47 protein-coding genes and 2 pseudogenes (2 of these 49 cut by a window edge) are annotated in these 57,252 nt (G+C 71.3%); 26 read left to right on the forward strand and 23 right to left on the reverse strand.

The window, feature by feature from the left end; all coding sequences use genetic code 11:
• Positions 1 to 167, forward strand: partial view of a UDP-N-acetylglucosamine 1-carboxyvinyltransferase gene (gene murA / locus ACFYPR_RS04640; RefSeq protein ID WP_355063551.1) — the end only. It extends 1,276 nt beyond the left edge of the window; only the last 167 of its 1,443 coding nucleotides appear in the window; the start codon falls outside the window, past its left edge; the stop codon is at positions 165 to 167.
• 57 nt (positions 168 to 224) lie between these two features.
• On the opposite strand, the gene ACFYPR_RS04645 is transcribed toward murA, so the two are convergent.
• A complete protein-coding gene (locus ACFYPR_RS04645) occupies positions 225 to 773 on the reverse strand; it encodes an RNA polymerase sigma factor (protein ID WP_354862456.1) in 549 nt (182 codons plus the stop codon).
• A gap of 44 nt (positions 774 to 817) precedes the next feature.
• Between ACFYPR_RS04645 and ACFYPR_RS04650 the strand changes: the two genes are divergently transcribed.
• Positions 818 to 2,263, forward strand: a complete 1,446-nt coding sequence (locus ACFYPR_RS04650; RefSeq protein ID WP_387258585.1) for a serine/threonine-protein kinase — start codon at positions 818 to 820, stop codon at positions 2,261 to 2,263.
• Here the strand turns inward: ACFYPR_RS04650 and ACFYPR_RS04655 are convergent.
• Positions 2,254 to 2,889 carry a hypothetical protein gene (locus ACFYPR_RS04655; protein ID WP_355063545.1) on the reverse strand — a complete coding sequence of 212 codons (636 nt, stop codon included), beginning with the start codon at positions 2,887 to 2,889 and terminating at the stop codon, positions 2,254 to 2,256. The genes ACFYPR_RS04650 and ACFYPR_RS04655 overlap by 10 nt on opposite strands.
• A 207-nt stretch (positions 2,890 to 3,096) precedes the next feature.
• Between ACFYPR_RS04655 and ACFYPR_RS04660 the strand changes: the two genes are divergently transcribed.
• Positions 3,097 to 3,945 carry a 3-hydroxyacyl-CoA dehydrogenase family protein gene (locus ACFYPR_RS04660; RefSeq protein ID WP_354863111.1) on the forward strand — a complete coding sequence of 283 codons (849 nt, stop codon included), beginning with the start codon at positions 3,097 to 3,099 and terminating at the stop codon, positions 3,943 to 3,945.
• Positions 3,946 to 3,985: 40 nt separating this feature from the next.
• Here the strand turns inward: ACFYPR_RS04660 and ACFYPR_RS04665 are convergent, their stop codons facing one another.
• Both ACFYPR_RS04665 and ACFYPR_RS04670 read right to left on the reverse strand, forming a co-directional pair.
• Positions 3,986 to 4,831, reverse strand: a complete 846-nt coding sequence (locus tag ACFYPR_RS04665) for an ABC transporter permease (RefSeq protein WP_387258587.1) — start codon at positions 4,829 to 4,831, stop codon at positions 3,986 to 3,988.
• Entirely contained in the window at positions 4,828 to 5,679 is an 852-nt protein-coding gene (locus ACFYPR_RS04670) for an ABC transporter ATP-binding protein (protein WP_355137938.1), read from the reverse strand. Before ACFYPR_RS04670 ends, ACFYPR_RS04665 begins: the two co-directional genes overlap by 4 nt.
• Positions 5,680 to 5,830: 151 nt before the next feature.
• On the opposite strand from ACFYPR_RS04670, the gene ACFYPR_RS04675 reads away from it, so the two are divergent.
• Positions 5,831 to 7,837, forward strand: coding sequence for a protein meaA (locus ACFYPR_RS04675; RefSeq protein ID WP_387258588.1), 2,007 nt, complete (start codon positions 5,831 to 5,833; stop codon positions 7,835 to 7,837).
• A gap of 14 nt (positions 7,838 to 7,851) precedes the next feature.
• Here the strand turns inward: ACFYPR_RS04675 and ACFYPR_RS04680 are convergent, their stop codons facing one another.
• Positions 7,852 to 8,148 carry a DUF1540 domain-containing protein gene (locus tag ACFYPR_RS04680; protein ID WP_355063537.1) on the reverse strand — a complete coding sequence of 99 codons (297 nt, stop codon included), beginning with the start codon at positions 8,146 to 8,148 and terminating at the stop codon, positions 7,852 to 7,854.
• Between the two features lie 683 nt (positions 8,149 to 8,831).
• Between ACFYPR_RS04680 and ACFYPR_RS04685 the strand changes: the two genes are divergently transcribed.
• Positions 8,832 to 9,392, forward strand: coding sequence for a hypothetical protein (locus ACFYPR_RS04685; RefSeq protein ID WP_387258589.1), 561 nt, complete (start codon positions 8,832 to 8,834; stop codon positions 9,390 to 9,392).
• Positions 9,393 to 9,564: 172 nt separating this feature from the next.
• On the opposite strand, the gene ACFYPR_RS04690 is transcribed toward ACFYPR_RS04685, so the two are convergent.
• The gene (locus ACFYPR_RS04690) at positions 9,565 to 10,182 is read right to left on the reverse strand and encodes a DUF4126 domain-containing protein (protein WP_355066038.1); all 618 of its coding nucleotides are present in this window, start codon (positions 10,180 to 10,182) and stop codon (positions 9,565 to 9,567) included.
• Positions 10,183 to 10,253: 71 nt separating this feature from the next.
• Here ACFYPR_RS04690 and nucS point away from each other — a divergent pair, with 71 nt between their 5' ends.
• Entirely contained in the window at positions 10,254 to 10,913 is a 660-nt protein-coding gene (nucS, locus tag ACFYPR_RS04695) for an endonuclease NucS (RefSeq protein ID WP_039908963.1), read from the forward strand.
• Between the two features lie 4 nt (positions 10,914 to 10,917).
• On the opposite strand, the gene ACFYPR_RS04700 is transcribed toward nucS, so the two are convergent.
• Together ACFYPR_RS04700 and ACFYPR_RS04705 are read right to left on the reverse strand one after the other, a co-directional pair.
• Positions 10,918 to 11,577, reverse strand: coding sequence for a class I SAM-dependent methyltransferase (locus ACFYPR_RS04700; protein WP_354856936.1), 660 nt, complete (start codon positions 11,575 to 11,577; stop codon positions 10,918 to 10,920).
• A gap of 79 nt (positions 11,578 to 11,656) precedes the next feature.
• Complete coding sequence (locus ACFYPR_RS04705) at positions 11,657 to 13,153, reverse strand: aldehyde dehydrogenase family protein (RefSeq protein ID WP_387258591.1); 1,497 nt, start codon at positions 13,151 to 13,153, stop codon at positions 11,657 to 11,659.
• A 256-nt stretch (positions 13,154 to 13,409) separates the two neighbouring features.
• On the opposite strand from ACFYPR_RS04705, the gene ACFYPR_RS04710 reads away from it, so the two are divergent.
• The 6 genes and pseudogenes from ACFYPR_RS04710 (at position 13,410) to ACFYPR_RS04735 (ending at position 19,079) form a co-directional block, all read left to right on the forward strand.
• Positions 13,410 to 13,826, forward strand: a complete 417-nt coding sequence (locus ACFYPR_RS04710) for an FHA domain-containing protein (RefSeq protein WP_354856940.1) — start codon at positions 13,410 to 13,412, stop codon at positions 13,824 to 13,826.
• A gap of 106 nt (positions 13,827 to 13,932) precedes the next feature.
• The gene (locus tag ACFYPR_RS04715) at positions 13,933 to 15,006 is read left to right on the forward strand and encodes an alpha/beta fold hydrolase (protein WP_387258593.1); all 1,074 of its coding nucleotides are present in this window, start codon (positions 13,933 to 13,935) and stop codon (positions 15,004 to 15,006) included.
• 125 nt (positions 15,007 to 15,131) lie between these two features.
• Complete coding sequence (locus ACFYPR_RS04720; protein WP_355066044.1) at positions 15,132 to 16,922, forward strand: 3-hydroxybutyryl-CoA dehydrogenase; 1,791 nt, start codon at positions 15,132 to 15,134, stop codon at positions 16,920 to 16,922.
• 40 nt (positions 16,923 to 16,962) lie between these two features.
• A pseudogene (locus ACFYPR_RS04725) lies at positions 16,963 to 17,193 on the forward strand (sigma factor); the annotation flags it as partial.
• 694 nt (positions 17,194 to 17,887) lie between these two features.
• Positions 17,888 to 18,211, forward strand: coding sequence for a hypothetical protein (locus tag ACFYPR_RS04730; RefSeq protein WP_231640156.1), 324 nt, complete (start codon positions 17,888 to 17,890; stop codon positions 18,209 to 18,211).
• Between the two features lie 70 nt (positions 18,212 to 18,281).
• A complete protein-coding gene (locus ACFYPR_RS04735; protein ID WP_354856948.1) occupies positions 18,282 to 19,079 on the forward strand; it encodes an alpha/beta hydrolase in 798 nt (265 codons plus the stop codon).
• A gap of 3 nt (positions 19,080 to 19,082) precedes the next feature.
• On the opposite strand, the gene ACFYPR_RS04740 is transcribed toward ACFYPR_RS04735, so the two are convergent.
• From ACFYPR_RS04740 to ACFYPR_RS04750, 3 genes are all read right to left on the reverse strand, one after another.
• Positions 19,083 to 20,177: an AI-2E family transporter gene (locus ACFYPR_RS04740; protein WP_354857011.1), complete on the reverse strand. Its 1,095-nt coding sequence runs from the start codon at positions 20,175 to 20,177 to the stop codon at positions 19,083 to 19,085.
• A gap of 150 nt (positions 20,178 to 20,327) precedes the next feature.
• Complete coding sequence (locus tag ACFYPR_RS04745; protein ID WP_354856950.1) at positions 20,328 to 20,516, reverse strand: DUF397 domain-containing protein; 189 nt, start codon at positions 20,514 to 20,516, stop codon at positions 20,328 to 20,330.
• Positions 20,507 to 21,286 (reverse strand): helix-turn-helix transcriptional regulator, encoded by a 780-nt coding sequence (locus tag ACFYPR_RS04750; RefSeq protein WP_387258698.1) that lies wholly within the window; start codon positions 21,284 to 21,286, stop codon positions 20,507 to 20,509. The genes ACFYPR_RS04745 and ACFYPR_RS04750 overlap by 10 nt, the downstream gene beginning before the upstream one ends.
• A 334-nt stretch (positions 21,287 to 21,620) precedes the next feature.
• On the opposite strand from ACFYPR_RS04750, the gene ACFYPR_RS04755 reads away from it, so the two are divergent.
• Positions 21,621 to 21,932, forward strand: coding sequence for a hypothetical protein (locus tag ACFYPR_RS04755; RefSeq protein WP_363941481.1), 312 nt, complete (start codon positions 21,621 to 21,623; stop codon positions 21,930 to 21,932).
• 89 nt (positions 21,933 to 22,021) lie between these two features.
• On the opposite strand, the gene ACFYPR_RS04760 is transcribed toward ACFYPR_RS04755, so the two are convergent.
• The 4 genes from ACFYPR_RS04760 to mce all read right to left on the reverse strand — a co-directional run bounded on the left by ACFYPR_RS04760 (position 22,022) and on the right by mce (position 28,154).
• Positions 22,022 to 24,253 carry a hypothetical protein gene (locus tag ACFYPR_RS04760; RefSeq protein ID WP_387258594.1) on the reverse strand — a complete coding sequence of 744 codons (2,232 nt, stop codon included), beginning with the start codon at positions 24,251 to 24,253 and terminating at the stop codon, positions 22,022 to 22,024.
• Between the two features lie 177 nt (positions 24,254 to 24,430).
• The gene (locus ACFYPR_RS04765; protein ID WP_354856954.1) at positions 24,431 to 25,693 is read right to left on the reverse strand and encodes a cell division protein DivIVA; all 1,263 of its coding nucleotides are present in this window, start codon (positions 25,691 to 25,693) and stop codon (positions 24,431 to 24,433) included.
• 285 nt (positions 25,694 to 25,978) lie between these two features.
• On the reverse strand, positions 25,979 to 27,334 hold the full coding sequence (ccrA, locus tag ACFYPR_RS04770) for a crotonyl-CoA carboxylase/reductase (RefSeq protein ID WP_354856955.1): 1,356 nt from the start codon (positions 27,332 to 27,334) through the stop codon (positions 25,979 to 25,981).
• A 346-nt stretch (positions 27,335 to 27,680) separates the two neighbouring features.
• A complete protein-coding gene (mce, locus tag ACFYPR_RS04775; RefSeq protein WP_387258596.1) occupies positions 27,681 to 28,154 on the reverse strand; it encodes a methylmalonyl-CoA epimerase in 474 nt (157 codons plus the stop codon).
• A gap of 62 nt (positions 28,155 to 28,216) precedes the next feature.
• Between mce and ACFYPR_RS04780 the strand changes: the two genes are divergently transcribed.
• The 6 genes and pseudogenes from ACFYPR_RS04780 to ACFYPR_RS04805 all read left to right on the forward strand — a co-directional run.
• A complete protein-coding gene (locus ACFYPR_RS04780) occupies positions 28,217 to 29,416 on the forward strand; it encodes an acetyl-CoA C-acetyltransferase (RefSeq protein WP_354856959.1) in 1,200 nt (399 codons plus the stop codon).
• Positions 29,413 to 30,417: a methylmalonyl Co-A mutase-associated GTPase MeaB gene (meaB, locus tag ACFYPR_RS04785; RefSeq protein ID WP_354856960.1), complete on the forward strand. Its 1,005-nt coding sequence runs from the start codon at positions 29,413 to 29,415 to the stop codon at positions 30,415 to 30,417. The genes ACFYPR_RS04780 and meaB overlap by 4 nt, the downstream gene beginning before the upstream one ends.
• Positions 30,418 to 30,511: 94 nt before the next feature.
• Positions 30,512 to 30,922 (forward strand): Asp23/Gls24 family envelope stress response protein, encoded by a 411-nt coding sequence (locus tag ACFYPR_RS04790; RefSeq protein WP_355066050.1) that lies wholly within the window; start codon positions 30,512 to 30,514, stop codon positions 30,920 to 30,922.
• Positions 30,923 to 31,017: 95 nt separating this feature from the next.
• Positions 31,018 to 32,706, forward strand: a complete 1,689-nt coding sequence (locus tag ACFYPR_RS04795; RefSeq protein ID WP_355066052.1) for a methylmalonyl-CoA mutase family protein — start codon at positions 31,018 to 31,020, stop codon at positions 32,704 to 32,706.
• Between the two features lie 163 nt (positions 32,707 to 32,869).
• Positions 32,870 to 33,793 (forward strand): tetratricopeptide repeat protein, encoded by a 924-nt coding sequence (locus ACFYPR_RS04800; protein WP_354856966.1) that lies wholly within the window; start codon positions 32,870 to 32,872, stop codon positions 33,791 to 33,793.
• A gap of 85 nt (positions 33,794 to 33,878) precedes the next feature.
• Positions 33,879 to 34,845, forward strand: a pseudogene (locus ACFYPR_RS04805) (arginase family protein); the annotation flags it as partial.
• Between the two features lie 573 nt (positions 34,846 to 35,418).
• Here the strand turns inward: ACFYPR_RS04805 and ACFYPR_RS04810 are convergent.
• Positions 35,419 to 37,383 carry a penicillin-binding transpeptidase domain-containing protein gene (locus tag ACFYPR_RS04810; protein ID WP_387258598.1) on the reverse strand — a complete coding sequence of 655 codons (1,965 nt, stop codon included), beginning with the start codon at positions 37,381 to 37,383 and terminating at the stop codon, positions 35,419 to 35,421.
• Between the two features lie 286 nt (positions 37,384 to 37,669).
• Here ACFYPR_RS04810 and ACFYPR_RS04815 point away from each other — a divergent pair, with 286 nt between their 5' ends.
• Positions 37,670 to 42,751, forward strand: a complete 5,082-nt coding sequence (locus ACFYPR_RS04815; protein ID WP_354856971.1) for an NAD-glutamate dehydrogenase — start codon at positions 37,670 to 37,672, stop codon at positions 42,749 to 42,751.
• Between the two features lie 73 nt (positions 42,752 to 42,824).
• On the opposite strand, the gene ACFYPR_RS04820 is transcribed toward ACFYPR_RS04815, so the two are convergent.
• Both ACFYPR_RS04820 and ACFYPR_RS04825 read right to left on the reverse strand, forming a co-directional pair.
• Positions 42,825 to 43,532, reverse strand: a complete 708-nt coding sequence (locus tag ACFYPR_RS04820; protein ID WP_355066056.1) for a class F sortase — start codon at positions 43,530 to 43,532, stop codon at positions 42,825 to 42,827.
• A 1-nt stretch (position 43,533) separates the two neighbouring features.
• The gene (locus ACFYPR_RS04825) at positions 43,534 to 44,913 is read right to left on the reverse strand and encodes a hypothetical protein (RefSeq protein WP_387258600.1); all 1,380 of its coding nucleotides are present in this window, start codon (positions 44,911 to 44,913) and stop codon (positions 43,534 to 43,536) included.
• Between the two features lie 590 nt (positions 44,914 to 45,503).
• Here ACFYPR_RS04825 and ACFYPR_RS04830 point away from each other — a divergent pair.
• Complete coding sequence (locus tag ACFYPR_RS04830; protein ID WP_355066059.1) at positions 45,504 to 47,324, forward strand: glycoside hydrolase family 6 protein; 1,821 nt, start codon at positions 45,504 to 45,506, stop codon at positions 47,322 to 47,324.
• A 122-nt stretch (positions 47,325 to 47,446) separates the two neighbouring features.
• Here ACFYPR_RS04830 and ACFYPR_RS04835 read toward each other — a convergent pair whose 3' ends face one another.
• The 5 genes from ACFYPR_RS04835 to ACFYPR_RS04855 form a co-directional block, all read right to left on the reverse strand.
• Positions 47,447 to 47,830: a hypothetical protein gene (locus ACFYPR_RS04835; RefSeq protein ID WP_354856981.1), complete on the reverse strand. Its 384-nt coding sequence runs from the start codon at positions 47,828 to 47,830 to the stop codon at positions 47,447 to 47,449.
• Between the two features lie 118 nt (positions 47,831 to 47,948).
• Positions 47,949 to 48,257, reverse strand: coding sequence for a hypothetical protein (locus ACFYPR_RS04840; protein WP_355066061.1), 309 nt, complete (start codon positions 48,255 to 48,257; stop codon positions 47,949 to 47,951).
• A 14-nt stretch (positions 48,258 to 48,271) separates the two neighbouring features.
• Positions 48,272 to 49,930, reverse strand: a complete 1,659-nt coding sequence (locus ACFYPR_RS04845) for a sodium:solute symporter family protein (protein WP_354856985.1) — start codon at positions 49,928 to 49,930, stop codon at positions 48,272 to 48,274.
• A 227-nt stretch (positions 49,931 to 50,157) separates the two neighbouring features.
• Entirely contained in the window at positions 50,158 to 51,285 is a 1,128-nt protein-coding gene (locus tag ACFYPR_RS04850; RefSeq protein WP_354856986.1) for a hypothetical protein, read from the reverse strand.
• An 11-nt stretch (positions 51,286 to 51,296) separates the two neighbouring features.
• Positions 51,297 to 51,896 (reverse strand): hypothetical protein, encoded by a 600-nt coding sequence (locus tag ACFYPR_RS04855; protein WP_354856988.1) that lies wholly within the window; start codon positions 51,894 to 51,896, stop codon positions 51,297 to 51,299.
• 232 nt (positions 51,897 to 52,128) lie between these two features.
• Between ACFYPR_RS04855 and ACFYPR_RS04860 the strand changes: the two genes are divergently transcribed.
• From ACFYPR_RS04860 to ACFYPR_RS04880, 5 genes are all read left to right on the forward strand, one after another.
• Positions 52,129 to 53,619 (forward strand): catalase, encoded by a 1,491-nt coding sequence (locus tag ACFYPR_RS04860; protein WP_354856990.1) that lies wholly within the window; start codon positions 52,129 to 52,131, stop codon positions 53,617 to 53,619.
• 243 nt (positions 53,620 to 53,862) lie between these two features.
• Positions 53,863 to 56,346, forward strand: a complete 2,484-nt coding sequence (locus ACFYPR_RS04865; RefSeq protein WP_355137912.1) for a nitrate- and nitrite sensing domain-containing protein — start codon at positions 53,863 to 53,865, stop codon at positions 56,344 to 56,346.
• On the forward strand, positions 56,346 to 56,768 hold the full coding sequence (locus ACFYPR_RS04870; RefSeq protein WP_354856994.1) for a roadblock/LC7 domain-containing protein: 423 nt from the start codon (positions 56,346 to 56,348) through the stop codon (positions 56,766 to 56,768). The genes ACFYPR_RS04865 and ACFYPR_RS04870 overlap by 1 nt, the downstream gene beginning before the upstream one ends.
• A complete protein-coding gene (locus ACFYPR_RS04875) occupies positions 56,758 to 57,147 on the forward strand; it encodes a DUF742 domain-containing protein (protein WP_354856996.1) in 390 nt (129 codons plus the stop codon). The genes ACFYPR_RS04870 and ACFYPR_RS04875 overlap by 11 nt, the downstream gene beginning before the upstream one ends.
• Positions 57,128 to 57,252 carry the beginning of an ATP/GTP-binding protein gene (locus ACFYPR_RS04880; protein WP_234582070.1) on the forward strand. The gene runs 478 nt beyond the window's last position, so only the first 125 of its 603 coding nucleotides appear in the window; the start codon lies at positions 57,128 to 57,130; the stop codon falls past the right edge of the window. The genes ACFYPR_RS04875 and ACFYPR_RS04880 overlap by 20 nt, the downstream gene beginning before the upstream one ends.

Below are 57,252 nucleotides of genomic sequence, written 5' to 3' on the forward strand. Positions count from 1 at the left end.
CCGGCGCCGGGCTGATCATCGCCGGCCTCTGCGCGGACGGGCCCACGGAGGTCTCCCACGTGCACCACGTCGACCGGGGGTACCCGGATTTCGTGGCCGACCTGCGCGCGCTCGGTGTGGCGGTGGAGCGGGGCACCGCGCCGGACGAGCCGTCGCTGGAGATCTGACGCCCTGGCCGGCGTCCCACCGGGTCGGCACCCGCGAACGCTGTGGGTCGCGCGGTGTCAGGTGGCCTGCAGCGAGGCACGCACGTGCCGTCGTGCGTCGTGGATACGTGACTTCAGGGTGCCGACCGGAATGGCGAGATGGTCGGCGATCTGGTCGTAGGTCAACTGGCACAGGTCACGCAGCACCAGCGGGGCGACCAGTTCGGGTCGGTGCGCCTCCAGTCGTTCCAGCGCGTCCAGCAGGTCGAGTCGGGAACCCGCGATCACGCTTGTGGTGCGCGGGTCGGCGGCGTCGAGCGGGAGCTGTGGCGTGGACTGCTCGTCGGCCCGGCGCTTGAGGCTGCGGTACGTCTGCCGGGCGCAGTTGGCCGTGACGATGTGCAGCCAGGTGGAGAACTTCGACCGGCCCGCGAAGCTGTCGATCTTGCGGGCGACCTGCAGGAGGGCATCCTGGCACGCCTCTTCGGCATCCTGCCGGCAGGGAAGGAGGCGCAGGCACTGCCGCATGACCTGCGGGCCGATCCTGACCAGCAACATGTCCAGTGCGGCGGCGTCGCCCCTTGCGGCACGACCGGCGAGATCCTCGATAGCAAGATCGTCTGACAAGCTCAGGCCCCGTTCCTCAGCGTCTTGTCGGCCATAATACGGGCGTGTCAGTACCCGGCAAGATCGGTCGATACCGCGTTGTACGGCGTATCGGTTCCGGAGCGTTCGCCACCGTGTGGCTCGGCGCCGACGATGCTCTGGACGCTTCCGTAGCGATCAAGGTGCTGGCGGACAACTGGTCGTACCACGCTGATCTGCGGGAGCGGTTCGAGCAGGAAGCGCGGATCATGCGGCGGACGGATTCCAGTCTGCTCGTGCGTGTGCTCGACGTCGGTGAGCTGCCGGACGGACGGCCGTACCTGGTGATGCCGTACGCGGCTGGCGGCACCCTCGCCGATCGGCTCGTCTCGGGGCCGCTGCCGGTACGGGAGGCCCTGCTCATCGCGGCCGACATCGCCAGCGCCGTCACGGTGCTGCACGAGGCCGGCGTGCTGCACCGGGATCTCAAGCCGTCCAATGTGTTGTTCCAGCCGGCTGCGGACCGGGATCGGGTGCTCGTCGCCGACCTCGGTCTGGCCAAGGCGCTCGCCAACGCGTCCGGCTTCACCATCGCGGCTGGCACACCCGGCTACATGCCACCCGAGCAGGCCACCGCCGGTGGTGGTCTGGACATCCGCGCCGACGTGTACGCGATCGGCGCGACGACCTACCACATGGTGACCGGCCGCCCGCCCGAGCCGGCACGGTCGACCGGTAGCCGTTCGGGCCGGGCCGGGCGCACCCTGCTCCGGCCATCCGAGCTTCGGCCCGGAATTCCCTCCGAAGTGGACGACCTGGTGCGCCGCGCGCTGCATCCCGACCCGCGGCAACGCTGGGCGTCCGCTGCCGTGATGCGCGAGGAGCTGCACCGGGTCATCGCGTCGTTGGAGCGGGACGCGGGCCGTGGCCGGTTCGTGCGGCAGTTGGGGCGGGTCGTCGGCGTCGGGGTCGCACTGACCGCGCTGCTGGCGATGACTGGTTCCAGTTCCACGCTGCCGGCACGGTCCGGGTGGGTTCGCGTGGACGATGCCTCCGGTGCTCTTTCGGTGGCGGTGCCGGCGAGCTGGGCCGGCCAGGTGAAGGACGCCGGCTGGGACCCTTCGGTACTGCGCCTTCCCGCTGGCCAGGCGCCGGGTCTCGTGGTCGCCCCGAACCTCGCCGTCTGGCCGGACCCGGCGAGTGGGATGGCCGGTGTGTTCGTCGGCGCGAGCAGGGCGCTGCTCGCCGGCGACCCGGAACCGGCGTTACCCGGCCACCCCTCCTGCGTCCGGCAGCCCGACCGGACCGTGAACGTGGGGGGCGACAGCGCGTTGGTACGACGGTGGACATCGTGTGGCGCTTCGGTGTCGTTCAGCGAGGTGGTGTTGGCCGTGCCGCAGCGCGGCTGTGGCGTCTACCTGCAGATCAAGCAGGTCGGTGACGAGGACCTGACCGACGAGATCCTGGCCGGCCTGCGGTTGTCCAGCGCGCTGGCGCCGCAGGCCGGCCGTTTCGGGTCCGTCTACTCGTAGCAGTTCTGGTTCGCGTACTGGAGGGTCAGCTGGGTGACTTTGCCGTTCCTCGTCCCGATGCGGTAGACGGCCTTGCTGTTGCCGGGGGTCTTCGCGACGCCGCGACCGTTCGTCGCGTCTCCGTCGGCTGCCTTCCACGTCGGGTAGATCCGCAGCATCTCGGCGCTCGACATGCCGATGCGCGCTCCCTCGGGCGTCCTGATTCCCTCGTACGCGTCGATGGTGGCGATTCCCAGGGTCGGCGAGAGGAGGACGACCCCGTCCTCGCTCGGGGCGGCCCGCAGGTGCGCCGGCGCGCAGTCGCCCCCGTTGTTCCCGAAGGCCCGCAGCTGTCCCGTCCCGGTGGCCTGCTGACGGGTCATGCCGAGCTTCAGCGAGCCGATGCCGTCCGGGCCCAGGACGAGCGACGCCGCGCGGGTCGGGTCGCTTGGCGGTCGGGCGGACGACGGGGACGACGGGGGCGGGCTGGACGGGGTGGACGGGGTGGGCGTGCCGGTGGTGGCCGCGCTGGTCGTCGGCTCAGGCGAGCCTGCGGGCGCAGCGTTGCCGCCCTGGTGTGCGGGTGACGAGCACGCCGCTGCGAGCAGGAGGCAGGTGAGGGTTCCGACCATGGACGTTGCGCGCATCATGAGCTCCTGGCTGTGTCCGTCTGTTGCGTTGTCGTAGGGTTCGATGCACCCAACCGGAAGTTTGTTCGCTCTGGCGAGTCGTGCATCCGTCACACGGGCGCGGCGGCTGGCGCCCCGACACCGCCCCTCCGGAGCACTTAGTCATCGTTCAGGCTCGCAGACTAGGGTGCAGGCAGGCACTCAATCGCAGCGAGGGAGAAGCAGATGGCGGGTCGACTCGCGGTCGTCGGGGCCGGGCTGATGGGCTCCGGCATCGCCCAGGTGGCGGCGCAGGCGGGCTGGCAGGTGACGCTGCGCGACCTGGACGACGCGGCCACCACCCGGGGGCTCGGCGGCATCCGGAAGTCGCTGGAGAAGTTCGCCGAGAAGGGCAAGATCGAGGCGTCCGACGTCGAGGCGACGCTGGCGCGGATCACCCCGACCACCGACCTGGAGGCGGCGGCGGACGCGGACATCGTGGTCGAGGCGGTCTTCGAGCGGCTGGAGATCAAGCACGAGGTGTTCCGTGCGCTGGACAAGATCTGCAAGTCCGACGCGGTGCTCGCCACCAACACGTCGGCCATTCCGGTCACCCAGATCGCCGCGGTCACCGAGCGGCCCGAGGCCGTCGTCGGCACCCACTTCTTCTCACCGGTGCCGATGATGCAGCTCTGTGAGCTGGTGCGCGGCTACAAGACCAGCGACGACACGCTGGCCACCGTGCGGGCCTTCGCCGAGGAGATCGGCAAGACGGTCGTGGTGGTCAACCGGGACATCGCCGGCTTCGTCACCACGCGGCTGATCTCCGCCCTGGTGGTGGAGGCGGTCAAGCTGGTCGAGTCCGGCGTGGTGTCGGCGGAGGATCTGGACACCGCCTGCCGGTTGGGCTTCGGGCACGCGATGGGCCCGCTGGCCACCACCGACCTGACCGGCGTGGACGTGCTGCTGCACGCCTCGAAGAACATCTACACCGACACGGCGGACGAGAAGTTCTTCCCGCCGGAGCTGCTCCAGCGCATGGTCACCGCCGGCGACCTGGGCCGCAAGACCGGCAAGGGTTTCTACACGTACTGAGTCGCGACGACCGGGGCGGCTGCCCGCCCCGGTCGACCGCTCAGCCGTCGCGCTTGGTGGTCCAGCGGAAGGTGGTCAGGCAGAGCACCAGGCCGATCACGCACCACAGGGCGAGCACCAGCGCCACCCGGCCCAGCTCGAACGACCCACCCGGCTCCTGGGCGCCGAAGCTCTCGGGCAGGAAGACCGCGCGCAGCCCCTGGCACATCCACTTGAGCGGGAACAGCGCCGCCACCTGCTGCATCCAGGTCGGCAGGTCGGTGAAGACGAAGAACACCCCGGAGATGAACTGGAGCACCAGGGCGACCGGGGTGACCACCGCCGAGCCGCTGCGGGCCGTGCGGGCCAGCGACGAGATGGCGATGCCACACAGGGTGCACGCGGTCACCCCGAGCATCGCGACCCAGCCGAAGGTGAACCACTTCGCGGCGGTGCCGGGCAGGTCGAGGTCGAACAGCGCCACCGCGAAGGCCAGCAGCAGGGCCGTCTCGGCGATGCCGATCGCCACCACCATGATCACTTTGCCGGCGAACCAGACCCACTTCGGCATCGGTGTGCCCCGGTAGCGCTTGAGCACCCCCCGGTCCCGCTCGATCGGGATCCAGATGCCGAGGTTCTGGAAGCTCACCGTCATCAGGCCGGTCGCGATCATGCCGGTGATGAAGTACTGGGTGAACTTGACCCCGCCACCGATCGTCCCGTGGAAGATCGACGCGAAGATCAGGATCATGATGATGGGGAAGCCCATCGTGAAGACCACGGACTCCCGACTGCGCAGGAACTGGGTGATCTCCAGCCGGCCCTGCCGCAGGGCCAGCGCGCCCGCGCCCAGCCGGCGGCCCTTGGTCGCGGCGACCGGCGTCGCCGGCTTCGTCGTGGTCGTCATCGCGCGTGTCCGATCATCGTGAGGTAGACGTCCTCCAGGGTCGGCCGGGTCACCGTGAGGCCGGGGACCTCGCCGCCGTAGCGCGCGGCCAGGTCGGCGACCAGGGCCGTCGGCGTCGCGCTCTGCGCGCTCTCCAGCGTCCCTTCCGGGGTACGCCAGGAGACCGTGGCCAGAGCCTCCTGCCGGTTGCCCAGCCGGTTCGGGGCGGCCACCTCGACCAGCCGGCCGCCAGCGATCACACCGACCCGGTCGGCGAGCGCCTCCGCCTCGTCCAGATAGTGGGTGGTGAGCACGATCGTGGTGCCGGCCGCGGCGAGGTCGCGGATCAGCTCCCAGAACTCGCGGCGGGCCTCCGGGTCGAAACCGGTGGTCGGCTCGTCGAGGAAGAGCAGTTCAGGGCGGCCGATGATGCCCAGCGCCACATCCAGGCGGCGCTTCTGCCCGCCGGAGAGGGTGTGCGTACGAGCCTTCGCCTTGCCGGCCAGCCCGACCCGCTCGATGACCTTGTCCGGGTCGTCCGCGTCCGGATAGAAGCCGGAGAAGTGCCGGACCACCTCGGCCACGGTCAGCTCGTCGAACTCGCCGGTGCCCTGCAGCACGATGCCGACGCGGGAGCGCCAGCCGGCGTCGGGATGGGCCGGGTCCGCGCCGAGCACGGCCACCTCGCCGGCATCGCGGCGCCGGTAGCCCTCCAGGATCTCGACCGTGGTGGTCTTGCCGGCGCCGTTCGGGCCGAGCAACGCGAACACCTCACCGCGGTGGACGTCGAGATCCACGCCCGCCACCGCCACGTTGTCGCCGTACGCCTTGCGCAGCCCTCGGACGGAGATGGCCAGCTCGTCATCCATGCTGTCCAGTGTGCGTCTTGACCGCCACACCCCGCTGCCCGGGGTGTGGCGGTCAGCGCCACCGCGAGCGCTTCGGACCCGGTCGTCCGCGACATGGACCTGTGTGGTTTTCCACAACCCGTTTTACTGAACGGTAACTTAGACTCCGGCCATGGATGAGACCCCATCTGCGAGCCGGTTGCCCGAGCGGGACCGCCCGTGGGTGATGCGCACGTACGCCGGCCACTCCTCGGCCGCCGCCACCAACGCGCTCTTCCGCCGCAACCTCGCCAAGGGGCAGACCGGCCTGTCGGTCGCCTTCGACCTGCCCACCCAGACGGGGTACGACCCGGACCACGAACTCGCCGCCGGTGAGGTCGGCCGGGTCGGCGTGCCGGTGGCCCACCTCGGGGACATGCGGGCGCTCTTCGACGGCATCCCGCTCGCCGAGATGAACACCTCGATGACCATCAACGCCCCGGCGATGTGGCTGCTGGCCCTCTACGGCACCGTCGGCCTCGAACAGGACGCGGAGCTGGCCCGCTGCGCCGGCACCACCCAGAACGACATCATCAAGGAGTACCTGTCCCGGGGGACGTACATCTTCCCGCCGGCGGCCTCCCTGCGGCTCACCGCCGACGTGGTGGCGTACACGCTGCGGGAAATGCCCCGGTGGAACCCGGTCAACATCTGCTCGTACCACCTCCAGGAAGCCGGCGCCACGCCCGTACAGGAGGTTGGTTTCGCCCTGGCCACCGCCGTCGCCGTCCTCGACGCGGTCCGCGACTCCGGCCAGGTGCCCGCCGAGCGGATGGGTGACGTGGTGCAGCGCGTCTCGTTCTTCGTCAACGCCGGGGTGCGCTTCGTCGAGGAGATCGCCAAGATGCGCGTGTTTGGCGTGCTCTGGGACGAGATCACCCGGGACCGGTACGGGGTGACCGAGGCCCGGCAGCGACGGTTCCGCTACGGGGTGCAGGTCAACTCGCTCGGCCTCACCGAGGCGCAGCCGGAGAACAACATCCAGCGCATCGTGCTGGAGATGCTCGGCGTGACGATGTCCCGCGACGCCCGCGCCCGCGCCGTGCAACTGCCCGCCTGGAACGAGGCGCTCGGCCTGCCCCGCCCCTGGGACCAGCAGTGGTCGCTGCGGATGCAGCAGGTCCTGGCGTACGAGTCGGACCTGCTCGAATATCCCGACCTCTTCGCCGGGTCGCACGTGATGACCGCACTCGTCGACGAGATCGTCACCGGAGCGCGCGTCGAGCTGGACAAGGTGCTGGAGCTGGGCGGCGTGGTCGCCGCCGTGGAGACCGGCTACCTCAAGAGCGCGCTGGTCGCCTCGCTGGCCGAACGCCGCCGCCGGATGGAGTCCGGCGCCGACGTCGTGGTCGGCGTCAACCGGTACGCCGAGACCGAGCCCTCTCCGCTGACCGCGGCCGGCGCCGAGGCCGTCGAACAGGTCGACCCCGCGGTCGAGGCGGCCGCCGTCGCCTCCGTACGCGAATGGCGTGCCGGTCGGGACGACGACGCCGTGGACGCGGCGCTGGCCCGGCTCCGCGCGGACGCCGCGACCACCGCCAACCTCATGCCGGCCACCCTGGAATGCGTGCGCGTCGGGGTGACCACCGGGGAGTGGGCCGGCGCGCTCCGCCAGGTCTTCGGCGAGTACCGGGCACCCACCGGCCTGGCCGGCGCCACCGGCAGGGGCGGCGACCCGGGCCTCGCGGCGGTGCGGGAGCGCGTCACCGCCACCGCCCGCGAGCTGGGCAGCGGCCGGCTGCGGCTGCTGGTCGGCAAGCCCGGCCTGGACGGGCACTCCAACGGCGCGGAGCAGATCGCGGTACGCGCCCGCGACGCCGGCTTCGAGGTCGTCTACCAGGGCATCCGGCTGACCGCCGGGCAGATCGTGGCCGCCGCCGTCGAGGAGGACGTCGACCTGGTCGGGCTCTCCGTGCTGTCCGGCTCGCACCTGGCCGCCGTACCCGCCGTCCTCGACGGGCTGCGTGCCGCCGGCCGGGCGGACCTGCCGGTGGTGGTGGGCGGCATCATCCCCGCCGGCGACGCCGACACCCTGCGGGCCGCCGGGGTGGCCCGGGTCTTCACCCCGAAGGACTTCGCCCTCACCGGCATCATCGACGACCTCGTGACGGTCATCCGGCAGGCCAACGACCTGCCCTGAGCCCGCGTCGCGGGTCAGCGACCGGCGTACGTCATGCAGTCGGCCATGTCGTTGTCCGGACCGACCTTGATCGACGACGCGTGGCACTCCAACTGCTCGTTGTGCCGACAGTCGGAACGCTGGCAGGCGCCCACCTGGGCGGTGAGGCCGTCCACCCCGCCCCGCACGGGCGACTCGACGAAGGTGTGGCAGTGCGCGTGGTCCATGCTGCCGATGGTGATTGCGAAGGCGTGGCAGTCACCGCCCTGGTTGTACGCACACGCCGCGACCACACACTCCTGGACTCGGGGCATCTCCATCGCTGTGGTCATGCTGACCTCCTCTAGGCTTTTTGTCGCGATTCTAGGCATTTGTCGGTTGCAGAGGCCCGATATGTCCGCCTGACGATCAGCGCTGGCCCCGGCGCTCGGGCCGGATACCCGTCTCGGCGTGATCAACACGAGGTCGGCGATGTCGGGGTATCGACCCGTCCCGGACACCCCGACATCGGCGATCCCGAGTCGATCACCGCCCGGACGCACCCCGTCGACCGTGTCCATCGCGTCGACCGGGCGAGATGTCCGTTTCCGGGCGGCGTCGGGGTGTGACCGGTCGCATCCGTGAGGCGGAATCGTGGCGGGCCGGGGGTCGTTACATACCCTGACGATCGCAGGACCACGGCCAGCCGCCCCGCCCGCTCAACCGGCGGGGGAATGGCCGGCCGGGCCGGGTCGTTGCAGACCCCCGAACGACCGTGGGCTCGCCCCCGGGTCCGCTATTCGGCCCCGGCGAGGGCCCGGGAATGACCCCGGCCCGACGGTCGTTACACACCGTCCCGGCGCCACGAGCCCCCCGCTCGTAGGCCGCCGCCCCCGGCGCCACGAGCGATCAGCCCGTAGGCCGCCCGCAAACTTTCCCCGCTTGATAGTGCAGCGCCCGACGAGGTGCTCACACCTGCGTCACCGACCCCCGTGTGGTGGCGTGTGGTGTTCCTACCCCCGAAGGAGCTACCCCCATGAACACGATCTTCCGTAAGAGCATGCTGTCCGTTGCTGGTCTCGCGTTCGCCGGTGGTGTCTTCGCCGGCCCGATCGCCGCCCACGCCAACCCCGCCACCGACGCCAAGCCCGTCGCCGCCGTGCAGACGGCAGTGTCGAAGCCGCAGGGCGACCAGTCGCACATCAGCCTCAACGGCGAGCAGACCGCCAACGCCAAGGCGATCATCGCCGCCACGAAGAAGGCCGGCCTGCCCGAACGGGCCGCGGTCATCTCGATCGCCACGAGCCTGCAGGAATCGAAGCTGGAGAACCTCGGCCACCTCGGCGACATGAACGACCACGACTCGCTGGGCCTGTTCCAGCAGCGCCCCTCCAGTGGTTGGGGCACCCCGGAGCAGATCACCAACCCCGAGTACTCCACCACCGCATTCCTCAAGGGCCTCAAGCAGGTCGACGGCTGGCAGGACATGCCCCTGACCCAGGCCGCCCAGACCGTGCAGGTCTCCGCCTACCCGGACGCCTACGCCCAGTGGGAGCAGCAGGCCACCGACCTGGTCACCCAGCACTGGAACAGCTGACCCACCGCACGACCCGACCAATGGCCGGCACCCGAGAACGGGTGCCGGCCATTGTCATGCCCGCGAGATCTTGGACAGTTTCCGTCAGCTGCTGACGGAAACTGTCCAGGATCTGAAGGCGCGAGCGGGCGAGCGGAGCGGAGCCGGTGCGCCCCGCGAGGAAGGCCCCAGGTCAGACGCGGAAGCCTGCGGCGCGGGCCGCCTCGCGTTCCCGACGGCGTTCGGAGCGTCGACGGAAGAACCAGTAGATGAACACGACCAGGCCGACCAGGAAGGCGAGCACCAGCACCGGCAGGATGATCGCGACCAGGGAGACGACCACGCTTGTCGCGTCCTCGGCGGTGCTGGCGACCGGGGCGCCGAACCCGGCGGTGGTCGCGTTGATGACTGGCCGCGCGGCGGACTTGAGCAGGTGTACGCCGAAGGCGAGCAGGACGCCGGTGGCCACGGGCACCCACTGGTGGGAGGTGAAGAAACTCCCCGGGTCGCTGACGGTCACGGTCTCCGAGGACGAGCCCGCGCCGAAGGCGAGGCCGCCGGCGGTGGGCCGGACGACGGTCTGCACCACGTCGTTGATGTGGTCGACCACCGGCACCTTGTCCGCCACCATCTCGACGGCGAGCAGGACGGCCAGGATGACGATGACCCAGCCGTTGCCGAGCCACGTCCAACCGCTGGGCAGGTCGATCAGGTTGGTGTAACGACCGAGTAGACCGAGGATGAGCAGGGGTATGTAGGCGTTCAGCCCCGCTGAGGCGGCGAGGCCGGTGCCGGTGAGGACTTCGAACACGGTCTCAGCATCGCACCGACGCGCCAGTGCCGCTCGGTGGCGGTCGCCGGGTGCTCGGCTACCCTCGTCGGGTGCGGTTGGTCATTGCGAAGTGCTCGGTGGACTACGTCGGACGGCTCTCGGCTCACCTGCCGCCGGCCACCCGGCTGTTGATGGTGAAGGCGGACGGGTCGGTGTCCATCCATGCCGACGATCGTGCGTACAAGCCGCTGAACTGGATGAGCCCGCCGTGTCGGCTGGAGGAGGCCCCCGGCGTGTGGCGGGTGGTCAACAAGGCCGGCGAGGAGCTGCGGATCACCCTGGAGGAGGTCTTCCAGGACACCTCGTACGAGCTGGGTGTGGATCCCGGCCTGCGCAAGGACGGGGTCGAGGCGCACCTGCAGGAGTTGCTGGCGGCCAACCCGGGTGTGCTCGGCGAGGGGTACACGTTGGTGCGCCGCGAGTACATGACGGCGATCGGGCCGGTGGACCTGCTGTGCCGGGACGCCAACTCCGGCGCCGTCGCCGTCGAGATCAAGCGGCGTGGCGAGATCGACGGGGTGGAGCAGTTGACCCGCTATCTCGAACTGATGAACCGCGACCCGCTGCTCAGCCCGGTCACCGGCGTCTTCGCCGCCCAGGAGATCAAGCCGCAGGCCCGGGTGCTCGCCGCCGATCGGGGCATCCGATGCGTGGTCGTCAACTACGACCGGCTGCGCGGCATCGAGAAGGACGAGCTGACCCTCTTCTGACCGCTCACGCCTCGGTTCGGACGGCGATCAGCGACTTCGGCAGGCCGGCCAACCGCTCGATGAGCATTCGCGAGTCGGGGAAGTAGTGGCGCATCTGCGAGCGGTCCAGCAGTTCGGTCCAGAGCACCTGGTGAATGGCGGCTTCGTGGCTGCGGGTCGGTTTGTGCCCGAGAGGCCAGCGGCGGGCGAGCGCGGTGCGCAGCCGGATCGGCAGGAACTGCATTCCGGGCGCGATCCAGTGCGGCTCGATGGGGAAGTAGCGGTAGGGCGTCTGCACCCAGTGGCGATCGGCCAGTGACCGGGCCGCGGCGGCGAACCGCAGCCGGCGTTCGTGCCCGCCGACGTGCTCCAGCACCGAGTTGGAGAAGACCAGGTCGTAGGCGCCGTTGGCGACGTGGGGTGGCAGGTCGCAGGCGTCGGCCTGTTCGACGTGGGCCCATTCCGGCACCGCGGCGGGCGGCTGTTCCAGGTTGACCACTGTGACCCGGGCCGGTCGGACGGTGGCGCGGTGCCAGGTGCCGAGCCGGCCGCCGAGGTCGACGACATGCATGTCGCCGATCTCGGGGAACGTGCGCGCCAGCCAGTCCGAACGACGACGCCGCTGCCGTGCGCTCCACGACTGGTCACTGTCGACAAGGCGGTGGCGCAATCGATTGTGGCCCATTTAACGCAATGTACCGCCGCGAGCACGATGCATAAACATGTCGATGCGCTGATCAACGCGCAGATCGGTTATCCGACACTCACCTGCCGTACATCATCTTGATGGCCTTGATGAGGCGTGCCACGTCGGTCGGGGTGCGTTCGAAGGTCATCGACGGCAGCAGCGATCGTGCCCGGCGGCGGGTGATGGCCTTGGCGCGGCCGAATTCGCGCAGGCCGTCCTCGCCGTGGATCCGCCCGAAGCCGGAGTCGCCGACCCCACCGAACGGCAGCGTGGACATCCCGGCGAAGGTCAGGGTGGAGTTGATCGAAGCCATCCCCGAGCGCAGGCGCCGCGCGATGGACACCGCACGCTGCCGGCCGAAGACCGAACCCCCCAGGCCGTACGACAGGGCGTTGGCGCGGGCGACGGCCTCGTCGGCGTCGCGGACCCGGCTGATGGTCAGCGTCGGGCCGAAGGTCTCCTCGCGGACGGCGGCCGACTCCTCCGGGACGTCCACCAGCACGGTCGGATGCACGTACGGAGGTTGCACCGCATCCGGGCCGCCGAGCACGGCGCGACCGCCGGAGCTGACCGCGGCGTCGATGTGGCGGCGGATCACCTCGATCTGGCCGGGCATGGTGATGGGGCCGATGTCGGCGCCCTCCGGGCCCACGGTCAGCCGGCCGGCACGGGCGACGACCTTGTCGACGAAGGCGTCGAAGACCGCGTCGACGGCGTAGACCCGCTCGATGCCGATGCAGGTCTGGCCGGCGTTGGTCATGGCGCCCCAGACGCACGCCTCGGCGGCGGCGTCCAGGTTGGCGTCGCTGTCGACGATCATGGCGTCCTTGCCACCACCCTCGATCAGCACCGGAGTCAGCGTCTCGGCGCAGGCGGCCATCACCTTCCGGGCGGTCGCGGTGGAGCCGGTGAAGGCCACCTTGTCGACCCCGGAGCGGCACAGCGCCGCGCCCACGTCACCGAGGCCGTGCACGGCGGTGAACACCGGCTGCTCGGGCACCACCTCGGCGAAGGTGTCCACCAGCCACTGGCCGACGGCGGGCGTGTACTCGCTGGGCTTGAACACCACGGCGTTGCCGGCGGCCAGGGCGTACGCGGCGGAGCCGATCGGGGTGAAGACCGGATAGTTCCACGGGCCGATCACAGCGACCACGCCGTGCGGCTGGTATTCCAGGTGCCCGGAGAACTCGGCGAGGATGAGCCGCGACCGCACCCGGCGCGGACCGAGCACCCGACCGGCGTTGCGCGCCGCCCAGTCGACGTGCTCGATCGCGGTGACGATCTCGACGATGGCGTCGGGGACCGGCTTGCCGCCCTCGACGTGCACCAGGTCGGCGAGCTGCTCGATCCGCTGGGCGAGCAGCGCGCGCCAGCGCAGCAGCCGTTGCCGGCGGCCGGTGAAGCCCAGGCCGGCCCACCACTCGCCGGCGGCGCGGGCCCGGTCGACGGCCTGCCGCACGTCGGCAGCGGTGGCGACGGGCAGGCGGCCCGCCTCGGCGCCGGTGGCCGGACTGGTGGAGACCAGCTGGTCCGCCTCGATGAGAGGGGTGCCGGGGACATGCACAGCCGTCATGGCGGAAGTCTAGACCCGAACATTACTCATCGGTAGGGCACGATTTCGGGTCGGCCGGACGGGAGTTGCCTCGGCCCGCCCGCTCGTTGATCAGTGCAGGTCAGGCGCTGGGTGCCGGAGGCCGGCCGCCCGAATCGTCGAACGGCGGGTGGCCGGGAGGTGACGAGGAGCTGACCGGCTGGTCGGTATTGACGATTACCGTCTGATGGCAGGCTGACGCGCGGAGTAACGGTGTGGGGTGGAGGGCTGACTGTCCATGGAGGAACATCCGGAACTGCTGCCGCTGTTGACGGTCGCTGGTGGGCCGATGCGCGGCGCGAGCTTTCGCCTTCGGGTCGAGCCGCAGGTGATCGGTCGGGCACCGACCGGTCACGTGGTCATCAACGACCCGCACCTGAGCCGCCGGCACGCCGAGGTGTGGCTGGCCCCGGAGGGTGCCTCGCTGCGTGACCTGGGCTCGACCAACGGCACCTGGCTCAACGACCGCCGGATCACCGAGGTGGAACGCCTCTCCGACGGCGACGTGATCCGGCTCGGTCGGACCGAGCTGCGCCTGTTCGACCCGGGGGTCGCCCACACGGATCCGGTCGGGCTCAGCTTCGGCCCGGCCCGGCGGGACATCCGCCCGACGCTGCCCCTGCCGTTGGCCACCCCGCCCACCGGCCGCCGCTGACCCGCGGCGAAGGCCCCTGCCGGGGTGTGGGCGGTGGTCCGCCACACCGGGCGGTGCCGCCGGGTGGCTGTCCAGCACCTGGACCGGCGGACAACGGCGTGGCAGCATGCCGCGGATGGAGAGCGAGCAGCGGATCGTGACGGCGAACGGCACGACCCAGGCGGTACGGGTGGCCGGCCCGCCGGACGGCACTCCGGTGCTGCTGATCCACGGCAACTGCTCGTCCTCGCTGTTCTGGGAACCGTTGCTCCGGCGGCTGCCGCCGACGCTGCGGGTCGTGGCCCCTGACCTACGGGGGTACGGCGACTCCGCGACCGCTCCGGTGAACGCCACGCGGGGCCTGCGGGACTTCGCCGACGACATCGCCGCCCTGCTGGACGACCCGACGCTCTTCGCCAGCGGCAGCGGCCTGCCCGTGGTGGTCGGGCACTCCCTGGGCGGGGGAGTGGCGATGCGGTTGCTGGTCGACCATCCGCACCGGGTGGGCGCGCTGCTGCTGGCCGCGCCGGTGTCGCCGTACGGCTTCGGTGGCACGCGCGACCTGACCGGCACGCCGACCACCCCCGACTTCGCCGGTACCGGCGCCGGCACGGCCAACCCCGACTTCGTCGCGCGGCTCGCCGCGGGTGATCGCGACGCCGACGCGCCGGCCAGCCCGCGCGCGGTGCTGCGGGCCACCTACGTGGCCGATCCCGCCTCGCTGGGCGTCGACGAGGAGCTGCTGCTGGACAGCGTGCTGTCCACGGCGACCGGCGACGACAACTACCCCGGTACGGCGGTGCCCTCGGCGAACTGGCCGGGCACCGCGCCGGGGGAGCGCGGCGTGCTCAACGCGCTCGCACCGACCTGGTTCCGGATCGCCGACGAGCTGGTGGCCGTCGCACCCAAGCCGCCGGTCACCTGGGTACGCGGGGACGCCGACGTGATCGTGTCGGACACGTCGCTGTTCGACCTGGCGTACCTGGGTTCGCTGGGTGTCGTGCCCGGCTGGCCGGGCGAGGAGTCCTGCCCGCCGCAGCCGATGGTCGGCCAGACCCGTGCGGTGCTGGAGCGGTACGCGGCGGCCGGCGGCGCGTACCGCGAGGTGGTGTTGCCCGGCTGCGGGCACAGCCCGCACCTGGAACGCCCGGCGGAGTTCGTCGCGGAGCTGCTCGCGCTGACCGGCGTGCCGGCCGTCTAGCGGCCCCTCGCGCCGTGGGTGAAATATGCCACGGCGTCTCGACAACCGAGCGTCACGTGGCAGACTCGCGCGCATAACCTTAGCGGCCGTTCAGTGGCCGTGCGGAGTGTCTGGGGAGGCCGATCGTGGCGCGCGAGTTCAGCACCGTGGGTGTGGTGGGGCTGGGCACCATGGGTGCCGGCATCGTCGAGGTCTTCGCCCGCAACGGCATCGACGTGCTCGCGGTCGAGATCTCCGAGTCGGCGCTGGAGCGCGGCCGGGCCACCCTCACCGGCTCCACCGATCGCGCCGTGGCCAAGGGCAAGCTCGCCGAGGCGGACCGGGACGCGCTGCACGAGCGGGTGCGCTTCGCGGTGGGGCTGGACGCCCTGCACTCCGTGGACCTGGTGATCGAGGCGGTGCCCGAGCACCTGGACCTCAAGCAGCGCATCTTCGCGGAGCTGGACCGGGTCTGCCGGCCGGACACCATTCTCGCCACCAACACCTCGTCGTTGAGCGTCACCGAGATCTCGGTCGCCACCACCCGGCCCAACCAGGTGATCGGCATCCACTTCTTCAACCCGGCGCCGGTGATGAAGCTGGTCGAGGTGGTCCGCACCGTCGTCACGTCGCCCGAGGTGGTCGCCGACGTCGAGGCGCTGTGCGCCCGGCTGGGCAAGGTCGACGTCACCATCAACGACCGGGCCGGCTTCATCGCCAACGCGCTGCTCTTCGGCTACCTCAACCACGCGGTCGGCATGTTCGAGTCGCACTACGCGACCCGGGAGGACATCGACGCGGCGATGAAGCTCGGCTGCGGCCTGCCGATGGGCCCGCTGGCGCTGATGGACCTGATCGGCCTGGACACCGCGTACGAGATCCTGGACACGATGTACCGCCGCGGCGGGCGGGACCGCCGGCACGCCCCCGTGCCGCTGCTCAAGCAGATGGTGACGGCGGGGCTGCTCGGCCGGAAGTCCGGTCGGGGTTTCTACACCTACCAGCGGCCCGGCTCCCCGGTCGTCGTACCGGACGAGGCGACGCCGCCGGCCACGGAGGCCGCGCTCGCCGACGGCGCGCGCGCGATCGCGAAGGTCGGTGTCGTCGGATCCGGGACGATGGCCACCGGGATCATCGAGGTGTTCGCGAAGGCCGGCTACGAGGTCGTTTCGGTGACCCGGGGCGCGGAGAAGTCCGCGGCGGTCTGCGAGGCGGTGAAGACCTCGCTGAACAAGGGCGTGGTGCGCGGCAAGCTCGCCGAGTCCGACCGGGACGCCGCGCTCGGCCGGATCAGCTGGTCGGCCACGCTCGACCACCTCGCCGACGTCGACCTGGTGGTCGAGGCGGTCGTCGAGGAGTTGAGCGTGAAGAAGGCGCTCTTCGCCAGCCTCGACGAGATCTGCAAGCCGGGCGTGGTGCTGGCCACCACCACCTCGTCCCTGCCGGTGATCGACGTGGCGATGGCCACCCAGCGGCCGGCCGACGTGGTGGGCCTGCACTTCTTCAACCCGGCGCCGGTCATGCCGCTGGTCGAGGTGGTCCGGACCATCCGTACCTCCCCGGAGGCCACCGCCACCGCCCGGGCGGTCTGCGCCGCGCTGGGCAAGACCGGTGTGGTCTGCGGCGACCGGTCCGGGTTCATCGTCAACGCGCTGCTCTTCCCGTACCTGAACGACGCGGTGAAGATGCTGGAGGCCAGCTACTCCACCGCCGACGACATCGACCACGCCATGAAGCTGGGCTGCGGCTACCCGATGGGCCCGTTCGAGCTGCTCGACGTGGTGGGGCTGGACGTCTCGCTGGCCATCCAGCGGGAGCTGTATCTGGAGCTGCGCGAGCCGGGCTTCGCGCCCGCGCCGCTGCTGGAGCACCTGGTCACGGCCGGCTACCTGGGCCGCAAGACCCGCCGCGGCTTCCGCGACCACTCGCACCGCTGACCGGGTCAACGCCGGAGGGACCCGGCCGCGTCTACCGGATGTGACCTTCGAGGAGTACGTCTCCAGCCGCGGCCCAGCCCTCGTGCGGCTGGCGCGGTTGCTCACCGGTGACGAGCACCGGGCCGAGGACCTCACCCAGGAGGTGCTGTCCCGGACGTACGTGCACTGGCGCAAGATCGCCCGAGCCGACCGGCCCGACGTGTACGTGCGCCGGATGCTCGTCAACGCCAACAACTCCTGGTGGCGTCGCCGGTCGAGCCGTGAATTGTCCACCAGCGTCTCGTTCGGCAACGTCCAGGTCGACGTGGCCGGGCCGGGGCCCCAGACCTTCGACGGCACGATCCACCCGACGAGCGATGGCGCGAGTGGCGTGGTCACGTCGTGGCGTCCCGCGCCGGGTCTGTACGCCCGTGCCGTCATCCTGGGAGGGGACCGCGCCGGGCTGGAGCAGGCGGTCCGGGCGCTGCGCTGGAACGAGGCCCGGTCGTGCGCCGTGCCGCTGCGGCTCGGCAGCCTGCCCGACCGCGCACCGATCACCTCCTGCTCGGTCGACGTCAGCTCATACCCGAGACTGGTCACCTCGGACTTCACCCTTGCGCGGGCGGCGACCCACGTCATGTTCGTGAACTACCGCTACGCGAGCGGGGCCGGCACCCGTACCGAGGGGAACCGGACCATCGCTGGCCGGCCCGCGAATCTCTCCGCGGACGGGACGACACTGGATCTTTTCGGCATCCGCAAGACGGTGGTGAGCGTGAACTTCGGCTGGCAGTGGGACGGCCCGCGGCCGACCGGCGTCGAGCCGGGCGCGACGAGCGGTTTCACCGAGGCGGACGCGACGACCGTGCTGGCGGGAGCGCGGGTCGTCGAGGACCCGACGCGGCCACAGAGTTGGAAGTGATCGCAGCCGTCGGACGGACCGGCCCGGGGGCTGGTCCGTCCGACGGACCGTACGCTTGGTGACTGTGAGCCCTCGTCGCAATCGCCCTCGCCGGGACGAGAACGCCAACCTGGACGCCGACCGCGTCCGGCAGGGTGTCGCCTCGGTGCAGCAGTGGACCGACGGCGCCTGGCAGGTACGCGGCATCGGGGCGGGCGCGTCGGTCAAGACGTACCGCTGCCCCGGTTGTGACCAGGAGATCCGACCCGGGGTGGCGCACCTCGTGGCCTGGCCCGCCGACGGCCTGGGTGACCTGACCGACCGCCGGCACTGGCACAGCGGGTGCTGGCGTGCCCGGGAGCGGCGCGGCCCGGCGGTGCAGCGCGGCCGGGGCACGCCGCGCTACTGAGCGAGCGACCTGGATCACCCTGATCGTGCCTGGGCGGGCGGCGGCGGTGAGTTCGCGACAGACTTGAGCGGTGAGCACAGCGATCCGCGCGTCGTCGATCCTGCCCGGCCGCCGGGAGGACATCGAGCTGCACACCGCCGACGGTCTGCGGCTGGTCGGCGAACTGGCCCTGCCGGCCGACCGGCCCCCGGTGGCCACCCTCGTCTGCCTGCACCCGCTGCCCACCCACGGCGGAATGATGGACAGCCACGTGTTCCGCAAGGCGGCGTGGCGGCTGCCCGCGCTGGCCGACGTGGCCGTGCTGCGGTTCAACACCCGGGGCACGAGCAGTGTGCGCGGCACCAGCGAGGGGGCCTTCGACGGCGCGGTGGGTGAGCGCTACGACGTGGCCGCCGCCATCGAGTACGCGGAGTTCGCCGAACTGCCCAACATCTGGCTGGTCGGCTGGTCGTTCGGCACCGACCTGGCCCTGAAGTACGGGTGCGACCCGGCGGTGGCCGGAGCGATCCTGCTATCCCCGCCGCTGCGGTTCTCGGCCCCGGACGATCTGGCGACCTGGGCCGACTCGGGTCGGCCGCTGGTGGCGCTGGTGCCCGAGTTCGACGACTACCTGCGCCCGGCCGAGGCGCGGGAGCGGTTCGCGGCGGTGCCGCAGGCCGAGGTGGTCGGGGTGCCCGGCGCGAAGCACCTCTGGGTCGGCGACGCGGAGACCGTGCTCGACGAGATCGTCAAGCGGGTCAACCCGGCGGCCGAGGTGCCGCTGCCGACGACCTGGGACGGGCCGATGGAGACCGGCGACGTCAGCGCGTACGCCGACCGAACGGTGGCCGCCTTCGCGGACACGCCCGTCCCCGGGCCGGCCGACTGACAGTCAACTCCGCTCCTGGCGGGGGAGCACCACCTCGCGCAGGATCAGTTGCAACGCGGCCACCGTGGGGATGGCGATCAGCGCGCCCACCACGCCCAGCAGCGCCACCCCAAGCAGCGCGGCCAGCAGGGCGGCGACCTCGTTGACCTCCACCGAACGCCGCATCACCTTCGGGTAGATGAGGTAGTTCTCGATCTGCTGGTAGATCAGGAAGAAGACCGCGCAGGCGATGCCGGTGGGCAGGTCGGCGGCGAAACCGACCAGGCTCACGATCACCGCGCCCAGGGTCGCGCCGATCTGCGGGATCAGGTCGGTCACCGCGACGACCACGGCCAGCGCGAACGGGTACGGCAGCCCGACGATCAGCGCGAAGACGAAGGTGGTCGCGCCGGCCAGCACGGCGATGCTCAGCGCGCCGACCATGTAGGCGCCGACCTTCGCCAGGATCTCGTCGCCGATCAGCTGCACCCGCTCCCGCCGCGACCGGGGCACCACCGAGTAGCCCAGCGAGCGCAGCCGGTTGAAGTAGGCCAGGAAGTAGATGGTCAGCACCAGCACGGTCAACGTCCGGAACACCGTGCCGAAGATCAGTTGGGCGCCCCCGAGCACCCCGCCGAGCGCCCGGCCGATGGTGGCCGCGTTGGCCGCGCCCTGCACCCGCTCCACCACGTCGTACCGCTCCACCAGGTCATTGACCGTCGGATTGCGGCGCAACTCGTCGAGCAGGCTCGGGATCTGGTCGATGAACTGCCCGGACTGCGTCACGATCGGCGGGACCAGCGCCACCACACCCCCGCAGAGCAGCAGCACCACGGTCAACGCCACCACCGTCACCGCCAGGCCGTGGGGCACACCCCAGGTGCGTAGCCGCACCACCGCCGGGTTGAGGCCCACCGCGAGGAAGAGCGCGATCACCACCAGCACGAGGATGCCGCCGGCATTGCGAATCCCCAGATAGAGGGTGTACGCCAGCAGCACGCCCAGCGCGCCCGTGAAGCCGACCAGGAAGCTGCTGCGTCGCAGTGGACGCCCCGGCGTGCCGAACTTCCCGGACGGCACGGCAGGCGGCTCCTCCGGGTCGATCCCCGGTGCCGGCACCGGCACGGGAGGCGGCGTCTCGTCCGGCGGCGGCGTCTCGACCGGCAGTGGCGTTTCCGCCGGCGGTGGCGTTTCCGCTCGCGGGGGACCTGGGGTCACGTCCGGGTCGTCGCCGGACGGGTCGTGCTGCGGCACCAGGGACCTCCCGGCTCAGGCGGTGGGATGGCGGGCGGCGGCCACGAACGCCCGCCACGCGGCTGTCGCGAACACCAGCACCGCGCCGGACGGGTCCTTGCTGTCCCGCACCCCCACCAGTCCGGGCAGATTGTCCGCCACCTCGACGCACTCACTGTTACCGCTGCGAGTGGAGGTGCGCCAAACCGCGCCGCTCAGGTGCATGAATTCACTGCTTCCTTCATCAGGTCAATCGAGTGCCGATGAGAGAGCGCTTCGTTTCTCACCGTCTCCCATCGTGAGAGCAGCGTAGCTACGTCACCATCTCGGTCAACCACGACGCCGGCAAGCTGGTTTTCGAGGTTGCCGACCCAGCCACCGTCGGCGCCGCGCGCAAGCGTGAAGGGTCCGGACATCCCGACGTGCACTCCAACCTCGGCGGGAATGACGTGCACGCTGACCGGCGGGCGTTGGGCGTAGGTGATCAACTGGGTGAGTTGCTCGACCATGAGCCCACGCATGTGCTCAGCGGTGTGCCGCAGCGCGTGTTCGTCCACGACCGCGATGAGCTGCGGTGGGTCGGGTTGCGTGAGGATGGACTGGCGGTCCAGGCGCGCTTGCACGCGGCGTTCGACCTCGTCGTCGCTGAGCAGATCGTCGCAGCGGATCACCGCGCGGGCGTAGTTCTCGGTCTGCAGCAGACCCGGGACGAGCGTGGGCTGGAAGCAGCGCAGTTGGCGGGCGGTCCGCTCGGCGTCCAACCAGGGCCGGAACCAGCTCGGCAGGCCGTCGCGCTCGGCGAGCTTGAGCAGGTGCACGAGCAAGCCTCCGGTGGTCAGGACCTCGTCGGCGCGGGCCAGGAAGAGCCGGTCCAGCGGCCGTTGGCCCAGCTCCAGCGCGGACACCATCGAGCCGGAGTAGTGCACCAGCCGACCGAACTCCTCCTGACTCATCCCGGCGGCGGTCCGCAGCCGGCGCAGTTGGGCGCGGATCATGTCGGCCGTCGGCGCGGCGTCGCCTTCCACAGTGCCTCCGCAGGTTGTTGGTGATCGCCACCGGTCGACCCGGCGGACCACGCCGTTACCCCAGTCACGCCGGCGGACACGACGATGCCTTCCGACCGTAGTGGTGTTCTCAGCAGACTGTCACGTACCCGGTCGCCGCTGTCGCCCCAACCGGCGGCGCGTCCGTTCTGAGTCAGTCGAGGAGGTATCGATGCCGCGTCTTCGCCGTTCCGGTCGGTCCGACCCCGTTCACCCGGTGCCGAGGTCGCCCGCCGGCTGCACGCCGTCGGGTTCCGGTCCACAGGAACGGGCCCGTACGTCCGGGCTGCCGCTGCCGCGGCTCGGGCCGTACCCCCTGTTTCCCCGAGCCTGCGGCGATCGGACGCCGCACACCCCGCTGCGGCCTCTGTGGTGCTGCCGGGCCGACGGCCGACCATGGCCCTGCGCGGACGCCCGGCTGCTGCTCAAGGCGGAGTTTGACGCGGACCCGGTGGCCCTGACCATCTACCTGGCCGGCCTCTACCATGAGGCGGCACACGACCTGTACCAGCTCAACCCCTACGACGGGCCGACGCCCCGGGAGTTGTTCGAACGGTTCGTCGCGTGGGGCCCGTTCCGCCGCCCGATCATCGACTAGAACCGGCCGACGCGCAGATCTTGGACAGTTTCCGTTCCTGTTGAACGGAAACTGTCCAAGATCTCGAAGCTCGGACGGGTGGGTGCCCGTCAGTCCTTCTCGATCGTGACCTTGCTGGGCTTGGCGCTGCGCTCGTCGGTGGTCGGCTTGCTGGGGCGCTTGCCGTTCTCACCGGTGCTGGTGATCTTCGTCGGCTTGGCGCCCCGGCCACCCTCGCCCGGAACGGCCGCCACGGTCGGTTCGCCGTCCACCCCGGCGCTGGCCGCGCCGCCGTCGACAGTGGTCACCGGCTCGGCCACCGGGCGGGTCGTGGACTGCCCGGCCTCGCCGCCCGCAGCGGCGTTCGCCGGCTCCCGGGCATCGTCGGGCTCGGCCTTGCGGCCGTTCGCCGTGCCGGCGGCGACCGGCGCACCGGCGTCGTCGGGCTCGCTCTTGAGACCGTTCGCCGTGCCGGCGGCGACCGGCGCACCGGCGTGGTCCGGCTCGATCGTGAGGTCGCTCGCCGTGCCGGCGGCGACGGGCGCACCGGCGTCATCGTCACCGATACCCGACCCGGTGGCGGCCTCGCCGCCCGCCGGCGTGGTCGCGGCCGTCGGGTCGGGGCGGTCGTCCGTGGCCGGTGCGGTCGGGCCGTCGATCGGGCCGGTGGTGCTGCGCAACCGCACCTCGGCCATCTGCCGCTCGAGCTCGTCGGACTCCTGCCGCGCCTTCCAGGTCTCCTGCCGCAGGTCGGCGAGCTGCTGCTGGGCCTGCGCGATCTCCAACATCACGTGGGCGAGCTGCTGCCGGCCGGCGGCGGCCTCCTGCTGCGTCGCCGCCAGGTGCTGCTGCGTGGTCGCCAGGTGCTGCTGGGTCGTGGCCGCGTACTCCTCGAACTGGCGGCGCGAGGCCGCGACGTGCTCGTCGGCCTTGCGGCGCTTGTCACCCGCCTCGGTCGCGGCGCGGCTCAACAGCTCGGCCGACTCCGTCTCGGCGCGCTGGCGCAGGGCCGACGCGTCCCGCTCGGCCGCCTGACGGATCGCATCGGCGCCCTGCTCGATCTCGTTCTTGCGGGCGGTGTACTCGGTCTCCAGCTCGTTCTTGCGGGCTGTGAACTCGGATTCCAGCTCGGCGCTGCGCGCAGCCCAACCCGACTCCAGCTCCTGCTGGCGGTTGGCGAACGTGGACTCCAGCTCCTGCTTGCGGGACTCGTGCTGCTTGTCCAGCTCGTCGCGCCGCTTGGCGAACTCCTGCTCGGCGGTGGACCGTCGCTGGGCCAGCTCGCGGTCGGCCGCCTCGCGCCGCGAGTTGACCTCCTGCTCCACGCCGGCTCGCCAGGCGCCCAGCTCCTGCTGGGTCTGCGCCCGGGACTGCTGCACGTACGCCTCGGTCTCGCTGCGCATCCGCTGCACGTACGCCTCGGTCTCGGACCGACTGCGCTTGGCCGACTCGGACGCCTGCGTGGTCAGCCGCTCGGCCTCCTGCTGGGCCTTGGCGCGGGTGGCCCGGCCGGCCATCGACGCGTCGTCGATGATCTGCTTGGCCTCCTGCTGGGCCTTGGCGTGGGTCGCCCGGCCCGCCTCGGTCGCCGTGTCGGTGAGCCGCTTGGCCTCCTGCTGGGCCTTGGCGTGCACCTCCTTGGCCGCCTCGCGCAGCTCGCCGGCCTCCTGCCGGGCGGTGGTCAGCGCCTCGCGGGCCGCCTCGCGCAGCTTGGTGGCCTCCTGCTGTGCCCGGGTGTGGATCTCCTTGGCGGTGTCCCGCAGGTGGGTGGCCTCCTGCTGGGCCTTGGCCAGCTCGTCCTGTGCGGTCTTGCGCAGCTTCGCCGACTCGTCCTTGGCCGACCGCAGGGTCGCGTCCGCCTCCGCGCGGCGGGAGGCGCTGTGCCGCTCCTCCTCCTGGCGCCGGGCGGCGAGAGCGATCTCGAAGTCCTTCAACGCCCGCGCGGCCTGCTCGCGGGCCTCCTCGATGATGTGCTCGGCGGTGGCGCGACGGGCGTCGATCTCCTCGTTGGCCGCCGACAGGATCTGCTCGGCCTGCTCCTCGGCGAGGGTGAGGATCGACTCGACGCGGGGACCCAGGTGCCGGAAGGAGGCCCGGTCCACCACGTTCATCTGCTTGCGGACCTGGGTCAGATCCCGTTGCAGCACCTCGACCTGGCCGGCGAGCTTGTGGATCTGTGTATAGGCCTGTTCCCGTTCGGCGGCGAGGGTCGCGATCTCGTGCTCGGCACGCGCGACGTACCGGTCAACCTGTTTCTTCTCGTACCCCCGCAGAGCGGACTCGAAGCTGGGCTCCGTGGTCACGTCCCCGCCGAGAGCGAACAGTTCCTCGCCGTGCGACATGCCCCCATCCTCACACGCATCGCCCCCTGCTGGGGCGATACGGACGCCCCTTGTGGGACCTACTTCACTCCGTGGCGAGGGCGCCACACCAAGGGTTGGGAAACGCACACGGCGCGAGGTCACACCGGTCACCCGGTGTCACCTCGCGCCGTCGATGCCCCGACCTGACGCCTCGCGTCAGCCGGCGGTCTCCGCGGTCACCCGCTCCTGCCCGCCGTCGGTCTTCTTCGCCTCCGGCTTGGCCGCCGGGGCAGCCGCCGCCGGCATGCCGGGCACGATGCCGGCGAGCCCGGAGAGCATCTGACCGAGCTGCGAGGTGACCGCGTCCTTCTGCCGGGTGAGGTCCTCGACCTCGCGGCGGGCGGCCTGCGTGGTCAGCTCGGCCTCGGTGCGCGCCTCGGTGAGCAGGCGCTGCGACTCGGCCTTGGCCTCGTTGAGCGTCTTCTCGGAGTGCGCCTTGGCCTTGTCGATGGTCTCGGCGGCGTTGCGCTCCGACTCGACCCGGCGGGCCTCGGCGCGCTGCTCGATCTCCTTGGCGCGCTCCTGCGCGGCCCGGGCGCGCTGCTCGGCCTCGCTGACCATCTTCTGGGTCTGCGCGACCTGGGCGGCGTGCCGCTCGGACTCCTCGCGCTCGGCCTTCTCGCGCCGCTCGGCCAGCTGCAGCTCCAGAGCCTGCAGGTCCTTGTCGCGCTTGTCCCGTGCGTCGGTGAGCAGCTTGGTGGCCTCGGCGCGCTTCTCCTCGGCCTCGCGGGCGGCCTTCGAGCGGTGCTGGGTGATCTCCCGCTCGGCGGTGGCCCGGAGGGTGGCCACCTCCCGCTCGACGGTGGACTTCAGCTCGGCCACCTCGTGCGCCGTCACCGTACGCAGCTGCTTGGTCTCGCGGTCGGCGTCGGCGCGCAGCGTGTCGGCCTCGCGGCGGGCCTGCACCCGGACCTCGGCGGCCTCGCGCTCGGCGGCGGTGCGCAGGTTGCCGGCCTCGCGCTCGGCGCTGGCCTTCATCGCGGCGGCCTCGGCGCGGGCCTTGTCCGTGATCTCCCGGGCCTCGAGGCGGGCGGCGGAGAGGATGCCCTCGGACTCGCGCTTGGCCTCGTTGCGGTGGTCGTTGGCCTGCTCCTCGGCGAGCCGGAGGATCTGTTCGACGCGGGTGCCGAGCCCGGAGAGGGTGGGCCGGCTGTTCTCTTCGAGCTGCTTGTTCGTGTCGGTGAGCTTCTGCTCCAGCGCACTCATGCGCTGCTCGGCCTGGCGGAGGCGACGCTGGGCGTCGTTCATCCGCTGCTCAGCCTCGGCACGGGCCTGCTCGGACTGGGTCAGCGCGGCGGTCATCCGGCCGATGAAGTCATCGACCTGGTGAGTGTTGTATCCGCGCAGGCCAACGGTGAAATCTGGCTGCGAGTTCGCGTTATCGAAGAACGCGAGAGGGGAGGACTGCTGCTGGGGCATTGGGACATACTGGCAGACGCCCCAGGGTGCTTCGCAAGAGCGGTGCGGAGCTTTCGTGTCCTCATTACATGGTCAACTGACCTGGCCGCCGAGGCCGGACCAATCGGCGATCTTGGCAGGTCCCGGGCGGGACGGGCGCCACGCAGCGTGACACGAAAAAGGGCCACGGGTGCGCCCCGTGGCCCTTTGTTCGATCCGGATGGGTTCCCGCTAATGGGGGTGGAAGAACAATGGCCGATCACCGCATTGGCCACCGGCTGCTCATCCGTCCGGCCGGTGGCCCGCTCAGTGCCCCCGGAACCGGTTGATCGCTTCCTCGTGCCGGGCCCGCAACTCCCCGTCACGGACGCCCAACCCGTCGGCGGGCGCGAGGCAGCGCACCCCGACCTTGCCCTGGTGCGCGTTGCGGTGGACCTCGTACGCGGCCTGACCGGTCTGCTCCAACGGGTAGGTACGCGACACCGTCGGGTGCACCTTGCCGAGCGCGACCAGGCGGTTGGCCTGCCACGCCTCGTGGTAGTTGGCGAAGTGGCTGCCCACGATCCGCTTCAGGTGCATCCACAGGTAGCGGTTGTCGTACTGGTGCTGGAACCCGCTGGTGGACGCGCAGGTGACGATGGTGCCGCCACGGCGGGCCACGTAGACGCTCGCGCCGAACGTCTCCCGTCCCGGGTGCTCGAAGACGATGTCCGGGTCTTCGCCCCCGGTCAGCTCGCGGATCCGCTCGCCGAAGCGCCGCCACTCGTCCTGGTCCTGGGTCTGCTCGTCCTTCCAGAACCGGAAGCCCTCGGCTGCCCGGTCGATGACCAGCTCCGCGCCCATCCGGCGGCACAGCTCGGCCTTCTCCGGCGAGGAGACCACGCAGACCGGGATCGCGCCCCCGTTGAGGGCCATCTGGGTGGCGTACCCACCGAGGCCGCCGGAGGCACCCCAGATCAGCACCACGTCACCCTGCTTCATGTTGGCGCCGTGGTGTGAGACGAGCTGCCGGTACGCGGTGGAGTTGACCAGCCCGGGGCTGGCCGCCTCCTCCCAGCTCAGGTGCCGCGGCTTGGGCATCAGCTGGTTGGCCTTGACCACGGCCAGCTCGGCTAGGCCGCCGAAGTTCGTCTCGAAGCCCCAGATCCGCTGCTGCGGGTCGAGCATGGTGTCGTCGTGGCCGGCGGCGTCCTCCAGCTCGACGGAGAGGCAGTGCGCGACGACCTCGTCGCCGGCCGCCCACCGGGTCACCCCCGGGCCGGTACGCAGCACCACGCCGGCCGCGTCCGAGCCGACCACGTGGTACGGCAGGTCGTGCCGGCGGGTCAGCTCGGAGACCCGGCCGTAGCGCTGGAGGAACTTGAAGGTGGACACCGGCTCGAAGATGCTGGTCCACACCGTGTTGTAGTTGATCGCGCTGGCCATCACCGCGATGAGCGCCTCGCCCGGCGCCAGCTCCGGCGTCGGCACCTCCTGCACGTGCAGCGCCTTGCGAGGGTCCTTGTCCCGGGTGGCCATGCCGTCGAACATCCGGGCCTCCTCGGCGCGGACGACCACGCCTCGGTAACTCTCCGGCACGGGCAGTCCGGCGACGCCCGCCAGCTCGCGGTCCGGATCGTTCGATTCCTCCGCCGCCATGATCGCTTCGAGGATGTCCTGCACGGTGACCTCCGGTTCGTCCCCGCACCCGCACGGGCCGGGTGCTGCCATCGTCGGGGCCGATGGACACGACCACCATGTCGGCATTCGACACATCCGGCCCCGGTCGCGCTCCTGTGGGCCGGGACGTTACTGAACGGTAGCTAGGGCGGGAAGTCCTCTGTGAAAAACTGCATCCACCAATGCGTGAAGGTGCCCGGCCGCCCCGCCAACCACGCACAGACGTGCGCGCCCACCCCCCTGCCCCACCCACGACCCACTCCCTGACCCACCGGGGATGGGCGGGGGGGTCAGTGGGCCGGGGATGGGCGGGGGTCAGTGGGCCGGGGTGGGCGGGTCGGTGGGCGGGTCAGTGGGTGGGGGCGGGTTCCACGAGTTCGATCAGGACGCCGCCGGCGTCCTTGGGGTGCACGAAGTTGATCCGGCTGTCGGCGGTGCCGCGGCGCGGGGCGTCGTAGAGCAGTCGTACGCCCCGCTCGCGCAGCGCCGCGCAGGCCACGTCGATGTCCGCCACGGTGTACGCGACCTGCTGCACGCCCGGCCCGTTGCGGTTGAGGAACTTCGCGATCGTCGACTCCGGGGTGAGCGGGGCCAGCAGTTGCACGCAGCCGCCCTCGGCGGTCGGCCCGACGGTCAGCATCGCTTCCCGTACGCCCTGCTCGGCGTTGGTCTCGGTGTGTACGCAGCGCATCCCGAAGGTCCGCTGGTAGAAGTCGATCGCGGCATCCAGGTCGGCGACGGCGATGCCGACGTGGTCAATCTTGCGAAGCCCGATGTCTGTGACGTAGTCCGCACCGGGCTCGACGGGGGAGTTCTCAGCCATGGCGCTAGTCTGGCCGAACAATCGTTAAGGCGTACAGCTCGGCACCCCCCTCGGAGGCAGGCATGGCTTCGGTGATCGTCAGCGGCGCGCGGACCCCGATGGGGCGGCTGCTGGGCAACCTCAAGGACCTCCCGGCCACCAAGCTCGGCGGAATCGCCATCAAGGCGGCCCTGGAGCGGGCCGGCGTCAGCCCGGACCAGGTCCAGTACGTGATCATGGGCCAGGTGCTCCAGGCGGGCGCCGGGCAGATCCCGGCCCGGCAGGCGGCGGTCGAGGCCGGCGTGCCGATGTCGGTGCCGGCGCTGACCATCAACAAGGTCTGCCTTTCCGGCCTGGACGCGATCGCCCTGGCCGACCAGCTCATCCGGGCCGGCGAGTTCGACATCGTGGTGGCCGGCGGCATGGAGTCGATGACCAACGCCCCGCACCTGCTGATGGGCCAGCGCACCGGTTACAAGTACGGCGACGTGGTGGTCAAGGACCACATGGCGCACGACGGGCTCAGCGACGCCTGGGACTGCTGCTCCATGGGCGAGTCGACCGAGCGGCTCGGCACGAAGCACGGCATCTCCCGCGAGGAGCAGGACGCCTTCGCCGCGGCCAGCCACCAGCGGGCCGCCGCCGCGCAGAAGAACGGCCACTTCGCCGAGGAGATCACCCCGGTGCTGATCCCGCAGCGCAAGGGTGACCCGCTGGTCATCAGCGACGACGAGGGCATCCGCCCGGACACCACCGTCGAGTCGCTGGCCAAGCTGCGTCCCGCCTTCGCCAAGGACGGCACGATCACCGCCGGCAGTTCCTCGCCGATCTCCGACGGCGCCGCCGCCGTGGTCGTCATGAGCAAGGCCAAGGCCAACGAGCTGGGCCTGACCTGGCTGGCCGAGATCGGCGCGCACGGCAACGTGGCCGGCCCGGACAACTCCCTGCACTCGCAGCCGTCCAACGCGATCAACCACGCCCTGAAGAAGGGCGGCCTGAGCGTCGAGGACCTGGATCTCATCGAGATCAACGAGGCGTTCGCGCAGGTCGGCATCCAGTCCACCCGCGATCTCGGCATCAGCCCCGACAAGGTCAACGTCAACGGCGGCGCGATCGCGCTGGGCCACCCGATCGGCATGTCCGGTGCGCGTCTCGTCCTCACCCTCGCCCTGGAGCTGAAGCGGCGCGGCGGCGGCACCGGCGCGGCCGCTCTCTGCGGCGGCGGCGGCCAGGGCGACGCGCTGATCATCCACGTGCCGGGAAGCGCAGCGGCTGCACAGTGAGCGATGCGATCGAGGGCGTCCCGGCGGCGGCCACCACGTCCGTGCGCCGCAGCCGGGACGTGCCGCTGCTGGTCGAGCGGGCCCGCACCGGTGACCCCCGTGCGGTGGCCCGCCTGATCACCCTGGTGGAGAACGGCGACACCCTGCTGCCGGCGATCGCCGCCGCGTTGGCGCCGTACGCCGGGCAGGCCCAGGTCGTCGGGCTCACCGGCTCGCCGGGGGTGGGCAAGTCCACCACCACCAACGAGCTGGTCCGCGCGCTGCGGGCACGTGGGCACCGGGTCGGCGTGCTGGCGGTCGACCCGTCCAGCCCGTTCACCGGCGGGGCGATCCTCGGCGACCGGGTGCGTATGCAGGACCACGCCACCGATCCGGGCGTCTACATCCGGTCGATGTCCAGCCGGGGGCACCTCGGCGGGCTGGCGGCGGCGACACCGCAGGCGGTCCGCGTGCTGGAGGGCGCCGGCTGTGACGTGGTGCTGGTGGAGACCGTCGGCGTCGGGCAGGCCGAGGTGGAGGTCGCCTCGCTGGCCGACACCACGCTCGTGCTGCTCGCCCCCGGCATGGGGGACGCGATCCAGGCGGTCAAGGCCGGCATCCTGGAGATCGCCGACGTGTTCGTGGTCAACAAGGCCGACCGGGACGGCGTCGACGCCACCGTCCGCGACATCCAGGGCATGATCGCCCTGGGTGAGCGCGGCCCGGGCCAGTGGCGGCCCCAGGTGGTCCGGTCGGTCGCGGCCCGGGGCGAGGGCATCGACGACATCGCCGCCGCCATCGACAAGCACCGGGGCTGGCTGGTCGAGCACGGCGAGCTGCGCCGCCGCCAGGAGGCGCGGGCCGCCGCCGAGATCGAGGCCATCGCGCTCGGCGCCCTCCGCGCCAGGATCGGCTCACTGCGCGACGGTACGGAGCTGAGCACGCTCGCCGCCACGGTGGCCGAGGGTGGTCTCGACCCGTACGCGGCGGCGGACACCCTGCTCGCCCAGCTCGCCCGGTGACCGTCCACGCCGGACAGCCCTGCGCTGCCCGACCCTTGTAGGCTCGCACCGCCCCACGGCGGTGGGGTCGGCGTGAGGAGCAGGGGGAGTGGGCATGGATCACGAGGCGACCCAGGAGCTGAGCGCGACGACGGCGCCGGCCGGCGGCACGACGCAGGTCGCCGACGAGGTGATCGAGAAGATCGCCGTCGCGGCGGCTCGCGCGGTGCCCGGGGTTGCCGAGCTGGGCGGCGACGTCGCCCGGTTCTTCAACTCCGTCCTCGACCGGGTCGGGCTGGACCAGGTGGGCGACGCCCGGCGGGGCTGCTCGGCACACGTGACCGGCGACGCCGCCGTGGTCAACCTGGTGCTGGTGATCGAGGCCGGTCAGCCGGTGCCGGAGATCACCGGGCAGGTGCGGGCCCGGGTCACCGAGGCCGTCGAGGCGTACGGGCTGCGGGTCGACGAGGTCAACATCCGGGTGGACGACGTGGCGATGGGCGCTTCCGCCGCTCCCACGCTCTGACCTGGTTACTCGTCGGTACGAGCTTACTTAGCGATCGTTCAGGCCAGGGCTCTACACTCGACGTGCAGTCGAGGAACCGAGGAGGAGCCCTGCGCATGGACGCCGACGAGATCGACGCCGGACGGGCACGCTGGCAGGCCCGGTACGACTCCGCGCGCAAGCGGGACGCCGACTTCACCACGCTCTCCGGGATGCCGGTGGAGCCGGTCTACGGGCCGCCGGAGGGCAGCGCGTACCCGGGCTTCGAGCGGATCGGCTGGCCGGGCGAGTACCCGTACACCCGGGGTCTTCATCCGACCGGCTACCGCGGGCGGACCTGGACGATCCGGCAGTTCGCCGGCTTCGGCAACGCCCAGCAGACCAACGAGCGGTACAAGATGATCCTCGGCGCCGGCGGTGGCGGCCTGTCGGTCGCGTTCGACATGCCGACGCTGATGGGCCGCGACTCGGACGACCCGCAGGCGCTCGGCGAGGTCGGCCACTGCGGCGTCGCCATCGACACCGCCACCGACATGCAGGCGCTCTTCGACGGCATCGACCTGGCCGACGTCACCACCTCGATGACCATCTCCGGCCCGGCCGTGCCGGTGTTCTGCATGTACCTGGTGGCCGCCGAGCGGCAGGGCGCCGACCTGTCCAAGCTGGACGGCACGCTGCAGACCGACATCTTCAAGGAGTACATCGCGCAGAAGGAGTGGCTCTTCGACCCCGAGCCGCACCTGCGCCTGATCGGCGACCTGATGGAGTACTGCGCGGCGGAGATCCCGCGCTACAAGCCGCTGTCGGTCTCCGGCTACCACATCCGCGAGGCCGGCTCGACCGCCGCGCAGGAGCTGGCGTACACCCTGGCCGACGGTTTCGGCTACGTGGAGCTGGGCCTCTCGCGCGGCCTGGACGTGAACGTCTTCGCGCCGGGGCTGAGCTTCTTCTTCGACTCGCACCTCGACTTTTTCGAGGAGATCGCCAAGTTCCGCGCCGCCCGCCGGATCTGGGCCCGCTGGCTGCGCGACGTCTACGGCGCGACCAGCGAGAAGGCCCTCTGGCTGCGGTTCCACACACAGACCGCCGGGGTCTCGCTGACCGCCCAGCAGCCGGTCAACAACGTCGTACGCACCGCCGTCGAGGCGCTCGCGGCGGTGCTCGGCGGAACGAACTCGCTGCACACCAACGCGCTGGACGAGACCCTGGCGCTGCCCACCGACGAGTCCGCCGAGATCGCCCTGCGTACCCAGCAGGTGCTGATGGAGGAGACCGGGGTGGTCAACGTGGCCGACCCGCTCGGCGGCTCCTGGTACGTCGAGGCGCTGACCGACAAGATCGAGGCCGAGGCGGAGGAGATCTTCGCCCGGATCCGGCAGCTCGGCGGCGACGCGCCGCACCAGATCGGCCCGATGACCTCCGGCATCCTGCGCGGTATCGAGGACGGCTGGTTCACCGGGCACATCGCCGAGTCGGCATTCGTCTACCAGCAGGCCCTGGAGAAGGGCGACAAGAAGATCGTCGGGGTCAACTGCCACACCGGCACGGTCGCCAAGGAGCTGGAGATCCTGCGCATCTCGCACGAGGTGGAGCTGGAGCAGCGCCGGGTGCTCGCCGAGCGCAAGGCCGGACGCGACGACGCCGCGGTCAAGGCCGCGGTCGCCCGCATGGTCGAGGCCAGCCGCACCGACGAGAACATGATCCCCGCCATGCTCGACGCGGTCCGCGCCGAAGCGACCCTGGGCGAGATCTGCGACGCCCTCCGGGCCGAGTGGGGCACCTACCGCGAACCCGCCCGTTTCTGACCCATACCACCACCCCCGTCGATCGCGCGGTCGCTGCCGGACGGACGCCCCGTCTCGGCGGCGGAACTGCCCGATCGCCGGGGGTGGAATGGGGCGTGAGAGTCGCAACGTCGCAGTTGTGGGTGAGCCGGGATTCCGGGCTCGCGTGCGAGACTAGGTAACCATGAGCGACCCACGGATCACCTCGTCGATCTTCACCCGCGGCGCGGTCGACCTCAGCACGCTGCGCGGCCCCGCACCAGCCAGTACCCGCCCCGGCACACCCCCGCAGGGCGGCCCGTCCGCCGGCGTGCCCGGCGCGCAGACCGCCGGCGGCAACGCCGCCATCGTCGACGTCACCGAGGCGACCATCCAGGCCGATGTGCTCGAACGGTCGATGGCCATGCCCGTCATCGTCTTCTTCGGTGCGGCCGGCTTCCCGGAGAGCGACGAGTTCGCCCCGGTGCTGGAGCGGCTGGCCGCCGAGAGCGGTGGCACCTGGGTGCTCGCCCGGGTCGACGTGCAGGAAAACCCGCGGATCGCCCAGATGTTCCGGGTCCAGGGCATCCCCATGGTCTACGCGGTCGTCGGCGGCCAGCCGATCGACGCCTTCTCCGGTGTGGTGCCCGAGGCCCAACTTCGCCAGTGGATCCAGGCGGTGCTCAAGGCCGGTGGCGTGGCCGTCGCCGAACCGGAGGACCCGCGCCTCGACGAGGCGGACGACGCGCTCATGAGCGGCGACCTGGACGCGGCCGAGCAGGCGTACCGCAAGATCCTCGCCGACGCCCCGGCGGACGCCGCGGCCACGGCGGGCCTGGCCCAGGTCGGCGTGGCCCGCCGGGTGGCCGGCGCCGACCCGGCCACCGCGCTCGCCGCCGCCGAGAGCGCCCCCGACGACGTCGCGGCCCAACTGCTGGCCGCCGACATCGAGGTGCTCAGCGGCCTGGCCGAGCAGGCGTACGCCCGGCTCGTCGGCCTGGTCCGACGGACCGCCGGTGAGGACCGCGAGACGGTCCGCCAGCACCTGGTGTCGCTGTTCTCCATTGCCGGCCCGGACGACCCGGCGGTCGCCTCGGCCCGACGGGCCCTGGCCAGCGCCCTGTTCTGAGTTCGCCGCACGGATCGTGAGTTCGTAGTACGCCAGCGCGGGCCGGCGTTTCGCCGGCCCGCCCGACCACCGAGGACGGGAGCTCATGATGCGCCGGATCGCCGTCCTCGACGCGCCGACAAATCTCGGCCTGCGACCGCCGACGTCCACCTCCGTGCCGGGCTGCGCCAAGGCGCCCGGCGCGTTGCGCGACCACGACCTGCTGGCCCGGCTGCGGGCCCGGGACGCCGGCTGCGTCACCCCACCCCGGTACGACCCCGGCGACTGGCGGCCCGGTGACGGCGTGTGCCACGCCCGGGAGATCGCCGACTACTCCCTCGCCCTCGCCGAGCGGGTCGGCTCGATCATCGACCGGGGCGAGTTCCCGGTGGTGCTGGGCGGTGACTGCTCCGTGCTGCTCGGCTCCGCGCTGGCCATGCACCGCCTCGGTGAGGCGGTCGGCGGGCGGATCGGGCTGGTCTTCGTCGACGGGCACTCCGACTTCCGGCACCCCGGCAACGCCTCCTACGTCGGCGCGGCCGCCGGGGAGGACCTGGCCCTCGTCACCGGGCGCGGGCAGGCCGACCTGGCCGCGCTGGAGGGCCGTCGACCCTACTTCCGCGACATCGACGTGGTGGTGCTCGGCATCCGGGCGCAGGACGAGTACCGCCTCGACCTCCAGGCCGCGGGCATCACCACCCGACCGGTGCCGGCGCTGCGCGCCGAGGGCGCCGCCCGGACGGCCCAGTGGGCGCACGAGCAGCTCGCCGACTGCGCGGGCTACTGGGTGCACATCGACGTCGACGTGCTCGACCCGGCGGTGATGCCGGCCGTGGACGCCCCCGACCCGGGTGGCATCGCCTTCGCCGAGCTGGAGATCCTGCTCGCCGGCCTGGTCGACACCCCACACTGCCTCGGCGTCGAGTTGACCGTCTTCGACCCCGACTACGACCCGGACGGCTCGTACGCCGCCGAGATCGTCAACACCGTGGTCGCCGGCCTGGCCCCGGTCACCGCCCCGGAGGCGGTGCCACCCCGACTGCTGTCGCCCCGGCCCACGCCCTCCCCGCGGCGTGGCAACGGCCGGGCCGCGACCGCCAGCGAGCGGCTCGCCGGGCGTGATGGGCTCGATCGTGCCGCGCGCCTCGCCGGGCGCGACGGCCCCGATCGGGTTGACGAGCGCGGCGGCGACGACCTTTCCGATGGCGACGCCTCCGGCAGTCAGCCCCCGGGCGTCGGGTCTGCCGGCGTCGGTCCCTCCGGCGTCCGTTCGTCGATCGGCGCGGTGGCTGACGGTGCGGTGGCTGACGGCGTCGCGCCGGCGGTGGCGCCACCCGGCGCGGGCGGGCGGGCCCCAGCCGAGCCATCCGGCCTCGCGGCCCAGATCGCGGCCACGGTCGAGCGCGAACCGGTCGGTCCGCCCGCGTCGGCCGGCCCGGGTCTGCTCCGACGACCCTCCCCGCCGACGGAGACCCCGCCGGAGAGGCACGAAGCCGACTCCGCCTGATCCGGTCCCGGCCCACCTCGCCGCGATCCACCCCGGAATCAGCGAAACCGGGGTGTCCGGATGGCCTGGACACCCCGGTTTCCGCAGAACCGGGTGGATCACCGCTGGGCGCGGGTGGCGACCAGCGGCGTGCGGCGGGTCAGGTGGCGGGCAGGGCCCGGAGGAAGCGCTCGGCGATCGGGACGGCTGAGGCGGTGCTGGCCCCGCCCTTCTCCACGAACACGGCGAACGCGACGTCACCCCGCCAGCCGACGAACCAGGCGTGCGTGTGGGCCGGGTTGTCGTCGTACTCGGCGGTGCCGGTCTTGCCGTACACCTCGCCGCCCGGAACGTCCTTGAGCGCGCTCCCGGTGCCGGCGGTGACCACCTCGCGCATCATCGTCCGCAGCGCCGCGACGGACTCGGGCTTCAGCTGCTCGCCGGGCGGGGCCGGCTTGGCCGGCGCCGGGTCGACCAGCAGCTTCGGCTGCTCAAAGCGGCCCCGGGCGACGGCCGCGGTGGCGCCGGCCATGGCCAGGGGGCTGACCAGCGTGGTGCCCTGGCCGAACGACGCGGCGGCCTGCTCGGCCAGGCTGCCGCCGGTCGACACCTTGCCGGTGAAGGCGTCCGTGCCGAGATCCCACTGCCCCTCCAGGCCCAGCGAGCGGCCGGCGGCGGCCAGCCCGTCACCGCCGAGCTTCGGGGCCAACGAGGCGAAAGCCGTGTTGCAGGACTTGGCGAAGTCGGTGCGGAACGGCACCGAGCCCAACTCGAAGTTGTCCGAGTTCTTGAAGGACCGGCCATCGACGGTGAAGGTCTTCTTGCACTCCACCGGCCCGTCCAGGGTGACCGCGCCCCGGTCCAGCAGACCCAGCGCACTGACCATCTTGAACGTGGAGCCCGGCGGCACCTGGGCGGTGAAGGCCAGGTTCTCGCCGGCCGGCCCGGGACCGTTGGCGGCGGCGAGCACCGCGCCGTCCTTGATGCGTACCGCCACCAGGGCGGCTCGGCGCGGCTCCGCGCGCAGGGCTGCGTCGGCCGCGTTCTGGGTGGCCACGTCCAGGGTGGTCTTCAGCGCCTGACCGGGCTGCGGCTCCCGGTGGAACAGCTCGGTGCCGGTGGCTGCCAGCTTGCCGTCCTCGGCGGGCCGCTCGACGACGACCGTCAGACCGGGGGCGCCGCGCAGCCGCTCGTCGTAGCGACCCTGCAACCCGCCGTGCCCGACCAGGTCGCCGGTGACGTACCGGTCCGGGTGGGCGGCGAGGTCGTCGGCCTGCGCCGGGTCGACCGAGCCGAGCAGCGCGCGGGCGAACTCCCGGGTCGGCGCCAGGTCGAGCTTGTCGGAGACGAACTTGGTGCCGGGCAGGTCGTAGATCCGCGGCTTGATCTGCCGGTACGCGTCCTCGCGCAGGGTCACCACCTCGACGAGCGCGCCCGGGTCGGCCTCGGCCACCCGCTTCGGCAGGTCGGCCAGGTCGACGGCGGGCACCAGGGCCGGACGGATCGCCTTGAAGGCCGCGTCGAGATCCTTGACCAGCTTCTTGATGTCGGTGACCTGGTTCGGTTGCACACCCACCCGCACCACCGGGCGGGGCGCCACGATCGGCTTGCCGGCCGCGTCCAGCAGGCCCGCCCGGGGGCCGGTGTCGCGGCGCAGCCCCAGCCGGTCGCCCTTGGTGAGCTGCTCGTGGATCACCCGCGGCTCCCACATCACCTGCCACTGGTCGTCGTCGCCCTGGACGAGCCGCAGCTCCCGGTCGTACGTCCAGTGGGTCTGGCCCGGCAGGGGCCAGTCGACCCGGATCGTCGTGGTCGCGATGTTCTTGGTGATCTTCGGTTCGCCCTGCCGGGTCAGGGTGGGCGGGGTGGCCGCCAACTCGCCGGACAGCTCCTTGATCTCCTTGGCCACCTCGGCCGCCGGCACCTTGGCGCCGGTCGTGTCGACCATCGCGACCGCCTGCAGATCGCCACTGCGCCAGCCGGCGAGGAAGGCGTCGGCGCTGCGCTCCGGCCCGTCGTCGCCGGAGCACGCCGCCAGGACGCCAGCGGTGAGCAGGGTCGCAATGAGCGCGGCGACCCGTCGGGCGCGATTCGGCCGGTGGGGCCGGGGGTAGGACAAGGTCATGAAGCGGTCCTTCCGGTCTCGGGCTGCCCTGCACGGTAGTACGCGAAGGGTGTCCCCAACGTCCCGTGTGGCGCTCGACGTGCGGAAAGACGGGCCGGGCCGGTGTGATGAACATCGCGGGGCGGGGTATCCCGCAACCGGCCAACCTCGGACCCGCAACGGGTGAAAGGACAAAGTCCGGATCCGGACGTCCGGCCAGTGGTCCGCCGACCAAGGCGCGAAACGGCAGGCCTACGCTGGGCGGCAGAGTGACCCACAACGCGGTGGGTCGAGGGGAGTGGCACCGATGGACCGGCGTCCGGCGATCAAACCGGAACCCGACCTCCGGCAGGATGACTCCGGCCGGGACGACGACAGCTTCGATTCGGCGACCGACGGGGACGGCTACGGCCGGCTCGACACGGGCGTCACGGGGCTGACCGGGTCGAGCATCGACACCATCTACGATCTGGGCCTGCCGACCGAGGCGTTGGCCGACGACGTGGAGGATGCCGAGCTCGACGAACCGGTCCCCAACGCGGAGCGCCTGGTGGCCCAGGCTGTCGCGCTCGCCGGGGACGACCACGACGCGGCGACCCTGGTCGGTCGCTTCTGGCGGTTCGCCCCGGACGAGGAGCTGGTCGGCTTCACGGCGGAGGAGATGCTCGACGCGGCCCGGGCGCACCGGGACCTGGCCCAGCAGCGGGTGCCCGGCGAGTTGAAGCTGCGGATCCACGAGCCGCACGCCGACCAGCACCACACCGTTGTCGAGATCGTCACCGACGACATGCCGTTCCTGGTCGACTCGGTGACCGCGCTGCTCAACTCGTACCACCTGGACGTGCACCTGCTGGTGCACCCGCTGGTGGTGGTCCGGCGCGAGCCGCTGGGCCGGCTCACCGAGGTCTCGGCGGACGTGGAGCCGGACGACGCGATCGCCGGCGACATCATCGAGAGCTGGATGCGGATCGAGATCGACCCGGTCCGGGACGCCGCCGAACGCGACCGGCTGCGCCGTGAGCTGCAACGGGTGCTCACCGACGTGCGGGAGGCCGTGGAGGACTGGCCGAAGATGCGTCAGCGTGCGCTCGCGCTCGCCGACGAGCTGGCCTCGGCCCGCACCTCGGACAACCGTCCGCCGGTGCCGGAGAAGGACATCACCGACTCGGTGGAGCTGCTGCGCTGGCTGGCGCACGACCACTTCACGTTCCTCGGCTACCGCGAGTACCGCCTGGTGGACGCCCCGGACGGGAACCCCGCCGACCAGGTGGACGGCAAGGCACTGGAGGCGGTGCTCGGCACCGGCCTGGGCATCCTGCGCTCGGACTCCCCGGAGGCCCGGTCGCTGTCGTCGATGACGCACGAGGCACACGAGAAGGTGCTGGAGAAGCGCCTGCTCATCATCACCAAGGCCAACTCGCGGGCCACCGTGCACCGCTCGGCGTACCTGGACTACATCGGGTTCAAGATCTTCAACTCCGAGGGCGAGGTCATCGGGGAGCGGCGCTTTTTGGGCCTGTTCTCCACCGCGGCATACCGGACCAGCGTCCGGGAGCTGCCGGTGGTGCGTCGTAAGGTCGCGGAGGTGCTCGACCGCTCCGGCCTGAGCCGGCGCAGCCACTCCGGCAAGGATCTGCTGCAGATCCTGGAGACCTACCCGCGCGACGAGCTGTTCCAGATCAAGACCGACGACCTGTACCACGCGGTGATCGGCGTGCTGCGGATGGCGGGCCGCCGGCAGCTGCGGGTGTTCCTGCGCCGCGACGCGTACGGGCGGTTCATCTCCTGCCTGATCTACCTTCCCCGGGATCGGTTCACCACCCAGAACCGGCTGCGCATGCAGGACATCCTGCTGCGTGAGCTGAACGGCGTCGGGGTGGATTACACGACCCGGGTCACCGAGTCGATGCTGGCTCGGGTGCACTTCATCGTCCGTACCGACCCGACCCGGCCGCCCGGCGACATCGACGCCGACCTGCTGGCCGAGGAGCTGGCCGACGCCACCCGACTCTGGGACGACGACTACCGGCTGGTGCTGGAACGCAAGCTCGGCGACGAGCAGGCCAAGCACCTGTTCACCCGGTACGCCGACGCGTTCCCGGAGGGCTACAAGGACGGGCACACGCCGTACGAGGCGATGAAGGACCTGGCGAAGCTGGAGCTGCTGGAGGAGCCCGGCCAGCTGGAGATGCACCTGTTCCGCAAGCAGTTGGCACCTCGGCCCGGCACCCGGATGCCGGGGGCCGACCTGGCCGAGACGATGGACGTCCGGTTCAAGGTCTACCGGTACGGCGAGCCGATGATGCTCTCCGCCGTGCTCCCGGTGCTGCACTCGCTCGGCGTCCGCGTGGTCGACGAGCACCCGTACGAGGTGGACCGGATCGACGGTCGGGTCTACCTGTACGACTTCGGCCTCAGGCTGCCCGAGGGGCACCACGAGCTGTCCGAGGTACGCCCACACGTGGAGAACGCGTTCGCGGCGGCGTGGCGCGGCGAGGCCGAGGTGGACCGGTTCAACGAGTTGGTGCTGCGCGCCGGGCTGACCTGGCGGCAGGTGGTGGTGCTGCGGGCGTACGCGAAGTACCTGCGGCAGGCCGGCACGGTCTTCTCGCAGGACTACATGGAGCAGACCTTCATCGCGTACCCGAAGCTCGCCACCCTGTTGGTGGAGCTGTTCGAGACGCGGTTCGCGCCGGGCGAGCTGACCGCCGAGCAGCGGCAGCAGCGCAGCGGCGAGTTGGTGGAGACGATCCGAGGCGCGCTGGACGACGTGGCGAGCCTCGACCAGGACCGGATCCTGCGCTCGTACCTCACGCTGATCGAGGCGACGCTGCGGACCAGCTTCTACCAGAAGCCGGTCGGCGGGCGGCCGAAGGCGTACGTGGCGTTCAAGCTCGACCCGCAGGCCATCCCGGACCTGCCGGCGCCCCGGCCGAAGTTCGAGATCTTCGTCTACTCGCCGCGGTTCGAGGGCGTGCACCTGCGGTTCGGGCCGGTGGCCCGGGGCGGGTTGCGCTGGTCCGACCGTCGGGAGGACTTCCGCACCGAGGTGCTGGGCCTGGTCAAGGCGCAGATGGTGAAGAACACCGTGATCGTGCCGGTGGGTGCCAAGGGCGGCTTCGTGCTGAAGCAGAAGCCGGGCGACCGGGACGAGGCGGTCGCCTGCTACCAGGAGTTCGTCGGCGCGATGCTGGACGTCACCGACAACATCGTCAGCGGGCAGATCGTGCCGCCCGAGGACGTGGTCCGGCACGACGGCGACGACCCGTACCTCGTGGTGGCGGCCGACAAGGGGACGGCGACGTTCTCCGACATCGCCAACGAGATCTCCCTGGCGCACAACTTCTGGCTGGGCGACGCGTTCGCCTCCGGCGGTTCCGCCGGCTACGACCACAAGAAGATGGGCATCACCGCCCGGGGGGCGTGGGAGTCGGTCAAGCGGCACTTCCGCGAGCTGGGCCTGGACACCCAGACCCAGGACTTCACAGTCGTCGGCGTCGGCGACATGTCCGGGGACGTCTTCGGCAACGGGATGCTGCTCTCCGAGCACATCCGGCTGGTGGCCGCGTTCGACCACCGGCACATCTTCCTCGACCCCGATCCGGACGCGGCCACCTCGTACGCGGAGCGTCGTCGACTGTTCGACCTGCCCCGCTCGTCGTGGGAGGACTACAACCCTGAGCTGATCTCGGCCGGGGGCGGCATCGTCCCGCGTACCGCGAAGTCGATTCCGATCACGCCGCAGGTCCGGGCGGCGATCGGCCTCGACGACGACGTCACCCAGCTCTCGCCGCAGGAGCTGATGAAGGCGATCGTCACCGCTCCGGTGGACCTGTTCTGGAACGGCGGCATCGGCACGTACGTCAAGGCGTCCACCCAGACCAACGCGGAGGTGGGCGACAAGTCCAACGACGCGATCCGGGTGGACGGGCGCAGCCTGCGCTGCCGGGTGGCGGGCGAGGGCGGCAACCTGGGCTGGACCCAGCTCGGCCGGATCGAGTACGCGTTGACCGGTGGCCGGATCTACACCGACTTCATCGACAACGCGGCCGGCGTGGACACCTCCGACCACGAGGTGAACATCAAGATCCTGCTGAACACGGCGGTGGCCGACGGGGAGTTGACCACGGCCGAGCGGGACGAGCTGCTGGCCGGGATGACCGACGAGGTCGCGGAGCTGGTGCTGCGGGACAACTACGACCAGGCTCGGGCGATCAACAACGCCCAGGCCCAGGCCGCCTCGCTGCTTCCGGTGCACCGCCGGATGATCAACGAGCTGGAGCGGTCGGGCGGGTTGGACCGGGCGCTGGAGGCGTTGCCTCCGGACGAGGAGCTGGCGGTCCGCAGCGAGTCCGGACTGACCGCGCCGGAGTTCGCGGTGCTGCTCGCGTACGTGAAGATCGTCCTGGAACGGGAGATCCTCACCGAGGGGTTGGCCGACGAGGAGTGGACGACCGAGGTCCTGGTCAACTACTTCCCGACGCCGATGCGCGAGCGGTTCGCCGACCGGATGGGCCGGCACCGGCTGCGTCGGGACATCGTCACCACAGTGCTGGTCAACGAGGCGATCAACCGGGGCGGCATCTCGTTCGTCTTCCGGGTCGTCGAGGAGACCGCGGCCAGCGCGGCGGACGTGATCCGGGCGTACGTGGTGGTCAGCGAGGTGTTCGGCCTGCGGAACCTGTGGGACGCGGTGGAGGCGCTGGACAACAAGGTCGCGCCCGAGTTGCAGACCAGTGTCTACCTGGACACCCGCCGGCTGCTCGACCGGGCGGTGCGCTGGCTGGTCACCAACCGGCGCTCGCCGATCGACGTGCCGACCGAGATCTCCCGGCTGCGCGACGGGGTGGCCCGGCTCCTGCCGGGGCTGGAGGAGCTGTTCTACGGCGGCGAGCGGCAGGCCATCGAGGCGCACATCGACTCGATGACCGACCGTGGGCTGCCCCGCGAGCTGGCGGAGCAGGCGACCCGGCTGATGTACAGCTTCGGCCTGCTGGACGTCGTGGAGACCGCGACCCGCAGCGGACGGGACGTCAGCGAGGTGGCCTCGGTCTACTTCGTGCTCTCCGACCTGTTCCGGGTGGACTCGCTGCTGTCGAAGATCTCCCTGCTGCCGCGCGAGGACCGCTGGCAGACCCTCGCGCGGATGGCGCTGCGCTACGACCTGTACGCCGCGCTGGCCGCGCTCACGGCGGAGGTGCTCGACTCCACCCCGGAGGATCAGCCGCCGCACGAGCGGGTGCAGCAGTGGGAGCAGTCGAACGCCACGTCGATCCACCGGGCCCGCCGGGCGATGGGGGAGTTCGACGAGTCGCGGGCGGATCTCGCAGCCCTGTCCGTGCTGCTGCGCCAGATCCGCACCCTGGTGCGGACCTCCGCCGCGGCCTGATTCGGTACGCCGGACGCGGTCCGGCCGATCGGGTGACCCCGACCGGCCGGGCCGCGTCCGTGTACGTCCTGCCTCACGCCGCCAGGGTGGCGAAGACGACCACGTTGTCCTGGTAGCTCTTGGCCGCCTCGTCGAACTGGCCGCCGCAGGTGACAACCCGCAGGCCGGGCCGGTCGTTCGGCCCGTACACCAGCTCGGTGGGGAAGGACGTCTTCGGGTACGCCTTCACCGAGTCGACCCGGAACGTCGCCGGCTGGCCGTCCGCCCGCTGCACCGTGATCGTGTCGCCGGGCACGAGAGAGCCGAGGTCGAAGAACACGGCCGGGCCGAGCTTCGCCGAGTCCACGTGCCCGACGATGACCGCGTTGCCGGTCTCACCGGGGCTCGGGCCCGGCTCGTACCAGCCAGCCTGGTCGGCCTGCTCCAACGGGGGGACCTGCACGGTGCCGTCCGGGTTGGTGCCGAGCGACATGATCGTCGCGTTGACGCCGATGCGGGGGATCTCGATGGTGCTCGGGGCAGCCCGGTTCAGCCCGACGGGAATGTCGCCCTGCGCGGCGTGCTCCCCATCGTCCGGCGCCGTGGCGTCGTTCCCGGTGACCGCCGGCCCGGGGACCTCGGGGCCGGCCTGGGCGAGCGGCTGCGGAGGGCGGGGAGCGGGCCCGGTCTGCAACGAGGCGCCGATCATGCCGGCGCCGATCATGGCCAGGGTGACGACGACGGCCGCGCCGGCGGCGCGCCACGGTCTCCCGTGACGGCCGCCGGCCCGTGTCGCCGTCACGTCAGACGAGGGAACCATCGGTCCGCCGACGACGCATCAGAACGATCCCGCCCAGCGCGGCAGCGCCGAGCAGGCTCGCGCCACCGGTGGCCAGACCACGGTCGGTGCCGGTGCTGACGCCGCCGTCACCGCCGTCGACCCCACCGTGGGGCAGCACGACCAGTTCGCCCTCGCCGCACGAGCCCTTGAGCTCGTAGCGACCCGGCCGGGCGTCCTTGTCGACCTTGGCCTCGCCGTAGTACACGAACTCGCGCTCGTGCTCCCAGCCGTCCTCGCCCTTGCCGTGGTCGCGGCCCTTGTCGGAGCCGTACTCGTCGTCCGAGCCGTATTCGTGGCCCTTGGACTCCCAGCCCTTGTCCGAGCCGTACTCGTCGTCCGAGCCGTACTCGTGGCCCTTGTCGGAGCCGTACTCGTCGTCGGAGCCGTACTCGTGGCCCTTGGACTCCCAGCCCTTGTCGGAGCCGTACTCGTCGTCGGAGCCGTACTCGCGGCCCTTGTCGGAGCTGTACTCGCGGCCCTTGTCGGAGCCGTACTCGTCGTCGGAGCCGTACTCGTTGCCCTTGGACTCCCAGTCCTTCTTGTCTTCGTCCTTGGAGTCCCAGTCCTTCTTGTCCTTGTCCTTGGAGTCCCAGTCCTTCTTGTCTTCGTCCTTGGACTCCGAGTCCTTCTTGTCCTTGTCCTTGGACTCCCAGTCCTTCTTGTCGCGGCTGTCGTCCGCGTCCTGGCCGTGCTCCTCGCCCGTCCAGTCCTTGCTGTCCTCGTCGCGGGAGGCGTCGGCGGCAGCGCCGCCGCCCTGGCCACCGGGCTGGGCGTCATCGGCGGACGGCTGCGACTCGTCGTCGCCGTGCTCGTCCTTGCCCTGCTCGTCCTTGCCCTCGTGGTCCTTGCCCTTGTCGTCCTTGCCGTGCTCGTCCTTGCCCTGCTCGTCCTTGCCCTGCTCGTCCTTGCCGTGCTCGTCCTTGCCGTGCTCGTCCTTGCCGTTCTCGTCCTTGCCCTCGTGGTCCTTGCCCTTGTCGTCCTTGCCGTGCTCGTCCTTGCCCTGCTCGTCCTTGCCGTGCTCGTCCTTGCCCTTGTCGTCGTGGTCGTAGGAGTCCTCCTCCTCGCTCCACTCGCCGCGGTCCTCGCCCCGGTCGTCCCGTACCGGCTTGAGCTTGACCTTGCCGGTGACCTTGGACCACACGAACGCGTGCTCCTGCCGATCCGGGCAGATCTCGAGGAGCTTGACCTCGTCGCCGGCCTTCACGACGTGCGGCTTGGCGAAGACCTTGCCGTCGTCGTCGTGGTGCCCGTCAGCGAACGCGATCCCCGGCGCGAACACCAGGAGCGACGCGCCGCCGAGTGCGGCGCCCGCAACGACCTTCCCGAGCATCTTCTTAGCCATGACCTGCGTCACTCCATCCCTGTTGTCCTGAGCTCGGCGACAACCGAGCTAAGACCGACGTTAGACCGTTTCATGACTTATCAAGTGAAAGATTCGTGTTCTCACCTTTACTAATAGTAAGTAGCAAAGGAGTGCTACGGGGCTTTCGCGGCCCGTAGTGCCGTCTCGGGTCCCGCAGGACCTTGCGTACGCACCGCGCTGTTGCCGACCCGCAGTGCTCGACCCGCGGCGGTCATCCCGGTAACGGACGGCAGGTGCCGCTCGCGCTGCTCGGGGGTATCGTCCGAGTCGAGGGCAGGCCGCGCATCGAGCCATTGCCATGGAAGCGCTCCCATGCAAGAATCGGCGCACGCGGTTCGGGGAGCCACACCGCGCAGGCAGGTCGTCGAGGGCATCCGGTTCGCCGGACGACAACCGGCCGCCGAGCGGTCGGTGTCGCGCCGGCCAATCACCACCAACCACCACCGCCCGTCCGGGTCGGGCACCCCCCAATGAATCCCGTGGCGCCGGAGGCCGTCCGTGCAGGACGCCCGCCGGGCCGTCTCGCCGGGCCGTACGCGAGCCCGGTCTCGCCCAAGGAGATCAGTGGCATGAATGTGTGGAGAAGGCTGTCCGGCCCACGCCGGACCCTCGCGCTCGCAGGCGCGGGCGTTCTGGTCGCCGGCGGGCTGGTGACAATCCCGGTCACCGCGGCGCAGGCCGCGACGCAGTGCGACATCGCGTACACGACCAATGACTGGCAGGGCGGCTTCACCGCCAACATCACCATCAAGAACCTCGGCGACCCGGTCAACGGTTGGACGCTCGGCTGGACCTTCCCCAACTCCAGCCAGCGGGTGCAGCAGGGCTGGTCGGCCACCTACACCCAGTCCGGCAGCCAGGTCACCGCCCGGAGCTTGTCCTACAACGGCACCCTCGCCAATGGTGCGTCGACGAACATCGGGTTCAACGGCGCGTGGAGCGGCAGCAACCCGAAGCCGACCTCGTTCACCCTGAACGGTGTGGTCTGCAACGGTGGCACCGGTAACCCGACCACCCCGCCGCCGACCACGGCCCCGCCGACCACGGCTCCCCCGACCACGGCCCCGCCGACCACGGCCCCGCCGACCACGGCGCCGCCGACCACGGCCCCGCCGACCACGACTCCGCCGGGCACCAAGGTCGACAACCCGTACGCCGGTGTGCGCGGGTACGTGAACCCGGAGTGGAAGGCCAAGGCGGATGCCGAGCCGGGTGGAAGCCGGGTCTCGAACAACCCCACCGCCGTCTGGCTGGACCGGATCGCCGCCATCAACGGCACTCCGAACAGCAGCTCGAACGGCGCGTTCGGGGTGCGGGAGCACCTGGACGAGGCGCTGCGCCAGGGCGCCGGCTACATCCAGTTCGTGATCTACAACCTGCCCGGCCGGGACTGCTCGGCGCTCGCCTCCAACGGTGAGCTGGGCCCGAACGACCTGCCCCGGTACAAGGCCGAGTACATCGACCCGATCGCCGCGATCCAGAGCGACTCGAAGTACCGGAACCTGCGGATCATCAACGTCATCGAGATCGACTCGCTGCCGAACCTGGTGACCAACACGTCCGGTCAGGCCGGCGGCACGGTCATGTGTGACACGGTCAAGGCCAACGGCGCGTACGTGAACGGCGTCGGCTACGCCCTCGCCAAGCTGGGCGCGATCGGCAACGTCTACAACTACATCGACGCCGGGCACCACGGCTGGCTCGGTTGGGACAGCAACTTCGGCCCGACCGCCGACATCCTGAAGACCGCCGCGGTCGCCTCCGGCAGCACGGTCAACAACGTGCACGGCTTCATCACCAACACCGCGAACTACTCGGCGCTCGTGGAGCCGTACTTCAAGATCACCGACACTGTGAACGGCCAGACGGTGCGGCAGTCCAAGTGGGTCGACTGGAACTTCTACGTCGACGAGCTGTCCTTCGCCCAGGCGTTCCGTACCAAGCTGATCTCGGTCGGCTTCAACTCCAACATCGGCATGCTGATCGACACCTCCCGCAACGGCTGGGGCGGCGCCAACCGGCCCACCGGACCGGGCGCGACCACCAGCGTGGACACGTACGTCAACGGTGGTCGGATCGACCGCCGGGCCCACGCCGGCAACTGGTGCAACCAGGCCGGCGCCGGTCTCGGTGAGCGGCCCCGGGCGAACCCGGCCACGGGTATCGACGCCTACGTCTGGGTGAAGCCCCCGGGTGAGTCGGACGGCTCCAGCAAGGAGATCCCGAACAACGAGGGCAAGGGCTTCGACCGGATGTGCGACCCGACGTACGGCGGCAACGCCCGCAACGGCAACAGCCCGACCGGCGCCCTGCCGGACGCGCCGATCTCCGGTGCGTGGTTCTCGGCTCAGTTCCAGGAGCTGATGCGCAACGCGTACCCGGCTCTCTGATCGGGTAGCTCACGCGCCAACCCGCCGCCGGCAGTAGGTGAGGCACTGCCGGCGGCAGGTTTCCCGGGGTCCCCGGTCCGACCAGTACGGTCGGGCCGGGGACCCCCCTTTGTCCGCCCCGGTCAGGGCACGATGCGCTCGATCGCCGCGCGGCCCTGCTCGGCCAGGTCGCGACGGGCCTTGTCCAGGTTCTCCGGCGTGAGGTCCTGCCCGCGGGCCATCACCAGGTCCTCCGGCTCCCAGGGCTGCTCGGCCCCGGTCCGGATGTTGTCGCCGCCCGCGCCGGTGCCCGTTCCGGTGGCGCCGGTGCCGGCGGCGTACGGGTCGCCGATCAGGTCGTCGGTGTCCGGAGCGAGGTCCGCCGGCCGATCGCGGGGCTCGGTGAAGGTCGGCGTGTCACGGTCGGGCCCGCCTCCGGTCCGCAGCTGCGGGACGGTGCTGTCGTCGTCCACCGCAGCGGCCGTTTGCGGGCTCTCCTCCAGCGGTCGGCGGTCGCGATCGGTCATGGTGCTGCCTCCTGTGTCCGACACGTTGCCTGATCCCCCTCGCGTACCCCGTGCGCGAGAGCCCATGCGCGACGCCGGCGCCGTCCGTGTGGACGGCGCCGGCGCGGCGGGCATGAGGTCAGCTGTCGGGCTGCTGCTCGTTCGGGGTCGGCGCCTCGGCCGGGCGCAGCCACTGCCAGAGCAGCATGAGCAGGCCGAAGGCGAGCATCGCGAGCCCGGCCCACAGGTTGATGCGGACACCCTCGGCCTTGTCGATCTCGGCCCGGCTGTCGAAGACGCCGATCAGCGTCACGATGATCCCGTACGCCACGAAGAGGCCACCGATCACCCGACGGATGTCGAACAGTCGGGCGGCGGCGGAGCGGCGCTCCTCGGCCTGCGTCTCGTCGATCAACGGGTCCTGCGCCGGCTGGCCGTCGTTGCTCATCTGCCGACTCCTTTCTAGAAGACCGGGATGTAGAAGAGGGCGGCGAGCGCGACCGCGATCACGCCCAGCAGCACGGGGGAGCGGTACCAGACGGCGTCCCCGGCGAGCACGTCGCCCTTCAGGTCGACGCCGCCCATGCCGTAGACCAGCCCGCGCAGCTCCTCGTCGCGCTTGGGCGCGGTGAGCGGGGTGAGGATCGCGGCGACCACCGCCACGGTGACGAACGCGATGCCGGCGCCCCAGAAGCTCTCCTCCAGGTCGGAGTTGAAGTCGATCACGCCGCCCTTGTAGAGCAGGTAGGTCGCCAGCGACGCCAGCGTGCCGAGCAGCAGCGACCAGAAACCGGCCAACGCGCTCATCCGCTTCCAGAACATGCCGATGATGAACGTGGCGAACAGCGGCGCGTTGAACAGCGAGAAGAGCGCCTGGATGTAGTTCATGATGTTGCTGAACCCGGACGCGATGAACGCCGTCCCGATGCCGATCACCACGGCGGCGACCGTCGCCCACCGACCGATGCGCAGGTAGTACTCGTCGGACCGGCCGCGGCGGACGTACGCCTGCCAGATGTCGTAGGTGAAGACGGTGTTGAAGCCGCTCACGTTGGCCGCCATGCCGGCCATGAACGACGCGAGCAGGCCGGTGACCGCCACCCCGAGCACGCCGTTGGGCAGCAGGTCCCGCATGAGCAGCGGAATGGCGTTGTTGTACTGCAGGTCGCCCTTCTCCGCGCCGAGCCCCTTCACCGTCACGAGGGCGACGAGGCCGGGGATGATCGTGACCAGGGGGATGAACAGCTTCGGGTACGCGGCGATGATCGGCGTACGCCGGGCGGCGCTCATGTTCTTCGCCGACAGCGCGCGCTGCACCTCGGCGAAGTTCGTCGTCCAGTAGCCGAACGAGAGCACGAAGCCGAGGCCGAACACGATGCCGATCCACTGCGCGCCGAGCGGGTTGTCGGTGCTGGCGGTGTCCTGCCAGGCGTGCAGACCCGCCTCGCCGAGCTTGGAGTCGCGGACCGCGTCCATCAGCCCGCCCACGCCGCCGACCTTGACCAGACCGATCACGGTGACCGGGATGAGGCCGGCCAGGATGACGAAGAACTGGAGCACCTCGTTGTAGATCGCCCCGGACAGGCCACCGATGGTGATGTACGCCAGCACGATCGCCGCGCCCACCACGATCGCGGTCCAGAGCGGCCAGCCGAGCAGCGCCTGCATGACCAGGGCCAGCGCGTAGAGGTTCACGCCGGCGATCAGCACCTGGGCGACGGCGAAGCTGAGCGCGTTCAGCAGGTGGGTCGGTCGGTTGAAGCGCAGCCGCAGGTACTCGGGCACGCTGCGGACCTTGGACCCGTAGTAGAAGGGCATCATCACGATGCCCAGAAAGACCATCGCCGGCACCGCGCCGATCCAGTAGTAGTGGACCGTCATGACGCCGTACTGGGCGCCGTTCGCCGCCATGCCGATGATCTCCAGCGCACCCAGGTTCGCGGAGACGAACGCGAGGCCGGTCACCCAGGCCGGCAGGGAGCGGCCGGAGAGGAAGAAGTCGACGCTGGTCCGGATCGCCCGCCGGGCGGCGAAGCCCACCCCGAGGACGGTGACGAAGTACAGCGCAAGGATCAGGTAGTCCAGCCCGTTCATATTGAGCCGCAGACCGCCGCCGTCCATCCCGTCACCCCTCGTCCCGACGTTGACACCGGATTCGATGCGCGCGCCCTATTACCCGCTCCGCGAGGTTTCATGCCTGCACGTCCGCTCCGCTGCGTTCGCGCCCGCTCGGGCGGCTTGGCCTTCGGCGTGCGACTGGCCGGTCTCGAGCACTCAGCCGCCACCCCTCAGGGACGCCGAGGGGCGCCCCGGCCGGCAGGCCGGAGCGCCCCGTCGATCGATACGCCTCAGCGACCCAGTACGCGGTCCAGGAAGTCCCGGTAGTTGCGGACGGCCATCCGCAGCTGCTCGGTGTCCGCCGAGCCGGCGTCCTGCCACCCGCCCAGGGTGTTCTTCTGCGCGGCCAGTGCCGAGGCGAGAGCCTGGATGGCCTCCTCCACGAGGGCTTGCGCCTCACCGGCCGCGGCGTGCGGATCGTCGACGAAACGCAGCTGCACGTCCCGCCAGCGGTCCCGGAATCCCTGTGCGGTGTCCCCGTCGAGGAGCGTGGCCGGTTCGGCGGCGACTGTCGAACCGGCGGGCCGCGACGTCCCGGCGGATTCCAGGGAGGCGCCGGCCGCCCCGGTGGTGACCGGTTCGGCGTCGGCGTCCGGGTCGACCATCTCCGGAGACGCGCTGCCATAGCCGGCCGCGCCCGCGGTCGCCGCGTCGGGATCGCCGGCCCAGTCGGTCAGGTCGCCGCGCCGCTCGGGCGCACCGTCCGTGCTGTCCGCGGCGACGACGGTGCCCGCGGAGGTCTCGGTGTCCGCGCGCCGGCCGTCGCCGTTCAGGTCGGCGTCCTCGTCGGTCGCCGGTGCGGCGTCCCGGTCGGTCTCCGGAACGCCGTCACGGCGGTGCAGTTCGGCGGTGGGGTCGGCGCGCAGACCCTCCCGCTCGCCGTCCTCGGCGCCGTCGCCCGGCTGGGCGGTCCGCTCGGCCCGCGGATCCGGCTGGTCCTGCGGGTTCGGGCTCGCCAGTGCGGACGCCGCCACCGCGTCGGCCACCGTGGTGGCGCCGAAGGCGGTCGGGAGCGGCCCCGGCTCGTGGAAGCCACCCTCGTCGTCGGGCCGGTTCCGGCGGTCGGTGTCGTCGGCCCGGTCGTCGTCGGCCCACTCGTCGTCGGTCCGGTCGTCGTCGGCCCGGTCCTGGAACGCTCCCGGGTCGGTGCCGTTGGCCCGCTCGTGGTCGGTGGCCGGGTCGTGGTCAGTGGCCCGCTCGTCGTCGGTGGTCGGATCGTCGAAGGTGCCCCGGTCGTCCAGGGCGTCCTCGGGTACGTCCGAGCGGGCGGCCCGGTCGGCGGTCGGCGGCACCGGCACCGGTGCGGACCGGACAGCCTCCGGATGGTCGTTGCTCACCTGCTGCTCTTCGTGGCGCATCGGTGGCCTCCTCAGCGGCTCGTGGCGTCGTGCGGAGTGTCCGGGTGGGAACCCTGTTCGGTCGTGCGCTGACCGACCGGCTCCTCGCCGAGCAGGTCGGCGAAGAGAGCCCGGTAGTGCACGACCGCCTGGCGCAGCTCCTCGGTGCTCGCCTCGCCCCGGGAGTTGCGGAGGTGGATCTCGTGCGCGTCCCGGTAGTTGGTCAGCGTGCGGGCGTGCTCGACGGAGAGGTGGGCGATCTGGTCGGAGAAGTCCCCGGTCGGATAGCCCTGCTCCTCGATGAGCCGGGTGACCAGTTCGTCCGCGTCCCCCACGGTCTCGCCCGGCGAGTCGATGAAGCGGATCTGGAGCTCTTCCCAGGCGGCGGCGTAACGGGCCCGCGACTCCGGGCTGAGCGGGGTGAGCGTGAGCTCGGCGTGCCGGCGTTCCCGGTCGCGCAGCTCGCGCTCCGCGGCGGACCGGCTGTCCTGCTCCTGCACCACCCGGTCGTACTCCGGCCCGAACCGGCTGCGCAGCGCGCGGCGACGGCCGATCGTCCGGACGGCCACGGCGAGCGCCGCGACGATCACCAGCACGACGAGCACGATGACGATTATCTGCGTGGGCGACATGGGCTCCTCCTTCGTCACCTGGTATTCCCTCCGCGTACTGATCGCCAATCCCGATCCGAGGCACTTTCCTCACCGGTCCTGGTCGGGTGTCGCCACAATTCGAGGCGAAAATTTGACTCATTCCAGATAACGCGCTTGGGTGGGTGGTGTCCGCCGTACGCCCCGCGAGCGACCCGGCCCGGCCACCCCGGGACCGGTCAGGCCCGCCGCACCACGCATCCGGAGGAGACCGATGAGCGACCCGCAGGCCGACAGGCCGACCCTCACCACCCGCCAGGGTCACCCCGTGCACAACAACCAGCAGCAACGGACGGTCGGCTCACGCGGGCCAGCCACGCTGGAGAACTACCACTTCCTGGAGAAGATCAGCCACTTCGACCGGGAGCGCATCCCGGAGCGGGTGGTGCACGCGCGCGGCTTCGTCGCGCACGGTGAGTTCGAGGCGTACGGGACGATCGGCGACGTGCCGGCGGCCACGTACACCCGGGCCAAACTGTTCCAGACCAGGGGCGCGAAGACCCCGGTCACCATCCGCTTCTCCACCGTCATCGGTGGCCGGGACTCCTCCGAGGCCGCCCGCGACCCGCGCGGCTTCGCGGTCAAGTTCCGCACCCAGGACGGCAACTGGGACCTGGTCGGCAACAACCTCCAGGTCTTCTTCATCCGCGACGCGATCAAGTTCCCCGACGTGATCCACTCGCTGAAGCCCGACCCGGTGACCTTCCGCCAGGAGCCGAACCGCATCTTCGACTTCATGTCCAACACGCCCGAGTCGATGCACATGCTGACCTGGCTCTTCTCCCCGTACGGCATCCCGCGGAACTACCGCACCATGCGCGGGTCCGGCGTGAACACCTACCGTTTCGTGAACGCCCAGGGCGAGGGCGTGCTGGTCAAGTTCCACTGGCTGACCCAGCAGGGCGAGCACAACCTGACCCAGGCCGAGGCGGATGCGATTCAGGCCACCGAGCTGGGCCACGCCTCGAAGGACCTGTACGAGGCGATCGAGCGCGGTGAGTACCCGCAGTGGGAGCTCAACGTGCAGATCATGAGCGACGACGAGCATCCCGAGCTGGACTTCGACCCGCTCGACGACACCAAGATCTGGCCGGAGGAGCAGTTCCCCTACCTGCCGGTCGGCATGATGACGCTCAACCGCAACATCACCGACCACCACAACGAGAACGAGCAGATCGCCTTCGGCACCGGCGTGCTGGTCGACGGGATCGACTTCTCCGACGACAAGATGCTCGTCGGGCGGACCTTCTCCTACTCGGACACCCAGCGCTACCGGGTCGGCCCGAACTACCTCCAACTCCCGGTGAACCGGCCGCGCGAGGACGTCCAGGTCAGCACCAACCAGGGCGGCGGCCAGATGTCGTACGGGGTGGACAACCGCGGTGGCAACCCGCACATCAACTTCGAGCCGTCCTCGGTGGCCGGTCTCCAGGAGGCCGACGAGTCCTACCGGGAGTACCGGCCCTTCGTCTCCGGGCACGTCATGAAGGCCCCGATCGAGCGGCAGGACAACTACGCGCAGGCCGGCCGGCGCTTCCGCGAGATGACGGACGCCGAGCGCGACGACCTGGTGCACAACCTGACCACGCTGCTGGCCCAGTGTGACAAGCACATCCAGGAGAAGATGGTCTGGCACTTCAGCCAGTGCGACGCGAGCTACGGCCGCCGCGTCGCCGAAGGGCTCGGCATCGCCGACCACGTCTGATCCGTACCGCGCCGGCACGAGCGCCCCACCGGTCACCGGTGGGGCGCTCGTCGTGCCGGGGCGCAGGCGCATTCCGCAGCGTCGATGTCGGCGCGACAGGCGGTAGTGCAACCGGGCGCGATTACGTATCCTGCCCAAGGCGCCCGCGCCGGTGCCCGGCCTGACGGCCGGGTGCGCGACCGGCGAGCGCGTTGCCCGGCGGTGCCGGCGCCCCTCCTGCCACCCCTGTACGGGCGAGGTCTGATGAGAACCCGCGACTGGCCGATCCGCTCGAAGCTGACCGCGTTGGTCGTCGCCCCGGTGACCGCGCTCCTCGCGCTGTGGATCTTCGCGACGACGTTGACGTTCGGCCCCGCCCTGAACCTGCTCTCCGCGCGCACTTTGCTGTACGACCTGGGCCGCCCCGGCGAGGTGGTCGTCACCGAGCTGCAACGCGAGCGTCGACTGTCGGTGGTGCAGCTCGCCGGCACCACCGAGCTGCCCGCCCTGGCCGAGCAGCGCCAGCGTACGGATCGGGCGGTCGCCGAGCTGCGTCGCCGGGTCGACGGGGAGGAGTTGCGCGACGCCGCCGACGAGTTGTTGGAGGACCGGGTCGACCGGCTGGTCACCGCCCTGGCGGCGTTGCCGACCGGACGGGACTTCATCGACGACGGCATGATGGACCGCGCCGGGGCCCTCGGCCTCTACAGCGGCATGGTCTCGGCAGCCTTCCAGGCGTTCTCCGCGATGGCGAATCTGAACGATCCGGCCATCAATCGACAGGCGCTGGCCCTCACCACGCTGGGCCGTTCCCGGGAGCTGCTCGGCCAGACCGACGCCATGCTGGCCGGTGTGCTGACCGCCGGGAAGTTCGCCGAGGGGGAGCACGCCCTGCTCGTGCAGGCCATCGGCAACCAGCGGTGGCTCACTGAGAGCGCGGTGGCCGACCTGCCCGAGGCCGGGCGCACCGCGTACCAGCGACTGACCGAGAGCCCGGCGTTCACCAGCCTGCGCGCGATGCAGGACGCGTTGATCGGGGCCAACGGGTCCGGTCGGCCACCGGTGGACGCGGCGTCGTGGCAGACCAGCCACGACGAGGTACAGCAGCAGTTGCGCGACTTCGAGCTGGCCGAGGCCGACGGGCTCACCGACCGTTCGGTGCCGATGGCCGTCGGGATCCTGGTCCGGCTGGCCGCCGCCGGTGTGCTCGGGCTCGCCGCCGTGGTGGTCTCGGTGCTTGTGGCGCTGCGGGTCGGCCGCACGTTGGTCCGGCGACTCAGCGGGGTCCGTACCGCCGCCCTGGAGCTGGCCGAGCACCGGCTGCCGGACGTGGTGACCCGACTGCGCCGCGGCGAGCAGGTCGACGTCGCCCGGGAGGCGCCACCCCTGGAGTACGGCAACGACGAGATCGGCGAGGTCGGGCGGGCCTTCACCGAGGTGCAGCGCACCGCCGTCCAAGCCGCCGTGGACGAGGTCACCCTGCGCCGAGGGCTCAACGAGGTGTTCCTCAACATCGCCCGGCGCAGCCAGGGCCTGGTGCACCGGCAGCTGCACCTGCTGGACCGGATGGAGCGTCGCGCCGAGGACCCGGACGAGCTGGCCCAACTGTTCCAGGTGGACCACCTGGCCACCCGGCTCCGCCGGCACGCCGAGGACCTGGTCATTCTCGCCGGTTCCGCGCCGGGCCGAGGGTGGCGCAACCCGGTCGCGATGGTCGACCTGGTGCGTGGGGCGATCAGCGAGGTCGAGGCGTACGACCGGGTGGACATCACCAGCGTGCAGCCCGTCGGCGTGCTGGGTCGGGCGGTCGGCGACATCATCCACCTGCTCGCCGAGCTGGTCGAGAACGCCACCGCCTTCTCCCCGCCGGACACCCGGGTGACCATCAGCGGGGAGCAGGTCGCCAACGGGTACGTCCTGGAGGTCACCGACCAGGGGCTGGGAATGTCCGCCGCCGCGCTGGAGAGCGCCAACACCCGGCTGGCCAGCTCGCCCGAGTTCGACCCGGCGCAGAGTGCCCGACTCGGCCTGTTCGTGGTGGCCCGGCTGGCGGCCCGGCACGCCGTCCGCGTACGGCTGCGGCCCTCCGAGGCGGGCGGCGTCACCGCCGTGGTGCTGGTCCCCACCGACCTGGTCACCACCGAGCCGCCGGCCGGCCCCGACCCGGCCACGCTGGCCGCCACCGCGGGCGACCGGCGTCTGGCCCGACCTGTGCGCCGAGGCGCGGTGCCCCGGCCCCGCGCCGGCCGTACCAGCCCAGCCGTGGCCGCGACCGCCACCGATGACCTGCCCACTCTCGCCCTACCCACGGGCCCGACGCCCGACCGCCCGTCCGCCGACGGACCGGGCGCCGGTGGGGCGGGCGCGGACGCGCCGGGCGCCAACGGCGAGTCGTCCTCCGACGGGACGATTGACGACCTGGAGGGGCTGCCCCGCCGGGTGCGACGGCGTACCCCCACCGCCCTGCCCCGGTCCACCGTCACCGACGCGCCGACGCCACGTTCGCCGGAGGAGGTACGCCGGGTGATGGCGGCTCTCCAGGCCGGCACCGCACGCGGCCGGGCCACCGTCGTCGCCCCGGGCTCGGCCGCTCGGCGCGGTGCACCCGGCACGCCCGCTCCGGCGAACCGCGCGGGCGCGACCCCGGCTGTGGCAGGCCCGGCTGTGGCAGGCCCAGCTGTGGCAGGCCCGGCTCCGGCGCCTCCGACGGCCTCCGAACCTCCGACCGCGACTGAGAGGGACGCCTAGTGCGGCAAACGACGAAGCAGAGCGCCAGCCTCGACTGGTTGCTCGACGAGTTGGTGCAACGGGTACCGGCCGCCCGGGAGGCGGTGGTGCTCTCCGCCGACGGGCTGCTGCTCGGCGCCTCGGCCGAGCTGGAGCGCTCCGACGCCGAGCACCTCTGCGCGCTCGCCGCCGGCTTCTCCAGCCTGGCCCGGGGCGCGAGCCGGCACGTGGACGGCGGTCCGGTCCGGCAGACGGTGGTGGAGATGGAGTCGGCGTACCTCTTCGTCACCGCCGCCGGGCAGGGTGCCTGCCTGGCCGTGGTGAGCGACGCCGACGCGGACATCGGCCTGGTCGCGTACGAGATGGCGATGCTGGTCATTCGCGTGGGGGAGAACCTCACCGCCGCCGCCCGACCGGTGACGGATGCCGGTGATGCGGGCTGAGCCGCCCGGCCCCCAGCACGAGTGGCTGGACGGCGACGCGGGCCCGGTGGTCCGCCCGTACACGCTCACCGGCGGCCGGGTGCGCTCGGCCGCCGACGGGTTCGACCTGGTCGCGTTCGTGCTGGCCGGCTCGGACCTCGACCTGGCGGCTCACCCGCAGCTGCCGCCGGAGCACCGGCGGCTGGTCACGTTGGCAGGTCGCCCGGTGTCGGTGGCCGAGCTGGCGGCCGAGCTGGACCTCGCGGTCGGCGTGATCCGGGTGCTGCTCGGTGACCTCCTCGCTCAGGGGCTGGTCGCGGTGCACGAGCCGCCGGCCGGCAGCGACCTTCCCGACGACGACATCCTCAAGGCGGTGGTCAGTGGACTCCGTGCGCTATGACCAGGCGGGCACCTCGGTCACCGTCCCGCTGGCACTGAAGATCCTCATCGCCGGGGGCTTCGGTGCCGGCAAGACGACGCTGGTGAGCGCGTTGAGCGAGGTTCG

Origin of the sequence: Micromonospora sp. NPDC005254 (assembly GCF_042872525.1) — a bacterium.
GTDB lineage: Bacteria > Actinomycetota > Actinomycetes > Mycobacteriales > Micromonosporaceae > Micromonospora.

Coding starts and splice junctions, on each gene's coding strand:
- ACFYPR_RS04655 (WP_355063545.1), bottom strand. CDS start 2,889: ATGCGCGCAACGTCCATGGTCGGAACCCTCACCTGCCTCCTGCTCGCA.
- ACFYPR_RS04660 (WP_354863111.1), top strand. CDS start 3,097: ATGGCGGGTCGACTCGCGGTCGTCGGGGCCGGGCTGATGGGCTCCGGC.
- ACFYPR_RS04665 (WP_387258587.1), bottom strand. CDS start 4,831: ATGACGACCACGACGAAGCCGGCGACGCCGGTCGCCGCGACCAAGGGC.
- ACFYPR_RS04670 (WP_355137938.1), bottom strand. CDS start 5,679: ATGGATGACGAGCTGGCCATCTCCGTCCGAGGGCTGCGCAAGGCGTAC.
- ACFYPR_RS04675 (WP_387258588.1), top strand. CDS start 5,831: ATGGATGAGACCCCATCTGCGAGCCGGTTGCCCGAGCGGGACCGCCCG.
- ACFYPR_RS04680 (WP_355063537.1), bottom strand. CDS start 8,148: ATGACCACAGCGATGGAGATGCCCCGAGTCCAGGAGTGTGTGGTCGCG.
- ACFYPR_RS04685 (WP_387258589.1), top strand. CDS start 8,832: ATGAACACGATCTTCCGTAAGAGCATGCTGTCCGTTGCTGGTCTCGCG.
- ACFYPR_RS04700 (WP_354856936.1), bottom strand. CDS start 11,577: ATGGGCCACAATCGATTGCGCCACCGCCTTGTCGACAGTGACCAGTCG.
- ACFYPR_RS04705 (WP_387258591.1), bottom strand. CDS start 13,153: ATGACGGCTGTGCATGTCCCCGGCACCCCTCTCATCGAGGCGGACCAG.
- ACFYPR_RS04710 (WP_354856940.1), top strand. CDS start 13,410: ATGGAGGAACATCCGGAACTGCTGCCGCTGTTGACGGTCGCTGGTGGG.
- ACFYPR_RS04715 (WP_387258593.1), top strand. CDS start 13,933: ATGCCGCGGATGGAGAGCGAGCAGCGGATCGTGACGGCGAACGGCACG.
- ACFYPR_RS04745 (WP_354856950.1), bottom strand. CDS start 20,516: ATGCACCTGAGCGGCGCGGTTTGGCGCACCTCCACTCGCAGCGGTAAC.
- ACFYPR_RS04750 (WP_387258698.1), bottom strand. CDS start 21,286: ATGATCCGCGCCCAACTGCGCCGGCTGCGGACCGCCGCCGGGATGAGT.
- ACFYPR_RS04760 (WP_387258594.1), bottom strand. CDS start 24,253: ATGTCGCACGGCGAGGAACTGTTCGCTCTCGGCGGGGACGTGACCACG.
- ACFYPR_RS04765 (WP_354856954.1), bottom strand. CDS start 25,693: ATGCCCCAGCAGCAGTCCTCCCCTCTCGCGTTCTTCGATAACGCGAAC.
- mce (WP_387258596.1), bottom strand. CDS start 28,154: ATGGCTGAGAACTCCCCCGTCGAGCCCGGTGCGGACTACGTCACAGAC.
- ACFYPR_RS04780 (WP_354856959.1), top strand. CDS start 28,217: ATGGCTTCGGTGATCGTCAGCGGCGCGCGGACCCCGATGGGGCGGCTG.
- ACFYPR_RS04790 (WP_355066050.1), top strand. CDS start 30,512: ATGGATCACGAGGCGACCCAGGAGCTGAGCGCGACGACGGCGCCGGCC.
- ACFYPR_RS04795 (WP_355066052.1), top strand. CDS start 31,018: ATGGACGCCGACGAGATCGACGCCGGACGGGCACGCTGGCAGGCCCGG.
- ACFYPR_RS04800 (WP_354856966.1), top strand. CDS start 32,870: ATGAGCGACCCACGGATCACCTCGTCGATCTTCACCCGCGGCGCGGTC.
- ACFYPR_RS04810 (WP_387258598.1), bottom strand. CDS start 37,383: ATGACCTTGTCCTACCCCCGGCCCCACCGGCCGAATCGCGCCCGACGG.
- ACFYPR_RS04815 (WP_354856971.1), top strand. CDS start 37,670: ATGGACCGGCGTCCGGCGATCAAACCGGAACCCGACCTCCGGCAGGAT.
- ACFYPR_RS04825 (WP_387258600.1), bottom strand. CDS start 44,913: ATGGCTAAGAAGATGCTCGGGAAGGTCGTTGCGGGCGCCGCACTCGGC.
- ACFYPR_RS04830 (WP_355066059.1), top strand. CDS start 45,504: ATGAATGTGTGGAGAAGGCTGTCCGGCCCACGCCGGACCCTCGCGCTC.
- ACFYPR_RS04835 (WP_354856981.1), bottom strand. CDS start 47,830: ATGACCGATCGCGACCGCCGACCGCTGGAGGAGAGCCCGCAAACGGCC.
- ACFYPR_RS04840 (WP_355066061.1), bottom strand. CDS start 48,257: ATGAGCAACGACGGCCAGCCGGCGCAGGACCCGTTGATCGACGAGACG.
- ACFYPR_RS04845 (WP_354856985.1), bottom strand. CDS start 49,930: ATGGACGGCGGCGGTCTGCGGCTCAATATGAACGGGCTGGACTACCTG.
- ACFYPR_RS04850 (WP_354856986.1), bottom strand. CDS start 51,285: ATGCGCCACGAAGAGCAGCAGGTGAGCAACGACCATCCGGAGGCTGTC.
- ACFYPR_RS04855 (WP_354856988.1), bottom strand. CDS start 51,896: ATGTCGCCCACGCAGATAATCGTCATCGTGCTCGTCGTGCTGGTGATC.
- ACFYPR_RS04860 (WP_354856990.1), top strand. CDS start 52,129: ATGAGCGACCCGCAGGCCGACAGGCCGACCCTCACCACCCGCCAGGGT.
- ACFYPR_RS04865 (WP_355137912.1), top strand. CDS start 53,863: ATGAGAACCCGCGACTGGCCGATCCGCTCGAAGCTGACCGCGTTGGTC.
- ACFYPR_RS04875 (WP_354856996.1), top strand. CDS start 56,758: ATGCGGGCTGAGCCGCCCGGCCCCCAGCACGAGTGGCTGGACGGCGAC.